Origin of the sequence: Sphingomonas jeddahensis (assembly GCF_001981525.1) — a bacterium.
GTDB classification, from domain to species: domain Bacteria; phylum Pseudomonadota; class Alphaproteobacteria; order Sphingomonadales; family Sphingomonadaceae; genus Sphingomonas; species Sphingomonas jeddahensis.
This window is the reverse complement of sequence record NZ_MPSB01000003.1, coordinates 224,173-278,659: the sequence shown is the minus strand read 5'-3', so window position 1 is coordinate 278,659 and position 54,487 is coordinate 224,173. Positions and strand designations below refer to the sequence as shown.

57 protein-coding genes and 2 tRNA genes (2 of these 59 running past the window's edge) are annotated in these 54,487 nt (G+C 66.4%); 32 read left to right on the top strand and 27 right to left on the bottom strand.

Annotation, left to right across the window (positions count from 1 at the left end; genetic code table 11):
- Window positions 1-295, bottom strand: the beginning of a protein-coding gene (locus SPHI_RS05385) for a pyrimidine 5'-nucleotidase (RefSeq protein ID WP_076743855.1). Its footprint begins 371 nt before the window's first position; only the first 295 of its 666 coding nucleotides appear in the window; the start codon lies at window positions 293-295; its stop codon lies beyond the left edge, outside the window.
- A 118-nt stretch (window positions 296-413) separates the two neighbouring features.
- On the opposite strand from SPHI_RS05385, the gene SPHI_RS05380 reads away from it, so the two are divergent.
- Complete coding sequence (locus tag SPHI_RS05380) at window positions 414-1,409, top strand: LLM class flavin-dependent oxidoreductase (RefSeq protein WP_076743854.1); 996 nt, start codon at window positions 414-416, stop codon at window positions 1,407-1,409.
- A gap of 224 nt (window positions 1,410-1,633) precedes the next feature.
- Here the strand turns inward: SPHI_RS05380 and metF are convergent, their stop codons facing one another.
- Both metF and SPHI_RS05370 read right to left on the bottom strand, forming a co-directional pair.
- Complete coding sequence (metF, locus tag SPHI_RS05375; RefSeq protein ID WP_076743853.1) at window positions 1,634-2,575, bottom strand: methylenetetrahydrofolate reductase [NAD(P)H]; 942 nt, start codon at window positions 2,573-2,575, stop codon at window positions 1,634-1,636.
- Window positions 2,572-3,531 carry an ArsR/SmtB family transcription factor gene (locus SPHI_RS05370; protein WP_076743958.1) on the bottom strand — a complete coding sequence of 320 codons (960 nt, stop codon included), beginning with the start codon at window positions 3,529-3,531 and terminating at the stop codon, window positions 2,572-2,574. The genes metF and SPHI_RS05370 overlap by 4 nt, the downstream gene beginning before the upstream one ends.
- A gap of 158 nt (window positions 3,532-3,689) precedes the next feature.
- Here SPHI_RS05370 and SPHI_RS05365 point away from each other — a divergent pair, with 158 nt between their 5' ends.
- From SPHI_RS05365 to SPHI_RS05350, 4 genes are all read left to right on the top strand, one after another.
- Window positions 3,690-4,010 carry a hypothetical protein gene (locus tag SPHI_RS05365; RefSeq protein WP_076743852.1) on the top strand — a complete coding sequence of 107 codons (321 nt, stop codon included), beginning with the start codon at window positions 3,690-3,692 and terminating at the stop codon, window positions 4,008-4,010.
- On the top strand, window positions 4,010-4,204 hold the full coding sequence (locus SPHI_RS05360; protein ID WP_076743851.1) for a hypothetical protein: 195 nt from the start codon (window positions 4,010-4,012) through the stop codon (window positions 4,202-4,204). Before SPHI_RS05365 ends, SPHI_RS05360 begins: the two co-directional genes overlap by 1 nt.
- Window positions 4,201-5,145, top strand: coding sequence for an aldo/keto reductase (locus SPHI_RS05355; RefSeq protein WP_076743850.1), 945 nt, complete (start codon window positions 4,201-4,203; stop codon window positions 5,143-5,145). The genes SPHI_RS05360 and SPHI_RS05355 overlap by 4 nt, the downstream gene beginning before the upstream one ends.
- A 433-nt stretch (window positions 5,146-5,578) precedes the next feature.
- Complete coding sequence (locus tag SPHI_RS05350; RefSeq protein ID WP_076743849.1) at window positions 5,579-6,214, top strand: L,D-transpeptidase family protein; 636 nt, start codon at window positions 5,579-5,581, stop codon at window positions 6,212-6,214.
- Between the two features lie 124 nt (window positions 6,215-6,338).
- Here the strand turns inward: SPHI_RS05350 and SPHI_RS05345 are convergent, their stop codons facing one another.
- Entirely contained in the window at window positions 6,339-7,721 is a 1,383-nt protein-coding gene (locus tag SPHI_RS05345) for a helix-turn-helix domain-containing protein (protein WP_076743848.1), read from the bottom strand.
- A 154-nt stretch (window positions 7,722-7,875) separates the two neighbouring features.
- On the opposite strand from SPHI_RS05345, the gene SPHI_RS15085 reads away from it, so the two are divergent.
- From SPHI_RS15085 to SPHI_RS05335, 3 genes are all read left to right on the top strand, one after another.
- Window positions 7,876-8,031, top strand: coding sequence for a hypothetical protein (locus tag SPHI_RS15085; protein ID WP_198927816.1), 156 nt, complete (start codon window positions 7,876-7,878; stop codon window positions 8,029-8,031).
- Between the two features lie 37 nt (window positions 8,032-8,068).
- Entirely contained in the window at window positions 8,069-9,664 is a 1,596-nt protein-coding gene (locus tag SPHI_RS05340; RefSeq protein WP_076743847.1) for an isocitrate lyase, read from the top strand.
- A 183-nt stretch (window positions 9,665-9,847) separates the two neighbouring features.
- Window positions 9,848-10,444: a hypothetical protein gene (locus SPHI_RS05335; protein WP_076743846.1), complete on the top strand. Its 597-nt coding sequence runs from the start codon at window positions 9,848-9,850 to the stop codon at window positions 10,442-10,444.
- A 2-nt stretch (window positions 10,445-10,446) separates the two neighbouring features.
- Here SPHI_RS05335 and SPHI_RS05330 read toward each other — a convergent pair whose 3' ends face one another.
- Genes SPHI_RS05330 through SPHI_RS05320 form a run of 3 tightly spaced genes read right to left on the bottom strand, consistent with a single transcriptional unit; the run spans window position 10,447 to window position 13,061 of the window.
- Complete coding sequence (locus tag SPHI_RS05330; RefSeq protein WP_233130700.1) at window positions 10,447-11,085, bottom strand: DUF4893 domain-containing protein; 639 nt, start codon at window positions 11,083-11,085, stop codon at window positions 10,447-10,449.
- A 43-nt stretch (window positions 11,086-11,128) separates the two neighbouring features.
- Complete coding sequence (locus SPHI_RS05325) at window positions 11,129-11,914, bottom strand: 3-hydroxybutyrate dehydrogenase (protein WP_076743845.1); 786 nt, start codon at window positions 11,912-11,914, stop codon at window positions 11,129-11,131.
- A 10-nt stretch (window positions 11,915-11,924) separates the two neighbouring features.
- Window positions 11,925-13,061 carry a DUF3734 domain-containing protein gene (locus SPHI_RS05320; protein ID WP_076743844.1) on the bottom strand — a complete coding sequence of 379 codons (1,137 nt, stop codon included), beginning with the start codon at window positions 13,059-13,061 and terminating at the stop codon, window positions 11,925-11,927.
- A 107-nt stretch (window positions 13,062-13,168) separates the two neighbouring features.
- Here SPHI_RS05320 and ypfJ point away from each other — a divergent pair, with 107 nt between their 5' ends.
- Window positions 13,169-14,080, top strand: coding sequence for a KPN_02809 family neutral zinc metallopeptidase (gene ypfJ / locus SPHI_RS05315; protein ID WP_076743956.1), 912 nt, complete (start codon window positions 13,169-13,171; stop codon window positions 14,078-14,080).
- Between the two features lie 325 nt (window positions 14,081-14,405).
- On the opposite strand, the gene SPHI_RS05310 is transcribed toward ypfJ, so the two are convergent.
- Together SPHI_RS05310 and SPHI_RS05305 are read right to left on the bottom strand one after the other, a co-directional pair.
- Window positions 14,406-15,392: an NADP-dependent oxidoreductase gene (locus tag SPHI_RS05310; RefSeq protein WP_076743843.1), complete on the bottom strand. Its 987-nt coding sequence runs from the start codon at window positions 15,390-15,392 to the stop codon at window positions 14,406-14,408.
- Window positions 15,393-15,538: 146 nt separating this feature from the next.
- On the bottom strand, window positions 15,539-16,750 hold the full coding sequence (locus tag SPHI_RS05305; protein WP_083719814.1) for a DUF2171 domain-containing protein: 1,212 nt from the start codon (window positions 16,748-16,750) through the stop codon (window positions 15,539-15,541).
- Window positions 16,751-16,981: 231 nt separating this feature from the next.
- Here SPHI_RS05305 and SPHI_RS05300 point away from each other — a divergent pair.
- From SPHI_RS05300 to SPHI_RS05285, 4 genes are all read left to right on the top strand, one after another.
- Window positions 16,982-17,057, top strand: a tRNA-Ala gene (locus SPHI_RS05300).
- Window positions 17,058-17,141: 84 nt separating this feature from the next.
- Window positions 17,142-17,900: an NUDIX hydrolase gene (locus SPHI_RS05295; protein WP_076743842.1), complete on the top strand. Its 759-nt coding sequence runs from the start codon at window positions 17,142-17,144 to the stop codon at window positions 17,898-17,900.
- The gene (locus SPHI_RS05290; protein WP_076743841.1) at window positions 17,900-18,652 is read left to right on the top strand and encodes an extensin-like domain-containing protein; all 753 of its coding nucleotides are present in this window, start codon (window positions 17,900-17,902) and stop codon (window positions 18,650-18,652) included. The genes SPHI_RS05295 and SPHI_RS05290 overlap by 1 nt, the downstream gene beginning before the upstream one ends.
- The gene (locus SPHI_RS05285) at window positions 18,643-18,933 is read left to right on the top strand and encodes a barstar family protein (protein WP_158049621.1); all 291 of its coding nucleotides are present in this window, start codon (window positions 18,643-18,645) and stop codon (window positions 18,931-18,933) included. The genes SPHI_RS05290 and SPHI_RS05285 overlap by 10 nt, the downstream gene beginning before the upstream one ends.
- A 113-nt stretch (window positions 18,934-19,046) precedes the next feature.
- On the opposite strand, the gene SPHI_RS05280 is transcribed toward SPHI_RS05285, so the two are convergent.
- The 4 genes from SPHI_RS05280 to SPHI_RS05265 all read right to left on the bottom strand — a co-directional run bounded on the left by SPHI_RS05280 (window position 19,047) and on the right by SPHI_RS05265 (window position 21,760).
- Window positions 19,047-19,598, bottom strand: coding sequence for a hypothetical protein (locus SPHI_RS05280; protein WP_076743954.1), 552 nt, complete (start codon window positions 19,596-19,598; stop codon window positions 19,047-19,049).
- 183 nt (window positions 19,599-19,781) lie between these two features.
- Complete coding sequence (locus SPHI_RS05275) at window positions 19,782-20,000, bottom strand: hypothetical protein (RefSeq protein WP_096348720.1); 219 nt, start codon at window positions 19,998-20,000, stop codon at window positions 19,782-19,784.
- Window positions 20,001-20,026: 26 nt separating this feature from the next.
- Window positions 20,027-20,836 carry a transglutaminase-like domain-containing protein gene (locus SPHI_RS05270; protein WP_076743838.1) on the bottom strand — a complete coding sequence of 270 codons (810 nt, stop codon included), beginning with the start codon at window positions 20,834-20,836 and terminating at the stop codon, window positions 20,027-20,029.
- Window positions 20,837-21,013: 177 nt separating this feature from the next.
- A complete protein-coding gene (locus SPHI_RS05265; RefSeq protein ID WP_076743837.1) occupies window positions 21,014-21,760 on the bottom strand; it encodes a Bax inhibitor-1/YccA family protein in 747 nt (248 codons plus the stop codon).
- A gap of 436 nt (window positions 21,761-22,196) precedes the next feature.
- Here SPHI_RS05265 and thpR point away from each other — a divergent pair, with 436 nt between their 5' ends.
- The 9 genes from thpR (at window position 22,197) to SPHI_RS05220 (ending at window position 29,609) form a co-directional block, all read left to right on the top strand.
- Entirely contained in the window at window positions 22,197-22,739 is a 543-nt protein-coding gene (gene thpR / locus SPHI_RS05260; RefSeq protein ID WP_076743836.1) for an RNA 2',3'-cyclic phosphodiesterase, read from the top strand.
- 44 nt (window positions 22,740-22,783) lie between these two features.
- Window positions 22,784-24,343: a spinster family MFS transporter gene (locus SPHI_RS05255; protein ID WP_076743835.1), complete on the top strand. Its 1,560-nt coding sequence runs from the start codon at window positions 22,784-22,786 to the stop codon at window positions 24,341-24,343.
- Complete coding sequence (locus tag SPHI_RS05250) at window positions 24,340-25,074, top strand: lysophospholipid acyltransferase family protein (protein ID WP_076743834.1); 735 nt, start codon at window positions 24,340-24,342, stop codon at window positions 25,072-25,074. Before SPHI_RS05255 ends, SPHI_RS05250 begins: the two co-directional genes overlap by 4 nt.
- A gap of 10 nt (window positions 25,075-25,084) precedes the next feature.
- Window positions 25,085-26,404 carry a tRNA (N6-isopentenyl adenosine(37)-C2)-methylthiotransferase MiaB gene (gene miaB / locus SPHI_RS05245; RefSeq protein ID WP_076743833.1) on the top strand — a complete coding sequence of 440 codons (1,320 nt, stop codon included), beginning with the start codon at window positions 25,085-25,087 and terminating at the stop codon, window positions 26,402-26,404.
- 97 nt (window positions 26,405-26,501) lie between these two features.
- Window positions 26,502-27,506, top strand: a complete 1,005-nt coding sequence (locus SPHI_RS05240; RefSeq protein WP_076743832.1) for a PhoH family protein — start codon at window positions 26,502-26,504, stop codon at window positions 27,504-27,506.
- 47 nt (window positions 27,507-27,553) lie between these two features.
- Window positions 27,554-27,796: a type II toxin-antitoxin system VapB family antitoxin gene (locus SPHI_RS05235; RefSeq protein ID WP_083719808.1), complete on the top strand. Its 243-nt coding sequence runs from the start codon at window positions 27,554-27,556 to the stop codon at window positions 27,794-27,796.
- On the top strand, window positions 27,793-28,194 hold the full coding sequence (locus SPHI_RS05230) for a type II toxin-antitoxin system VapC family toxin (RefSeq protein WP_076743831.1): 402 nt from the start codon (window positions 27,793-27,795) through the stop codon (window positions 28,192-28,194). The genes SPHI_RS05235 and SPHI_RS05230 overlap by 4 nt, the downstream gene beginning before the upstream one ends.
- Entirely contained in the window at window positions 28,191-28,700 is a 510-nt protein-coding gene (gene ybeY, locus SPHI_RS05225; RefSeq protein ID WP_076743830.1) for an rRNA maturation RNase YbeY, read from the top strand. Before SPHI_RS05230 ends, ybeY begins: the two co-directional genes overlap by 4 nt.
- Window positions 28,701-29,609 (top strand): hemolysin family protein, encoded by a 909-nt coding sequence (locus SPHI_RS05220; RefSeq protein ID WP_076743829.1) that lies wholly within the window; start codon window positions 28,701-28,703, stop codon window positions 29,607-29,609. It abuts the gene before it with no gap.
- A gap of 35 nt (window positions 29,610-29,644) precedes the next feature.
- Here SPHI_RS05220 and SPHI_RS05215 read toward each other — a convergent pair whose 3' ends face one another.
- Window positions 29,645-29,956 (bottom strand): cupin domain-containing protein, encoded by a 312-nt coding sequence (locus tag SPHI_RS05215; RefSeq protein WP_076743828.1) that lies wholly within the window; start codon window positions 29,954-29,956, stop codon window positions 29,645-29,647.
- Between the two features lie 88 nt (window positions 29,957-30,044).
- Here SPHI_RS05215 and SPHI_RS05210 point away from each other — a divergent pair, with 88 nt between their 5' ends.
- The gene (locus SPHI_RS05210) at window positions 30,045-30,512 is read left to right on the top strand and encodes an Lrp/AsnC family transcriptional regulator (RefSeq protein ID WP_083719804.1); all 468 of its coding nucleotides are present in this window, start codon (window positions 30,045-30,047) and stop codon (window positions 30,510-30,512) included.
- On the opposite strand, the gene SPHI_RS05205 is transcribed toward SPHI_RS05210, so the two are convergent.
- Genes SPHI_RS05205 through SPHI_RS05185 form a run of 5 tightly spaced genes read right to left on the bottom strand, consistent with a single transcriptional unit; the run spans window position 30,505 to window position 35,636 of the window.
- Window positions 30,505-30,786: an ETC complex I subunit gene (locus SPHI_RS05205; RefSeq protein WP_076743951.1), complete on the bottom strand. Its 282-nt coding sequence runs from the start codon at window positions 30,784-30,786 to the stop codon at window positions 30,505-30,507. The two genes, SPHI_RS05210 and SPHI_RS05205, sit on opposite strands and share 8 nt — an antisense overlap.
- Window positions 30,787-30,796: 10 nt before the next feature.
- The gene (hrpB, locus tag SPHI_RS05200; RefSeq protein WP_076743827.1) at window positions 30,797-33,304 is read right to left on the bottom strand and encodes an ATP-dependent helicase HrpB; all 2,508 of its coding nucleotides are present in this window, start codon (window positions 33,302-33,304) and stop codon (window positions 30,797-30,799) included.
- A complete protein-coding gene (locus tag SPHI_RS05195) occupies window positions 33,304-34,470 on the bottom strand; it encodes an MBL fold metallo-hydrolase (protein WP_076743826.1) in 1,167 nt (388 codons plus the stop codon). The genes hrpB and SPHI_RS05195 overlap by 1 nt, the downstream gene beginning before the upstream one ends.
- A 13-nt stretch (window positions 34,471-34,483) precedes the next feature.
- A complete protein-coding gene (locus SPHI_RS05190; protein WP_408640474.1) occupies window positions 34,484-34,954 on the bottom strand; it encodes a DUF2721 domain-containing protein in 471 nt (156 codons plus the stop codon).
- A 19-nt stretch (window positions 34,955-34,973) separates the two neighbouring features.
- On the bottom strand, window positions 34,974-35,636 hold the full coding sequence (locus SPHI_RS05185) for a TetR/AcrR family transcriptional regulator (protein WP_076743824.1): 663 nt from the start codon (window positions 35,634-35,636) through the stop codon (window positions 34,974-34,976).
- Window positions 35,637-35,740: 104 nt separating this feature from the next.
- Here SPHI_RS05185 and SPHI_RS05180 point away from each other — a divergent pair, with 104 nt between their 5' ends.
- From SPHI_RS05180 to SPHI_RS05155, 7 genes are all read left to right on the top strand, one after another.
- Complete coding sequence (locus SPHI_RS05180) at window positions 35,741-36,808, top strand: phosphotransferase family protein (protein WP_076743823.1); 1,068 nt, start codon at window positions 35,741-35,743, stop codon at window positions 36,806-36,808.
- An 8-nt stretch (window positions 36,809-36,816) separates the two neighbouring features.
- A complete protein-coding gene (locus tag SPHI_RS05175; RefSeq protein WP_076743822.1) occupies window positions 36,817-37,728 on the top strand; it encodes a glutathione S-transferase family protein in 912 nt (303 codons plus the stop codon).
- A gap of 108 nt (window positions 37,729-37,836) precedes the next feature.
- Window positions 37,837-40,173: a putative bifunctional diguanylate cyclase/phosphodiesterase gene (locus tag SPHI_RS05170; RefSeq protein ID WP_233130698.1), complete on the top strand. Its 2,337-nt coding sequence runs from the start codon at window positions 37,837-37,839 to the stop codon at window positions 40,171-40,173.
- Window positions 40,174-40,210: 37 nt separating this feature from the next.
- Window positions 40,211-40,287 (top strand) — tRNA-Trp (locus SPHI_RS05165).
- Between the two features lie 176 nt (window positions 40,288-40,463).
- Window positions 40,464-40,799 (top strand): TfoX/Sxy family protein, encoded by a 336-nt coding sequence (locus SPHI_RS05160; RefSeq protein WP_076743820.1) that lies wholly within the window; start codon window positions 40,464-40,466, stop codon window positions 40,797-40,799.
- A gap of 305 nt (window positions 40,800-41,104) precedes the next feature.
- Entirely contained in the window at window positions 41,105-41,242 is a 138-nt protein-coding gene (locus SPHI_RS14935; RefSeq protein WP_158049619.1) for a hypothetical protein, read from the top strand.
- A 364-nt stretch (window positions 41,243-41,606) separates the two neighbouring features.
- A complete protein-coding gene (locus SPHI_RS05155) occupies window positions 41,607-42,926 on the top strand; it encodes an erythromycin esterase family protein (RefSeq protein WP_076743819.1) in 1,320 nt (439 codons plus the stop codon).
- A 335-nt stretch (window positions 42,927-43,261) separates the two neighbouring features.
- Here the strand turns inward: SPHI_RS05155 and SPHI_RS05145 are convergent, their stop codons facing one another.
- The 6 genes from SPHI_RS05145 to SPHI_RS05120 form a co-directional block, all read right to left on the bottom strand.
- Window positions 43,262-44,089: an HpcH/HpaI aldolase/citrate lyase family protein gene (locus SPHI_RS05145; RefSeq protein ID WP_076743817.1), complete on the bottom strand. Its 828-nt coding sequence runs from the start codon at window positions 44,087-44,089 to the stop codon at window positions 43,262-43,264.
- On the bottom strand, window positions 44,086-45,228 hold the full coding sequence (locus SPHI_RS05140; protein ID WP_076743816.1) for a CaiB/BaiF CoA transferase family protein: 1,143 nt from the start codon (window positions 45,226-45,228) through the stop codon (window positions 44,086-44,088). The genes SPHI_RS05145 and SPHI_RS05140 overlap by 4 nt, the downstream gene beginning before the upstream one ends.
- A 72-nt stretch (window positions 45,229-45,300) precedes the next feature.
- Window positions 45,301-46,758: an aldehyde dehydrogenase family protein gene (locus tag SPHI_RS05135; protein WP_233130696.1), complete on the bottom strand. Its 1,458-nt coding sequence runs from the start codon at window positions 46,756-46,758 to the stop codon at window positions 45,301-45,303.
- A gap of 23 nt (window positions 46,759-46,781) precedes the next feature.
- Window positions 46,782-47,885, bottom strand: coding sequence for an NAD(P)-dependent alcohol dehydrogenase (locus SPHI_RS05130; protein ID WP_076743815.1), 1,104 nt, complete (start codon window positions 47,883-47,885; stop codon window positions 46,782-46,784).
- A 14-nt stretch (window positions 47,886-47,899) separates the two neighbouring features.
- The gene (locus SPHI_RS05125; RefSeq protein ID WP_076743814.1) at window positions 47,900-48,646 is read right to left on the bottom strand and encodes a glucose 1-dehydrogenase; all 747 of its coding nucleotides are present in this window, start codon (window positions 48,644-48,646) and stop codon (window positions 47,900-47,902) included.
- Window positions 48,647-48,676: 30 nt separating this feature from the next.
- Window positions 48,677-50,125, bottom strand: a complete 1,449-nt coding sequence (locus tag SPHI_RS05120) for an aldehyde dehydrogenase family protein (protein ID WP_076743813.1) — start codon at window positions 50,123-50,125, stop codon at window positions 48,677-48,679.
- Between the two features lie 112 nt (window positions 50,126-50,237).
- On the opposite strand from SPHI_RS05120, the gene SPHI_RS05115 reads away from it, so the two are divergent.
- Window positions 50,238-51,125 (top strand): LysR family transcriptional regulator, encoded by an 888-nt coding sequence (locus SPHI_RS05115; protein WP_076743812.1) that lies wholly within the window; start codon window positions 50,238-50,240, stop codon window positions 51,123-51,125.
- Between the two features lie 19 nt (window positions 51,126-51,144).
- On the opposite strand, the gene SPHI_RS05110 is transcribed toward SPHI_RS05115, so the two are convergent.
- Together SPHI_RS05110 and SPHI_RS05105 are read right to left on the bottom strand one after the other, a co-directional pair.
- Window positions 51,145-52,857: a GMC family oxidoreductase gene (locus tag SPHI_RS05110; protein ID WP_076743811.1), complete on the bottom strand. Its 1,713-nt coding sequence runs from the start codon at window positions 52,855-52,857 to the stop codon at window positions 51,145-51,147.
- 23 nt (window positions 52,858-52,880) lie between these two features.
- A complete protein-coding gene (locus tag SPHI_RS05105) occupies window positions 52,881-53,774 on the bottom strand; it encodes a transporter (RefSeq protein ID WP_076743810.1) in 894 nt (297 codons plus the stop codon).
- A gap of 105 nt (window positions 53,775-53,879) precedes the next feature.
- Here SPHI_RS05105 and SPHI_RS05100 point away from each other — a divergent pair, with 105 nt between their 5' ends.
- Window positions 53,880-54,487, top strand: partial view of a LysR substrate-binding domain-containing protein gene (locus tag SPHI_RS05100; RefSeq protein ID WP_076743949.1) — the 5' portion only. Its footprint extends 334 nt past the window's final position; the window shows 608 of its 942 coding nt (coding positions 1-608); its start codon is at window positions 53,880-53,882; its stop codon lies beyond the right edge, outside the window.

Below are 54,487 nucleotides of genomic sequence, written 5' to 3'. Positions count from 1 at the left end.
CGGCGGCAAGCGGCGCATTCTCCTCCAGCACGTCCATCTCGACGTCGTGGACGAAGGCAAGGAAATCATGCGGATCGACATGATGCTCGGCCATCAGCCCGGCGAGCGTCGTCCCATGCCCGAGGAAGTAGGCCTTCTGGATGCGCCGCGCCTCCACCCGATCCAGTCCCAGCAACCGCGCGATATAGTCGGTCATCTTGGTATCGATCTGCGCAAACAGATCGGCGCTCGATGGGTACAGCGTATTGTCGAGATCGAAGACCCAGGCGCGAACATGATCAAGACCTGGCGGCATGCGCGCTCGTTACGAAGGCTGGCGTGCGGGGGCAAGCCTATCCTCCCAAGCTGCGCTTAGGAAGGATCAAGAGCAGAGCACGGTTGCGATCCGCAACCGATCAGCCCACATCCCACGCATGACCAAATTCTCGCTGCTCGATCTCGTCCCCGTCGTCGAAGGCGGCACCGTGTCGCAGGCGCTCGCCAACGCTGCCGACCTCGCCCGCCACGCCGAGGCGCATGGCTACAATCGCTATTGGGTGGCCGAGCATCACGGCATGGAGGGCATTGCGTCGGCCGCCACCGCGGTGGTGATCGCCCATGTCGGCGCGGCGACCAGCACGATCCGCGTCGGCGCGGGCGGGATCATGCTCCCCAACCACGCCCCGCTCCAGATCGCCGAGCAGTTCGGCACGCTCGACGCGCTCTTCCCGGGCCGCATCGACCTCGGCCTCGGCCGCGCGCCCGGCAGCGACCAGCGCGTCGCCCGCGCAATCCGCCGCACGCTCGACAGCGATCCCAACGCTTTCCCCAACGACGTCGTCGAGCTGCAAAGCTACCTCGCCGACGACGGCCGCACCGGCATCAGCGCCACCCCCGGCGCCGGCGCCAGGCCTGACCTGTGGATCCTCGGTTCCTCGCTGTTCGGCGCGCAACTCGCCGCGATGCTCGGCCTCCCCTACGCCTTTGCCTCGCATTTCGCCCCCGACGCGCTCGACCAGGCAATGGAGATCTACCGCCGCGACTTCCGCCCGTCGGCGCAGCTCGACAAGCCCTATGCGATGGCCGGCTTCAACGTCTTCGCCGCCGACACGCGCGCAGAGGCCGAACTGCTCGCCACCTCGCAGCAGCAGCAGTTCGTGGCGCTACGCACCGGCAACCCCGGCAAGATGAAGCCGCCTGTCCCCGGTTACCGCGACAGCCTGCCCCCAATGCACGCTCGCATCCTCGATTCGGTCCTGTCATGCAGCGCAATCGGCGATCGCGACGATGTCGCCGCCGGCATCGCCGCCTTCGTGAAGCGCACCGGCGTGGACGAAGTGATGCTCACCAGCAGCATCTACGATCATGAGGCAAGAAAGCGCTCGATCGCTATCGCAGCGGAAGCGATGCGCGTGCCCGAAGTTGCGTAAACCCGCCCCGTCACCCCGGACTTGATCCGGGGTCTCGCTTCTTCTCCATCGACGCGAGAGGCGGCGGGACCCCGGCTCAGCGCCGGGGTGACGAAGAGATACGACCCGCCCTTCCCGTTTGCCCTGAGCCCGTCGAAGGGCGTGCCAAGCAGCGCCGCGCCGGTGGCCCGTGCTTCGACAAGCTCAGCACGAACGGCGGGATCAAACCATCACACCCAAAAGCCTCAAGCCGCCGCCAGCGCCACCTCAGGCGTCGCCCGCACCCCCAACAGGTGACAGATCGCAAAGCTCAGCTCCGCCCGATTGAGCGTATAGAAGTGAAACTGCTTCACCCCACCCGCATACAGCTTGCGACACAGCTCCGCCGCCAAGGTCGCCGACACCAATTGCCGCGCCCCCGGCAAATCGTCCAACCCGGTAAACAGCCGCCCCATCCAAGCCGGCACATCGGTCCCGCACATCTTCGACATGCGTTGCACGGCCGCGAAATTGCTCACCGGCATGATCCCCGGCACGATCTCCGCATCGATCCCCGCGGCGGCCACGGCATCGCGATAGCGGAAGAACACATCGGGCGAGAAGAAGAACTGGCTGATCGCCCGCGTCGCGCCCGCATCCATCTTGCGCTTCAGGTTATCGAGGTCGATCGCCGCATCGCCCGAATCCGGATGGCATTCGGGATAGCAGGCAACCGAAATCTCGAACGGGTGCAGCCGCCGCAGCCCCTCCACTAAAGCGGCGGCATTCTCATAGCCGCCCGGATGCGCAGCATAACGCGCGCCGACCGTCGGCGGATCGCCGCGCAGCGCGACGATGTGCCGAACGCCCGCCGCCCAATATTCCTCCGCCACCGCATCGATCTCGGCCTTGGTCGCCTCGACGCAGGTCAAATGCGCCGCCGCCGGGATGTTCGTCTCGCGCGCGATCCGCGCCACCGTGGCGTGCGTCCGCTCGCGCGTCGATCCGCCCGCACCATAGGTCACGGAAACGAAGCGCGGCCCCAGCGGCGCCAGCGTCGCCATCGAATCCCACAAGGTCTTCTCCATCGCCTCGGACTTGGGCGGAAAGAACTCGAAGCTCACGTCCACGTCGCCGGCCACATCGGCGAACAGCGGCGCCTCGAGCGCGCGGCGCGCTTCCTCGAGCTGGTTGATCGATAGGGTCATGCCGCCTTCACCTCATGCAATGTCGCGGCCGGCTTACGCCCCAGCCAGATCTTCACCGTCAATTCGCCGCCTTCCAGCGTCTCGATCCGCTCCGCCGCCAGCCCCGCGGTTGCGAACCAGCCCTCGATCTGCGCATCCGAAAAGCCAAGCCGCGTATGTGCATCCTGCGCGCGCAAATCCTCGCGATCGTGCGGCGCGAAGTCCGCGATCACCAGCCGCCCGCCCGGCGCCAACACTCGCGCCGCCTCGACGATCGCCGCGCCCGGCTGCTGCGCATAATGCAGCACATGATGGACGATCGCCACGTCCGCCGCACCATCGCCCAGCGGCAGCGAATAGAGGTCTGCCTGCCGCAATTCGGTATTGGCCAGCCCGTGCTCGCCGATCTTGGCACGCGCGATACGCAGCATCTCCGAACTGCGATCGATCCCCAGCGCGGTTCGGGCACGCGGCGCGAACAGCTCGATCATCCGCCCCGTGCCCGTGCCGATATCGACCAGCCGCCCCAGCGGGGCCTCGCCAAGCAGCCGCTGCATCGCGGCCTCGACCTCGCTCTCGGCGATATGCAGCGACCGGATCGCGTCCCACTCGCTGGCATGCGCCTCGAACCATTGCGATGCCGACGATGCCCGGTCGGCACGCACTGCCGCCAGTCGCGCCGCATCGGTCGCGCCCTCGGCATCCGCGCCTTCGCCGTCCAGCGCATCGATGGCAATTAGCACCGGCGCTACCAGGCGCGTCGCGCCGAGCGCCACGAATACCCAGCTACCCTCCTTGCGCCGCTCCGTCAGTCCCGCGTCACACAGGATCTTCACATGGCGGCTGACGCGCGGCTGGCTTTGCCCCAGCACCAGCGCGAGCTCGCCAACGGAAAGCTCCATTGACCGTAAAAGCCGCAGGATGCGAAGCCGCGACGAATCGGCGAGAGCACGGAAGGTTTCTAACGCCTGGGTCACAAATTCAGACATAAAGATATCTTTATATCTCGTCAAACGAGCATCTGGACCATGGGCGCGCGTCAGCCACGATCGATCGTTACGGACCCAAAGCCTGTTCGTTACGTTGGAGCGGGGTGCCGCGCGTGCGGCTCGGGTAAACGACAGGGAGAGAGTTGATGAAGTTCTTCGCCATTGCCACCGGTCTCGCCACCGCAGCCGTGCTCGCCGCGTGCAGCCCCAATGCGCAGAACGAGAGCGCGGAGGCGGCGAATGCCGTCGGTGCGGACGTCAGCGCGACGACGACCAACGCGACGGACGATGTCGATGCTGCGACCGACGAGGCGCTCGGCTCGGCCGAGGCAACGATCGATCGCGCCGGTGAGAACATCGAGCGTGGCGCGGAACGCAGCGGCGACGTGCTGTCGAATGCCGCCGATGATGCCTCGCGGGCGACCGGCGAAGCACTGACCGACGCCGGCAATGCGATGAAGCGCTGATGCGGCTGACGATCCGGGGAGCGCAGGCTGCGCTCCCCTTGTTGTTGTTCGCCACCGCTTGTTCCAGCGATCCGGCGCCACCTGGTGCGGTGACCGCCGATGAGGAGCGTCAGCTCAACGAAGCGGCAATGATGCTTGAGGCGAATAGCGTCGCGCTTGACAACCTGACGGAAGAAGAGGGCGAACAGCCATGAAGATCCGGCTTGGCTCGTCCGATCTCCAGATCGCGCCGCTAGTGCTCGGCGGCAACGTGTTCGGGTGGACGGCTGATCGTGACGCCAGCTTCCCCGTGCTCGACGCCTTCGTCGCCGGCGGCGGCACGATGATCGACACCGCCGACGTCTATTCCGCCTGGGTGCCCGGCCATCAGGGCGGCGAGTCCGAAACGATGATCGGCGAATGGCTCCAGACCTCGGGCAAGCGCGACGACGTGCTGATTGCCACGAAGGTCGGCATGCTCCCCGGTGAAGGCGGCGACAAGCTCGCGCCCGCGCGCATCGCTGCTGCCTGCGAAGCCTCGCTCAAGCGGCTCGGCACCGACCGCATCGACCTCTATTTCGCGCATCAGGACGATGAAGCCGTGCCGCAGGAAGCGGTGCTGGAGGCGTTTGCCAAACTGGTCCAGGCCGGCAAGGTGCGCGTGCTCGGCGCATCGAACTTCCACGCCGCGCGCCTGAAATCCGCCAACGAAGCGGCCCGCGCCGCCGGCCTGCCGCGCTATGACGTGCTCCAGCCCGAATATAACCTCGTCAGCCGCCACAAGTTCGAAGGCGAGCTTCAGGATTATTGCGTCGAACAGAATGTCGGCGTGGTGCCTTACTATGGGCTCGCCAGCGGCTTCCTCACCGGCAAGTATCGCGACCAGGACGATCTGTCGAAGAGCGTCCGCGGCGGTCGCATGGGCGAATTGCTTGCCGGCAAGGGCAAGCCCGTCCTCGACGCGCTCGACACCGTCGCCGAGGAAACCAGCGCCACCCTGGCCCAGATCGCCCTCGCCTGGCTGATCGCCCAGGAAGGCGTCACCGCCCCCATCGCCAGCGCAACCAGCGTGAAGCAGCTGGAAGAACTGCTCCCGGCGATGGAGCTGAAGCTGACGAGCGACCAGCTAGACCGCCTGACCAACGCCGGCGCTTGAGGCTATGGCCTCACCCCGAACACGTTGCCACCCGGCCCTGTGCCGGGGCCCAGCCGCCTGCGAGCTTTCAAACTTGAGGTACGCGCAACCCTGGATGCCGGGCAAGCCTGTCCTGAGCGACGCCGCAGGCGGCGTCGAAGGGCCCGGCATGACGAAGAGAGCAACAACAAGCGAACCGCACCTACCCACCACCGTCATCCCGGACTTGATCCGGGATCCAACGTTCCACAGGCGCTGTCCTTCGCGCCTTCGGCCGCAGCATTCGCGGAGCCATGGATCCCGGATCAAGCCCGGGATGACGAAGCTATCGGTCCTGTCACGCTCTCCCTCGAGGATGGCCAATTCCCCGGAGCGAGCCTTACCGCAAAACACCCACCCACCATTAACCAAATCACATCAGCCCCCGGCAATCCCTCTATGCTACACGCCTGACATGCTTTCCCCCGTCCGCCTCGTGCTGCTGTCGCTCGCGATCGCCGCCGGATCGGTCGCCTTCGCCGCGACCCGGCCGCCGCCGCCCCCGCGCGTCCTCGCCAGCCAGCCGGTGCCACCCGCCAGGGCGCACACCCCCGCCCCCGCGTCCAAGCCCCCCACGCAAGAGGCGAGCTACACGATCAAATCGATCCTCCCGATCGACGGCCCGATGAAGATGGGCGAACACCATTGGGACGAAAGCGCCGCCCCGGCGAAGGGTAATCTCGTCATCACCGTCGATCTCGCAGCGCAAGTGCTCAGCGTGTTCCGCGACGGGCATGAAATCGGCGCGGCGGCGGTCCTCTACGGCGCCGATGCCAAGCCTACGCCGCTTGGCGTTTATCCGATCACGGAAAAGGACGCCGATCACGTTTCCAACATCTACGATGCGCCGATGCCATACATGCTGCGCCTCACCAACGACGGCATCGCCGTCCACGCCAGCCCCGTGGCGGAAGGCTATATGACCCACGGCTGCATCGGCGTCCCCCTGCCCTTCGCCAAGAAGCTGTTCGGCGTCGCGAAGCTCGGCGACAAGGTCATTATCACCCGCGGCGAAGCGCTGGAGGTCGGCCAGGCGGTAAAGGCGGCTTAGCGCGGCGCTGACGCACCCCATCGATCCGTTCGCCCTGAGCCTGTCGAAGGGCGTGTCTCAAACGGCACCGGCTGTGACACGTGCGTCGACGCAGCACGAACGGTGGATTGATGGCGCCCACTCCTCAATCCCCCGCAAAGGTCAGCGCCGTCACCCGCCGCTCCCGCTCGTTGATCACCAGCGCCCGCCCGGCCGGTGCCGCCGCCCGCTGCGGGCAATCGCTACGCAAACACTGCCGGCATCCCAACCCGATCGGCATCGCCGTTCCCGCCAGATCGAAGCCACGCGCCGCCGCCAGCGTACCCGCATGCTCGGCCGCCACCCCGATCGCCACCGCGAACTCCGCCGACACCAGCCCATAACGCTGCCCCTGCGGGGTCACCGTGCGCGCCATCGTCAGCCAGCGCCCGCCATCCTCCAGCTCCACCAGTTGCACCGCCAAATGCCCCGGCCGATCGAACGCACCGTGCAGGTTCCACAACGGGCAGCGCCCCTCCGCCTCCACCAGCGCCGCCCCGCTCGCCCCGGCATAGCGCTTGGAGGCCTGCCCCGCGCGATCGATACGGATCATGAAGAACGGCAGCCCGCGCGCGCCCACCCGCTGCAGCGTCGTCAGCCGATGCGCGACATGCTCGAACCCGGCGCCGAAGCGGCGTTGCAGCAGCTCGATGTCATACCCCGTCGCCTCGCACGCCCGCAGGAATCGCGCATACGGCATCATCACCGCGGCGGCGAAATAGCTGGCAAGGTGCCGCCGGTAGAGCCGATCCGCGGCGATCTGCCCGAACCCGGCGCCGCTAACCAGCGCATCGATCTCGCTCCGCGCCTCGATCAGCGCCAGTTGGAACGCGGTGGCAAACGTGCGGCTCGCCGGATCGAGCAGTTCGGATAACTGCAACTGGCGCGCGTGCAGGTCTAGCCGGCGCAGCACATCGGGCATCACGTCGACCGGCAGGATGCGGATCGCGATGCTGTGCTTCACCCGCAGGCGTTCGGAAATCGCGCCGTAAAGGTCGCCCGCGCCCAGCCGCAATTGGTCCGCCAGTGTCTCGGCGGCGGCATCCAGGTCGCCGAAATGGTTCCGCCAGCGTGCGATTTCTGCCCGCACCAGCCCGACCGGATCGCCCGCCGGCGCCGCCGTCGTCGCCTGTCCGATCCGATCGAACGCCCGCGCAAACGCCTCCGCCCCGCCCGGAGCGGCCGCGAGCCATTCCTCTAACTCGTTGCGATCAATCTCTAAATCCGCGAACATCGGGTCCGCCAGCCGCCGCCGGATCGCCTCCCGCCCCCCACCCGGCTCCGCCGCCGTCAGCGCCCGCGGATCAAAATCGAATGTTTCCGCGAGCTTAACCAGCAACGTCGCCGACACCGGCCGCTGGTTACGCTCTACGAGATTGAGGTAGCTGGGGCTGATCCCCAGCATTTCCGCCATCGCCGCCTGGCTCAGCGCCTGCTGCCGCCGCAGCCGCCGCATCACATGTCCCGCCATCAACTTGCGCTCTGCCATCGGCGCAGTCTGTCAAGTTGTTTACAGAATGACAATCCTGTTCCGCCGCGAACGCACCCGCTTACACCAAAGCCATGCCTGCACGCGTTGTGATTTGTCCGCCAATGCGGTTTTTACAGTCTCAGTTGTAAGCATCTCGACAAAGGAGCTGGTGATGAACGACACCCCGCAGCGCAGCCGCGCCGTCTTCTCCACCGAAGACTTCGGCCTGATGAAAGAAGCCATCGGCGAGCACATCAAAAAGATCGCCGACGATCCCCGCTCGGCCAAATTCTCGAACCTCTACCACCGCCTCGGCCGCCTCGGCTGATCGATCCCGCACGCCTCCATCCGCGACAGGAATCACGATGACCTACCAGGAACAGTTCAATCAGATCGGCCAGCTGGTCGCCAGCTACAACGGCACCTGGGACGGCATCGATCCGGAAGCGGTGGCGCGGATGCGTCTCCAGAACCGCTTCCGCAGCGGCATCGACATTGCGCGCTACACCGCCGGCATCATGCGCCGCGACATGGCCGCTTATGACGCGAACCCGGCGGAATATACCCAGTCGCTCGGCTGCTGGCACGGCTTCATCGGCCAGCAGAAGCTCATCTCGATCAAGAAGCATTTCGGCACCACCAAAGGGCGGTACCTCTATCTCTCGGGCTGGATGGTCGCGGCGCTGCGCAGCGAGTTCGGCCCCCTTCCCGACCAGTCGATGCACGAGAAGACGAGCGTCCCCGCGCTGATCGAGGAACTCTACACGTTCCTCAAGCAGGCCGACGCCCGCGAACTCGGCATGATGTTCCGCAATCTCGATGCCGCACGCGCGGCGGGCAATGAGATCGAGGCGCAGCGCTTGCTTCACGCCATCGATAATTACGAGACGCACGTCGTGCCGATCATCGCCGACATCGACGCCGGCTTCGGCAATGCGGAGGCGACGTATCTGCTGGCGAAGAAGATGATCGAGGCCGGCGCGTGCGCGCTCCAGATCGAAAATCAGGTCAGCGATGAAAAGCAGTGCGGCCACCAGGACGGCAAGGTCACCGTCCCGCACGAGGACTTCCTCGCTAAGGTCCGCGCCTGCCGCTACGCTTTCCTCGAACTGGGCGTTGATGACGGGATCATCGTCACGCGTACCGACTCGCTCGGTGCCGGCCTTACCAAGCAGATCGCCTTCTCCAAGGAGGCCGGCGACATCGGCGACCAGTATAACGCCTTCCTCGATTGCGAGGAGGTGACGGACCTGTCGTCGCTGCGAGGCGACGTGGTGATCGAGCGCGACGGCAAGCTGATGCGTCCCAAGCGCCTGCCGTCCAACCTGTTCCAGTTCCGCGAAGGAACGGGCGCGGACCGCTGCGTGCTCGATTGCATCACGTCGCTCCAGAACGGTGCCGACCTGTTGTGGATTGAGACCGAGAAGCCGCACATCGAGCAGATCGCCGGTATGGTCGACCGCATCCGCGAGGTGATCCCCAACGCCAAGCTGGTGTACAACAACTCCCCCAGCTTCAACTGGACGCTCAACTTCCGCCAGCAGGTGTTCGACGCCTGGGCGGAAGCAGGCAAGGACGTGTCGGCTTACGATCGTGCCAAGCTGATGAGCGTGGACTATGACGACAGCGCACTGGCGGCGGAGGCGGACGAGAAGATCCGCACCTTCCAGAAGGACGCCGCGGCGCGCGCCGGCATCTTCCACCATCTGATCACCCTGCCGACTTATCACACCGCGGCGCTGTCGACCGACAATCTCGCAAAGGAATATTTCGGCGAGGCAAGCATGCTCGGCTACGTCAAAGGCGTGCAGCGCAAGGAGATCCGCGAGGGGATCGCCTGCGTCAAGCACCAGAACATGAGCGGGTCAGACATTGGCGATGATCACAAGGAGTATTTTGCCGGTGAGGCGGCGCTGAAAGCCGGCGGTGCCCACAACACGATGAACCAGTTCGCGGCGTAGTGCTGCGACGGCGCCGCCGCCAGCGGCGCCCTCTCGTGGCGCGGCTTTGCCCTACCGCCACCCGCCACCAAGTTCCTGGGGAGGAAGGATGCCCGTCGGTGGTTCGCCCCCGGCGGGCATTTCCGCATGTTACGTCATCGCAAAGGCTTGAGCCGACGCGCGCGCGGTGACACAACTCTCGCCATGACGCGCCTGTTCGCCACGATCGCCGCGCTGCTGCTTTCGCTAGCCGCACTGCCCGCGCATGCCGCGGTGACCATCACCTTTTGGAGCCATGAATTCGGCAACCATTTCCCGCACGCCTTCTTCACCTTGCGCGGAACGCCGGATGCCGGCGGCGAGCCGGTCAATCTCAACTACGGCTTCACGCCCAAGGCAATTTCCCCAGCCATTCTATTCGGTCCGGTGCCCGGGCGGATCGACATTGCCAAGCGCAGCTACATGGACGGCAGCGATGCGCAATTCTCGCTCGTCCTCACCGACGTGCAATATGCCAGCATCCTGCAACTGGTGGATGAATGGGACGAGAAGAAGGGCGATGGCACCTACCGTATGAACACCCGCAACTGTGTTCATTTCGTACAGGAGGCGGCGCGGCGGGCGGGGCTGACGAAGCTCGACTTCCCCAAATTGATGAAGAAGCCGCGCTCGTTCCTCAAGGCGCTCGCCGATGCCAATGCGACACAAGTGACGGTGATCGACCGGCACGGAAAGGAGTATCTTCCGTCGCTTGAGGCAACGCCCGTGATCGCCACGAATGCTCCCGCAACGGTGAACTGACGCTATCTCCCGGCCCCGGCCGGGACGATCTCGATGACATCTAGCGTTGATTCGAACGCCGGCAGTGGGAGTGCGAGCCGCCAGCGGCGGTCGCCGATGCGATCGACGAAGCCGGCCATGTCCCGCGTTGCGTCGCGACCATAGTCGAGCACCCGCGTCTCGTCTCCAACTATCAACGTGCCCAGGAACACGGCGCGACCCGACCGGTCGGAGAAGATCAGCCCCATGGGCCGCTGCGACCCGCCCGTCTTGTGGAAGCGCGCGACCTCGCCATCGTCCTCGATTCGGCACGGGAAGGCCGTATAGGCAACATAATCGCGCATTCCCGGATCCTTGGCACCGAGCTTGAAGACTCGGCAGCGATAGTCCCCAGGCGGTGGAACGGCTTCCGCCATAACGATGTCCGGGTCGAACAGCACGCCCTGCGCATCGATCTCGCCCTCGGCCCCGCTCGCCCGGGCACGGCCTACAGCGTCCAACCAGGCAGTACGCCAGCGTCGCAGCCGATTGCGATCAGCGGCGGTCGCGACGCGGCGCCAGTCGCTGTTCGCGACCCCGCGCTCCGGCGCGGGCGCCTCGCGCCCACCTCCGCAACTCGCCAGCATTGCCGCCGCCATCAGTGCGGCGAGCGCCTGCTTCATGCCCTCGACCCTCGTCTCTCGTTGAGCCAGGGCTAACCCGCGGTCAGGCGGCGGTCCAGCCGCCATCCATCGAAAGGTTGGCGCCGGTGATCGACGCCGCTTCGTCACGGCACAGGAACACCGCGAAGGCGGCGACCTGTTCGGGGGTCACGAATTCCTTGGTCGGCTGCGCGGCGAGCAGCACATCGTCGATCACCTGATCGCGCGTCAACCCGCGCGCCTTCATCGTGTCGGGGATCTGGTTTTCGACCAACGGCGTCCAGACATAGCCGGGCGAGATGCAATTGACGGTGATGCCGTCCGCCGCCGTTTCCAGCGCCACCGCCTTAGAAAGCCCGATCAGCCCATGCTTGGCGGCGACATAAGCGGATTTGTTGGGGCTGGCGACCAGGCTGTGTGCCGAGGCGGTGGAGATGATCCGCCCCCATTTGCCCGCGCGCATGTGCGGCACGGCGGCGCGCATCATGTGGAACGCGCTGGTCAGGTTGATGGCGAGGATCGCGTCCCATTTCTCGGGCGGGAAATCGACGATCGGCGCGACATGCTGGATCCCGGCATTGTTGACGACGATGTCCGGCCCGCCGAGCTCCGCATGGCAGCGCGCCACCATCGCGGCAATCGCCTCGGGCCTGGTCATGTCCGCTTCGTCGTACAGCGCCGCCGCCCCGCTCGCCGCGGCCAGCGCCGCGCGCTCCTGCTCGATCGCGTCCGCATCGCCGAAGCCGTTGATCATCACCGCCGCGCCCTCGGCGGCGAAGGCCTTGGCGTAAGCAAGGCCGATGCCGGAGGTGGAGCCGGTGACGAGCGCGGTCTTGCCCTTCAGGAACATGGCGGATCTCCTATCGTGCGAGGTCGAACGCCGCGGTGCGGCCGGTGAGGATATTCTCGGCGACAAGCTCCGCATTCTCCATCGTCGCCGCAATCGCCGCATGGCCCGCATCCCAATGATCGCGCATCGTGCGGGTCGAGAATTCGTAATCGCGCGCGCCGCCCTGCCACGCCCTGGCGCGGTGGATCAGATGGACGAGGCTGACCGGCTTCTCCGCGGCGAGCGCCGCCAATGCGACGACATCCGGATCTTTTCGCAGCTCCGGCGCAACTTTCGCCAGCACCTTGCGGATCAACTCGCGTTCCTTGCGGAGCCGCATCAGCTGATCGGTCACCTGCCGCGTCCGGCTGGAATAGCGGATCTCCTTTTCGCGCGCGGCCACGTCCGTGATCGTCCGCGGGCGCTTGGCGGCGGCGGGGAACAGATCGACCTGGAAGACGATCATGCCCTCGCGCTGGTGATCGAGCACATGCTGCAACGGCGTGTTGGAGACGAGGCCCCCGTCCCAATACCAGCGCCCGTCGATCTCGACCGGCGGCAGGCCCGGCGGCAGCGCGCCCGAAGCCATCACGTGCCTGGCGTCGAGCCGCTCCTCGACGGTGTCGAAATAGCGGAAATTGCCGCTCTCCACGTCCACCGCGCCGACCGACAGCCGCACCGGGCCTTCATTCGCCAGATCCCAGTCGATCAGCGCGTCGAGCGTCGCGCGCAGCGGCGTGGTGTCATAGAAGCTCAGTGCCTCGCACGTCCCCGGCTGCGCCAGCATCGGCGGCACGAAGCGCGGGCCGAAGAAGCCGGGCACGCCGGAGAGTGCGACGAACCCAGCCGACCATTCGTGCACCGCCTCGCGCACGCGATCCTCGGGCAGGATCGGGAAGCTCGGCAGCCAACTCGTCACCTGATCCCAGAAGGCGCGCAGCCGCTCGATCCGCCGCTCTGGCGGGTTGCCGGCGACGATCGCGGCATTGACCGCGCCGATCGAGATACCCGCCACCCAGTCGGGTTCGATCGCCGCGGCGGACAGGCCCTCGATCACGCCCGCCTGGTAGCTGCCGAGCGCACCGCCGCCCTGCAACACCAGCGCGACGGTTTCCGGGAGCGGCAGCGCAGCGGCGCGGCGCCTCGGGCGGGGATCGGCATCAGCCATCGCGCGCCCTCATGCGCCGCGAGCGTGACGCGATCAAGACGGCGCGCTTGCAACCGCGCTCGCCCTTCGCGCATTCATGCCGGATCGGTAACGATAAGGGCACCGCGATGCGGCTCGACGATTTCGATAATGACATCAACGTCGAGGACCAGCGAGGCCAAAGCTTCGGTGGTGGCGGTGGCGGTGGCGGCTTACTGCTCGGCCTGCTGCCGCTGATCGGCAGCCGCTTCGGTTGCGGCGGGATCGTCGTGGTGCTGCTGATCTTCGCGGTGTTCGGTGGGCTCGGCAATATCGGAGGGCTGCTCACCGGCGGCGGTCAGGCGCCCACGACTCAGACGCAGCGCAGCGGGGCCGGCGGCGGCACGGGTGCGGCGGCGGCTTGCTCCGTCGATGCGGCGACGCGATCGACCTGCAACGCCTTCTCCTCGGCCGAGAATACGTGGGAGCAATTGTTCGCCCAGTCGGGGGAGCGGTTCCAGGCGCCCAAGCTGGTGTTCTACGGCGGCCGCGGCATGTCGGGCTGCGGCGCGGCGATGTCGGCGATGGGGCCGTTCTACTGCCCGTCCGACCAGGGCGTGTATATCGACACCAGCTTCTTCCAGGAACTGGAGCAGAAATTCCGTGCGGCCGGCGACTTCGCCCAATATTATGTCGTCGCGCATGAATTCGGCCATCACATCCAGACGCTGACCGGCGCATCCGAACAGGTCCGCCGCGCGCAGTCGCGGGCGAGCGAGGCGGAGGGCAACGAACTGTCGGTGCGGCTGGAGTTGCAGGCGGATTGCTATGCCGGCGTCTGGGCGGGGCAGAACCGCAGCCGGCTGGAGCAAGGCGATATCGAGGAGGGCATGCGCGCGGCGCAAGCCATCGGCGACGATACGCTCCAGCGCGAGGCGCAGGGCCGCGTGGTGCCGGAAAGCTTTACGCACGGCACGTCGGCGCAGCGGCAGGCGTGGCTGCGGCGGGGACTGGAGAGCGGCGATCCGGCGGTGTGCGACACGTTCAGCGGGGCGATCTGAGGCCGGGTTGTACTTCGGTCGGGGCGCGACCGTTAAGCGCTCCATCACCCCGTTCTTGCGCCGAAGGCCAACCCTCCACACGCGCTGTCGTTCGGGCCTCCAGCCGCAGCATTCGCGGCACCGTGGATCCCGACGCGAGGCCGGGATGACGGGTGTTGGTGGCTCGGGATCCCTCCCCAACCGTCATGCCGGGCTTGTCCCGGCATCCACCGTGCCGCACACCCCAAGCCATCGAGTTCGCGGAACAGTGGACCCCGGCACAGGGCCGGGGTGACGGGGCGCTGGTGGCCCCGTCAGGCGATGCGACTGACCTATCGAGCGGGGGCTACACCCGAACCAGCATCTTCCCCCGATTGCCGCCCGTGAACAGCCCCAGAAACGCCTGCGGCGCCGTCTCCAGCCCCTCGTGCACCGTCTCCTCGCGCGTCAGCTTCCCCGCGGCGAGCCATTCGCCCATGTCGCGGTAGAAATCCGCCACGCCCGCCAGGTGATCGCCGACCAGGAAACCCTTGATCGCGATCCGCGCGCCGATCACCTTGAAGAGATATTTCAGCGACTGCGGCTGGCCTTCGTTATAGATGTCGATCATGCCGCAGATCGCGAAGCGCGCGTGCAGCCGGGCGGCGAGCAGCGCGGCGTCGAAATGGTCGCCGCCGACATTGTCGAAATAGACGTCGATCCCCTGCGGCGCCGCGTCGGCGAGCGCCTGAACCACGTCGCCCGCCTTGTAATCGATCACCGCATCGGCGCCGAGCGACTTGACCCAGGCGCATTTCTCCGCGCCGCCGGCCGAGCCGATCACCGTCATGCCCTTGGCCTTGGCGATCTGCACCACCGTCGAGCCGACCGCGCCCGCGGCGGCGGAGACGAACACCACGTCGCCTTCCCTGGCCTCCGCCACCTGGAGCAGCCCGAAATAGGCGGTCATGCCGGGCATGCCGAACTGGCCGAGGAACGCCTGTTCCGGCACGTCGATATCGGGCAGCTTCTGCACCTGCGCGGCGGGCAGCACCGCCTCGTCGCGCCAGCCGAGCATATGCTGCACGCGGGTGCCGACCGGCACGTCCGGCGCATTGCTCTCGATCACCTCGCCCAGCGCGCCGCCCTGCATCGGCTCGCCCAGCACGAACGGCGGCACATAGCTCTTCACGTCGTTCATCCGGCCGCGCATGTACGGATCGACCGACAGCCAAGTATTGGCGACGCGCACCTCGCCCTCGCTCAGCGGGGCGGCGGGCAGGTCGATCAGATCGAAATCGCTCGGCTGCGGCAAGCCCTTGGGGCGCGCGCGAAGGGTCCAGGCGCGTGGCATATTTCTCTCCCGTTCTTGCTTGGTGAGGCGATCATGCCCCAGCCGGTCTCAAACACAACCTCCGCAAACGCAAAGAGCCCGGGCGCGAAGCCCGGGCCCCCTAGCACCGACCGCAGAGGGAAACGGCCGGCGTCTAGCTCAGCGGCTCAATAGGTGCCGGAGAAGCTGCGATCGAGCGACGTGCGCTCGCTGCTCTTCTGCTCGCCCGAGCGATCATTGGTACGATCGCCATAGCCGAGCAGCGCAGACTGGTTCTCCTCGTCACGCCAATGCTTCTTGGCCTCGTCCGCGCTCTTCGACAGCGTCACCTTGTCGGCGACGGTCGTGATCCAGCTCGACGGGATCGAATGGTGGCGGCCTTCGGCATCCTTGTCGGTCTTGGTCAGCAGGATGCGATCGCCGCGTACCTTGTCGACCGTCCCGACATGGCTGCCGTCGGACCCGACGACTTCCATATGCTCGGAAACCTTCGTCAGCGAGTCGCGCTGTGTCTGGCGATTGGTGCGCCAGGACGAGAATTCATTCTCGAACTTGCTGCGGTTCTCACGGCGATATTCGTCATAATCGCGGTCGAGCGCCGCAATCTGCGTCCGGCGCCAAGAGCCATACTCCGAATCGCGATCATGCGAGTGGCGGCTGCCATAGTCGCGCTCGTCATAGCGCATGTCGGCCTCGCGGCGACGCTCGGCATCCTCGTCGCCGAACCAGGAGCGAACCTCGTCCCCGGCGCGAGCGAAGAAGCCACGGTCGTCATAGTCATAGCCCTGCGGCTGGCCGCTGTAGCCGCCGCGCTGCTGCTGCGGATGGCCGCCGAAGCGCTCACCACCTTGCTGGCGCTGATGGTTCTGCTGGCGATTGTCGTCTTCATAGTCGCGGTAGCGGCCAACGTTCTCGAACCGGCGCCCATCGGAGGCGTAGCTGCCGCGATAATCATCGGAGCCGTAGTTCGACTGCCCGCGGGGCTGACCGCCGTGCAACTGGCCGTAGTGCGACTGGCCGGAGCGTGACTGGCCAGAGCGGGACTGTCCGTAATCTCGCTCTCCGTAGCCGCGCCGGCCGGGATCGCGGTCGCCCCAGTCGCGGGTGTTGGTGTCGCGATCTCCGTAGCTGCCGCCGAACGCCTCGCGATGGCCATAGCCCTCCTGGCTGCGGCTACGCTCGCCATAGGGCACGAAGTTACGCGTATAGTCGCGATCGTCGTCCTGCTGACGATTGCGATCGCGGTTCAGGCTGCCGGCAGCGTCATAGTCGCGCGCGCTGGAATAGGTGTAGTCGCGCCCCGAGCCATAGTCCCGGCCATAGTCCTGAGGCTCGCGGCGGCCCGCGTCGTCGCCGCGACCATAACGATCGTAAACCATGTCCAAACTCCTTGCCTGTGCGGACGGCGCCGGGCCTCGCCGCCCGATCGCACTACCCCACCAAGGCATGAAAAAGCCGAATGTTCCTGTCGTTTCGGCAATGTATCGGGTGCCTACCGCAGCCTTGGATCGGATCACCGCTCACCGACTATCATAACGATTACGCGAGGCCGTTGCATCTGCACGGCGGGGCCGCTAAGGGCGTCGCTCCCGGCGTAGCCGGATCCGGGCGGGGCCGTAGCTCAGATGGGAGAGCGCTGCAATCGCACTGCAGAGGTCAGGGGTTCGATTCCCCTCGGCTCCACCAGCCCGCTTCGATTCCGCAGCAAACTTCAATACATTGCTGCGTCGCCGCGTGACTTTCTCACGTGACCGTCGTTAAGTCACCCGTATGAGTGACGAACTGCCCCCCGCGATTCCCGCCGCCACCCTGATCATCTTCCGCGAGGCCGAGGGCGGCCCGCCCGAATTACTGATGGTGGAACGCGCCAAGGCGATGGTCTTCGCGGGCGGCGCAATGGTGTTTCCTGGCGGACGGATCGATCCCGGTGACCATGCTCTGGCTGAGCTTCATGGCGGCGACGATGAGATAGCGGCGCGGATCGCCGCCGTGCGCGAGACGATCGAGGAGGCAGGTTTGCCGATCGGCCTTTCTACGCTGCCCTCTGCGGATGCGCTGGTTGAGATGCGCAAAGCGCTCCACGCCGGTGACACGCTGGCGGAGGCGCTCGCCGCGGCCGGCGCAACGCTCGATCTCGCGCAGCTGGTACCCTGGGCCCGCTGGCGGCCGGCGCATCGCAACATGCGCATCTTCGACACCCGCTTCTATTTGGCTGAGCTGCCGGCCGACGCCCCGCGCGCGACGGTCGATGAGACGGAGAATGTTAGACTGGTCTGGGCCACCGCGCAGCAGGTGCTTGACGATGCCGATGCCGGCAAGCTGGAGGTGATCTTCCCCACCCGCCGCAATCTGGAGCGGCTGGCGCAGTTCGACAGCTTCGCCGATGCGGCGGCGCATGCCCGCGAGACGCCGATCGTGACGGTGACGCCGTGGTCGGAAACGCGCGGCGATGAAGAGCATCTCTGCATCCCCGACAACGCTGGCTATCCCATCACCTCGGAGGTGATCGAGAACGCGATGCGCGGCTGATGCGGCGGCGGGATCGCGCCGCCCGGCGCGTGCGGCGGACGGTGCGCTGGCTTGTCGCGCTGGCAATCGTCGTGTTGCTGGCGCTGGTCGGTTATGGCTGGGTGCGCCAGCATCCGGAGGACACGCCCTGGGCGCCGCTCGATTTGGCCAGGCCCATCGGACTATTCACCGGCACCAAACTGACTCAGCTGACGGAGGATTTCCCGCGCTGCCGTGCGCTGCTCGATCGCGCTGGCGTCAGTTACACCGTGTTGCCGGAGCGGCGCGAGGGGGCGAACTGCGGTTATGCCGACGGGCTGCGCTTCGCCGGCGATGATCCGCGCATTACGCCGTTCCGCCCCGCCAATCTGGGCGTGGCTTGCCCGGTCGCGGCGGCGCTGGCGCTGTGGCAATGGGAAGTGGTGCAGCCCGCCGCCGAGCGCCATTTCCGCATGCGCGTGAGCCGGATCGACCATCTCGGCAGCTACAATTGCCGCCGGCTCTACGGCCGCAGCAGTGGCGACTATAGCCAGCATGCAACCGCGGATGCGGTGGACATCGCCGGCTTTCGGCTGGCGGACGGCACGCGAATCAGCCTGATCGACGATTGGGATGAGGGCGGCGCCAGAGCCGCATTCCTGCGCGACGTGCGCGATGGGGCGTGCGACCTGTTCTCCACGGTGCTGTCGCCCGATTACAACGCCGCGCACCGCGACCATTTACACCTCGACCAGGCCAATCGCGGAACCATGAGTTGGCGCGCGTGCCGCTGACAATCGTACGGCTTGAGGCGGCTGGATGGGAAACCGCGGCGGACCTGTGGGCGGCGCTGCTGCCGGCGCTCGGCGCACCCGACTGGCACGGCCCCAGCCTCGACGCCTTGTTCGACAGCATCGTCGCGCGGCTCAATCGCGTCCAGCCGCCGATGGTGGTCGAGCTTGCCGGCGCGGCATGCGCTGGGCCGGCTGCGGTGACCTATGTAACCCGTATTCGCGAGGTACTCGAAGACGCAGCGCGAGAAATGGGGGAGCAGATCGAACTTCGCGTAACATGAGTCCGCACGGAAGCCTCACTCACTCCGTGATCCCGGATCACGTCGTGGGCGAGGTGAAGCGGGGCAAACTCACGCTCGCCAACCTCACGTGACGCCCCTCCCCCGGGACACTCTCAATGCGGCAGCGCGCCGGTTTCCACCTTCTCCACCCAATAGGGGTAGAACGCCGGCTGCCGCGATGACCAGCCCGACGCCGTCGCGGCGGCTTCACTGATCGACTGGAGCAACGTGCGCCGCAACTCCGGGTGCAAATGCGGCAGCGCCGCCGCCGCGCAAAAGGCGCCGGGCAACCACGGCCGCACCGACGCGCCGATCAGCCGCTCGTACAAAAAGCGGAACGCAGCGAAGCTGGTGATCCGCCCCTGTCCCAGATCAAAGGCGGCGACGGTGATCAGCGGGGCCAGGAACGGCTCCGCCGCATCGAGTCCGCTGTTGTCGGGCACCATCGCGCGGATGTCCGGCAAGCGGCAATAATGGCGGGCCTGAGCGCGGATGCTCGCCGCTTCGACCACGTCGCGCGACCAGCGCGTCAGGGCGTCCTCGCGATCTAGCCCTACGTCCAGACTGCGGCGGATATAGCGCTGCGTCGCCGCCGCGAACCCAGCAAACTCCTTCATCTCGGCCAGCGTCATCGCACCATCCGCCGGCCTCATCCGTGCAACCATCACGATCACCCCGCCCGTTCGGTCCGAACCGGAGCATCGTGCATCAAGATGGTTAACAACCACCTTAACGCTGCGATGTCAGGCATTCAGATACGATCATGAAGATCACCGCGCCGCAACACCTTATGCGACGAACCGTAGCAGCTTAAACAAGCCCCGGGGCGTGCGGCGCGGGCACAACATTCAGGCGTCGCGCTGCCGCTCAGCCTCCTCGTCATAGCCCGATGAAGGCGCCGGTTCCGAACGCCCGGGCTGGGTCACCGAAGGCGGATCAGACGCGTCCATCGATTCGTCGACACCGGCGTCGAGTTGCGCATCCTTGTTGCCGGGCTGCTTGTTGAGCCGCTCGGCAATCGACTCGTCGCGACCGGCATCCTGCGAGGGGGGCTGTTGAGTGGGCATCGAGCGTCTCCTATCGTTACCCTTGCTCAACGAACGATTTCTTCGGGCTGTTCCTTAGTATCGGACAGTTGACGAACCGACACCGTCTGGCGGTACAGGAAAGCAGAGCCGAAGATCGTCATGAAGGCGATTTCGGTCGCGTCGAGGCCGATCGCGACGCGTGCGATGTTGCCGCAGTTCGCCATGCCGGTGGCATCGACAAGGTGCCAGGCGCCGCCGAGCCACAGCTCGGCCACCGCGTGGAAGTCGGGCGGATCGACGCCCGGCGCATAGACGGCGACGCAGCGCGCGGGGATCTCCGCGGCGCGGGCGAGCGCGACCAGCAAATGCGCATAATCGCGGCACACGCCGCGGCGCTCGGCGAAGGTGGTGAGCGCACTGCCGCCGCCGCCCGCCACGCCGCTATATTCGATCGCACCGCGCACCCAATCGGCCAGCCCTAGCGCCAGCGCGCCGCCGCTCAGCCCGGCGAACTGTCGCCGCACGAAATGTTCGAAGCGGTCGGATTCGATGTACCGGCTCGGCAGGAGATAACGGATCGTCTCGGCGGGCAAATCGCGGACGGGTGTCGCGGAGAGCGACGCGAGATTGATCGCGGGCCGCTCGATTGCAACGGTGGCATGGTAATCGGCGACCAGCCGCTGCTCGCCCCGCGCCCAGCAGCGTTGGCCGATCCCATCCTCACCGGGGATGGCGCGGATCGGGTGATCGGAATGGATCACAAGTGCTTCCGCCTCGATGCGCTGGTCGTGCATCGCGGCCGCCTCGACCTGCAGCAGCACGTCGGCGGGCTCCGGGAAGCCGTAGTCGAGGTGGACGTCGATCGCGAGGCGCATGGTGGTTCGCTTCCTATACGCGGCGCCCCGGGCCGGACTCAGGGGCTCGCTTCTTCACGCCAAGACCAAAATAGCGGAACCCCGGGTCAAGCCCGGGGTAACGGATGTGATTGCCTGAACGAAAAAGCCCGGCGAGTTTCCTCGCCGGGCCTTCTCAGCTTGTCCTTCGGTTCGCTCTTATTCGCGGTTGCCCATGAACGAGAGCAGGAACTGGAACATGTTGATGAAGTCCAGATAGAGCGACAGCGCGCCCATGATCACGGCCTTGCCCATCATGTCCGTGCCGGCGACGTACGAATACATCTCCTTGATGCGCTGCGTATCATAGGCGGTGAGGCCAGCGAACAGCAGCACACCGATCGCGCTGATGCCCATCTGAAGCGCGCTCGACTGGACCCACAGGTTCAGCAGCGAGGCGACCAGAAGACCGACGACGCCCATGATCAGGAACGTGCCGAACGCCTGCAGGTTACGCTTGGTCGTATAGCCGTAAAGGCTCAGCGACAGGAACGCGACCGAGGTGGCGAAGAAGGTCGTGGCGATCGACGAGCCGGTATAAACCAGGAAGATCGTCGACATCGACAGACCCATGATCGCCGCGAACGCCCAGAAGATCATCTGCGCCGCGCCGGTCGACAGGCGATTGATGCCGAAGCTCAGCACCATCACGAACGCCAGCGGGGAGAACATGATGATGTACTTCAGGATGCCGGGTGCCAGGAACACCTGCGCCGCCAGACTGTCGCGCCCGCCGCTGGCGAACAGCAGCGCGACGATGCCGGTGAGCAGCACGCCCGACGCCATGTAGTTATAGACAGACAGCATGTACTTGCGCAGGCCCGCATCATAAGCGGTGCCGCGCGTGCCCGGTACGCTCGCGCCGAACGCGCTCGCGGTCGGACGGGGGTCGGACCAGTTGGCCATTGTCAGTTCACTCCTTCGTCCGGCAATGGGCCGGACACATGACGAATATCGCCCGCCGAGCCCCAAAGTTCAAGTTGGCGGGGCTGTGGCAACAGTTCGTAACACTGCGCCAGATCACTCGTTGCGACCGGCTGACGAACCGCCACCGGTAAGTGCCGGAAAACCGGCGTTTGTTGGCGCGAATGTTGAGAAAGTTGAGGCGATCGCGGGGTTTGTCTCAACATTCGTGATGGTCCCTTGGTGCGGATCGCGGTTTGCCACGGATCCAGCCGTGTAGGACAGCCGGGCGATGGCTGATCCTCCCCCCCCAAGGGGAAGTGGCGGCGGAGCGGGAGGACGGCGGATCGCCAACGACAGGCATCGCCGCCCGCCCCCTTCGTCAGCGCTTTCCGCGCTGCCACCTCCCCCTGGCGGGGGAGGATGGTATGAGGGATCCATGCATCGTCTCTTCGTCGCCCTCCGCCCGCCGCTCGACATCCGCGATGCGCTGGCCGACCTGATGGATGGCGTGCCGGGGGCGCGGTGGCAGGATGACGAGCAATTGCACCTGACGCTGCGCTTCATCGGCGCAGTGGATCGGCCGGTGGCGGAGGATGTCGCCGCCGTGCTCTCCGCGGTCCACGCGCCTGCACCCGAGGTCGCGCTGGCGGGCGTTGGGCGCTTCGATCATCGCGGCCGGACAGAGGCACTGTGGGCCGGTGTCCAGCCGCATGATGCCCTTGCCGCTCTCCACCGCAAGGTCGATCAGGCGATGGTCCGCGTTGGGCTGGCGCCGGAGCGCCGCGCTTACCTGCCGCATATCACGCTCGCCCGCTTGCCGCGCGGCGCGCAGGCCGAGATCGAGGTAGAGGCCTGGCTTGCCCGACACGCCGCGCTGGCCAGCCATGCCTTCACCCTGTCGCACCTCATTCTCTACGAAAGTCATCTCGGCCGCGCCGGCGCCGCTTACGAGGCGATCGCCCGCTGGCCCCTCGGCTGAAACGCTGATACGCAAACCGCAGACCATAAAAGGATCAGGAGCGGATGCAGACCAACGCGGACGGCGAGTATCGCGCCAACGGCTATGCCTGGTACGTCCTGTCGATCCTGTTCGTGGTTTATATCCTCAACTTCATCGACCGGCAGGTGATTTCGATCCTGGCCGAAGACATCAAGCGCGACCTGAACCTGCGCGATGAGGATCTGGGTTTCCTGTACGGCACCGCGTTTGGCGTGTTCTACGCCTTGTTCGGCATCCCGCTCGGTCGATTGGCGGATAGCTGGCATCGCGTGCGCCTGATCAGCGTGGGCCTCGCGCTCTGGTCGACGATGACGGCGCTGTCGGGCCTGTCGAAAAGCGGCGGACAGCTCGCCGCCGCGCGCATCGGCGTCGGGATCGGCGAGGCCACCGCCAGCCCCTCGGCCTATTCGCTGATCTCGGACTATTTCCCCAAGAAGCTGCGCGCCACCGCGCTGTCGATCTATTCCGCCGGCATCTATGTCGGTGCGGGCATCTCGCTGTTCATCGGCGGCTTGATCGTCCAAAGCTGGAACAGCGCTTATCCCGATGGCGGCCCGTTCGGGCTGGCGGGATGGCAGGCGGCATTCCTTGCGGTCGGCCTGCCCGGCATCGTCATCGCCTTGTGGATCGCGACCTTGCGCGAGCCGGTGCGCGGCATGTCCGAAGGGCTCGCCCAGCCGCCGCATCCGGCGCCGTTCAAGGCGTTCTTCGAGGAACTGCTCAACATCATCCCGCCGCTCACGCTGATCGGTGCGGCGCGCTGCGGCACGCGGACGGTGATGTGGAACCTTGTCGGTGCGGCCGTGGCGGCGGCGGCCGTCGCGCTGCTCGTCAGCTTCGGGGAGCCGGTCGCGCAATGGACCGCCGTGGGCCTTGGCGCCTATGCGGTCTTCTCCTGGGCACTCACGCTGCGGCAGCGCGATCTGCCGACCTTCACGCTCATCATCGGCACGCCCGCCTTCCTGTGCACCGTTGTCGCTTATGGTTTGAACGCCTTCCTCAGCTATGCCGCCGGTTTCTGGGCGCCGCCTTATGCGATGCGCGATCTCGGCATTTCGCCGGCGGAGGCCGGGCTGATCCTGGGCGGCATGGGCGCGCTGTCGGGCTTTCTCGGCGTCACCGTGGGCGGAATCGTGGGTGATCGGTTGCGGCAGAAGCACCCCGGCGGGCGGCTGATCATGGTGTCGCTTGGCGCGGTGCTTCCAGCGCCGTTCCTGGCGATCGGCTTCACCACCGATACGCCGCTGGTCCTCTACATCTGCCTGTTCCTGGCGCAGTTCACCGCCGCCTGGGCGCTCGGCACGTCAGCCGCGACGACGCAGGATCTGGTGCTGCCGCGGATGCGCGGTGCGGCGACCGCGACCTATTTCATCGGCACCACGCTGATCGGGCTGGCGATGGGGCCGTATCTTGCCGGCCGCGTGTCGTCGCTGACCGGCAGCCTGTCGACCGGCGTGCTCTCATTGTTGGTGACCGTGCCGATCACGCTCGCCGCCGCGATCGCCGCGTTCAAGCTGGTGCCGGCCGCGGAGGCGAGCCGCGAGGCCCGCGCGCGCGCGGCGGGTGAACCGGATCTCGCTTGATCCGGATCGCCCTGCGTCTTGCGGCGCTTGTCGCCGCGTTGCTCCTCGCGCTGCCGCTCCACCTCCTGTGGCGGCTCGTCCGCCTGCCATCGCCCTGGCCGATGTGGTTCCTGGGCAGCGTGGGATGGATCATCGGCGCGCGGCGGCGGACCATCGGAACGCCGCTCCGGCGCGACGTGGTGTTCGTATCCAATCACTTGAGCTGGATGGACATTCCGCTGCTCGCCGGGCGCAACGGCAGCGCCTTTGTCGCCAAGGCGGAGCTGCGCCAAGTGCCGCTGGTGGGGTGGCTGTGCACGCTTAACCGCACCATTTTCGTGCGGCGTGAGGATCGCATGGCGGTGGCGGATCAGATCAACGCGCTGCGCGATGCGCTGGCCGACACCTGGGCGATAACCATCTTTCCCGAGGGGACGACCGGCGACGGCGAGACCCTCCTCCCCTTCAAGGCCGCGCTGCTTGCCGTGCTGGATCCGCCGCCGCCGGGCGTGCTCGTCCAGCCGGTCCGCATCGATTATGGCGCGGCGACTCGCGAACTCGCCTGGGTCGGCGACGAACCTGGCCAGAGCCATGCCGCACGCGTGCTGCGCCGTCGCGGCAGCTTCACCGCCACGCTCACCTTCTGCGATCCCTTCGACCCGCGCGATTACCCCGGCCGCAAGGCGATCGCCGCCGAGGCGCGGGCGCGGATCGCGGCGGCTGGTGGCGAAGGTGGCGCGCCTGCGCTATAGGCGGCGCCCCATGAAGACGCCTCCAAAAACCTTTGCCGTCAAATCCTTCGGCTGTCAGATGAACGTGTACGATGGCGAGCGCATGGCCGAGTTGATGGCCGGCGAGGGTATGGCGCAGGTCGATGCCGCCGACGCCGATCTGGTCGTGCTCAACACCTGCCACATCCGTGAAAAGGCAACCGAGAAGGTGTTCTCGGATATCGGTCGCATGCGCAAGGACCGGCGCGGCCGGGGTGCGCAGGCGCCGATGATCGCCATTGCCGGCTGCGTCGCGCAGGCGGAGGGCGAGGAGATCGTGCGCCGCGCCAAGGTGGACGTGGTGGTCGGCCCGCAGGCCTATCACAACCTGCCCAGGCTGATCGCCGATGCCGCGGCTGGCACTGCGTCGGTCGACACCGACATGCCGGTCGCGTCCAAGTTCGGCGCGCTGCCCGCGCGCCGCAAGGTCGGCCCCACCGCCTTCCTGACCGTACAGGAGGGCTGTGACAAATTCTGCACCTATTGCGTCGTGCCCTATACGCGCGGCGCGGAGGTCAGCCGGCCCTTCGCGGCCATTGTCGACGAGGCCAAGGCGCTGGTCGACGCCGGCGCGCGCGAGATCACGCTGCTGGGGCAGAACGTCAACGCCTGGACCGATGGCACGAAGGGCCTGCACGACCTGATCCGCATGCTCGATCGCATCCCCGGCCTCGCGCGCATCCGCTACACCACAAGCCACCCCAACGACATGGCACAGGGGCTGATCGACGCGCACCGTGACGTCGAGAGCCTGATGCCGTTCCTCCACCTGCCGGTACAGGCGGGCAGCGACCGCGTGCTGAAGGCGATGAACCGCAGCCATACGCGCGATTCATACCTCCGCCTGCTCGATCGCATCCGCGCCGCGCGCCCGGACATTGCGCTGTCGGGCGACTTCATCGTCGGCTTCCCCGGCGAGACCGAGGCCGAGTTCGCCGAAACGCTGAGCCTGGTCGATGCGGTCGGCTACGCCCAGGCGTTCAGCTTCAAATACAGCCCGCGCCCCGGCACCCCCGCCGCGGACCTCGGGGGCCAGATTCCGGAAGAGGTGATGGCCGAGCGCCTCCAGCGGCTGCAGACGGCGCTCGGCCGCGACCAGCACGCCTTCAACCAGGCGAGCGTCGGCCGCAGCTGCGACATATTGATTGAGCGGCGTGGCAAGTTGCAGGGCCAGTGGCTCGGCAAATCGCCGTGGCTGCAATCCGTGCTGCTCAGCGGCGATCATGCGATCGGCGATCTGGTCACCGTCGAGCTGACGCAGGCCGGCCCCAATTCCGTGATCGCCGTTCCGAAAATGGCGGTGGCGGCCTGACCTTTTCGAAGCTGCGCAATCTTCCTGATTTGGGGGGTTACACTCGCCCCCTCGCGCTGCCACATTAGCCGGGCATGATCCGCCTCCAAGGAGCCCGATGAGCCGCAAGCCCGCAGCCGCCCAGCCGGGCGAACGTAGCCGCGCCGAACTGACGTTCGATCGCCCTCAGGTGCTCAGCGCACTGTTCGGTCAATATGACCGCAACCTCGTCACGCTGGAAAACCGCCTTGGCGTGTACATCACCGCGCGCGGCAATCGCGTCGGGCTGGAGGGGACGGCCGAGCAGGTGGCGCTGGCGCGCGACGTGCTGAACGATCTTTATGCCCGGATCGGTCGCGGCGAGGAGATCGACGGCGGCCTCGTCGACGCGTCGATCGCCATGGCCGCCGAGCCGACGCTGGACGGGATCATCTCCGCCGAACGATCGGGCGGCGGCGCGCCGCCCATCATGATCCGGACGCGCAAGAAGACGATCGTCCCCCGTACCCCGGCGCAGGCGCATTACATGCGCGAGCTGGTGCATAACGACATGATCTTCGCGCTGGGTCCGGCGGGCACCGGCAAGACCTATCTCGCGGTCGCGCAGGCGGTGGCGCAGCTCATCACCGGCAGCGTCCAGCGGCTGATCCTTTCGCGCCCCGCGGTGGAAGCCGGCGAGCGGCTGGGCTTCCTGCCCGGCGACATGAAGGAGAAGGTCGATCCGTACCTGCGCCCGCTCTACGACGCGCTCTACGACTGCCTTCCCGCCGAGCAGGTCGAGCGGCGCATCGCCAGCGGCGAGATCGAGATCGCGCCGATCGCCTTTATGCGCGGCCGCACGCTGGCCGACGCCTTCGTGATCCTCGACGAGGCACAGAACACCACGCCGGCGCAGATGAAGATGTTCCTCACCCGCTTCGGCCAGAACAGCCGGATGGTGATCTGCGGCGATCCCAACCAGACCGACCTCCCCGGCGGCGTCGCCGCCAGCGGCCTCGCCGATGCGACGATGCGGCTGGAGGGAGTCGAGGGCATTGCGCTCTGCCGCTTCAGCGCCGCCGACGTGGTGCGCCACCCGATCGTCGGGCGCATCGTAGAGGCGTATGAGGGCAAGGATGCTTGAAGGCTGGGATATCCTGAACTAAATCTAGGATATTCCAGGAGGCCAAGGTGGGTGCTCTTTACGTCAAGGACGACGAGGTGCGGCAAATGGCGGAAGAACTCGCCGCCGTCTGCGGGGTGACCAAGGTGGCTGCGGTCAAACGTGCGCTCGCCAACGAACTCGCGCGGATGACACCGCGGCTATCGCTGGGGGAAAAGATCGCGGAACTGCGTCGCACGTCCCCGCTCCGCTACGATCCCGACGTGATCATCGACAAGGCGTTCTACGATTCGCTGTACGACGACGAATGACGCTGTTCGTCGACGCATCGGCACTGGTGGCAATCATCGCCAACGAGGCCGAGAGTGAGCACCTGCTTCTCGTCATGGAACAAGACCAGCAGCGCACCACGAGCGGCATAGCCCTGTGGGAAACCGCACGCGCGTTGGCGAGGCTCAGCCGCGATCCGATCAGCGTCGCTGACGGCCTGGCGGAGGCGCAACGTTGGTGCGCGGCACTGGCCATCGGCATCACCGGGATCGACGCAGCGGTGGCGCATGAAGCCGCCCGGGTACAGGACCGCTATGGCAAGGGTAATCACCCCGCGCGCCTGAACATGGGCGATTGCTTCGCCTATGCCTGCGCCAAGACAAACAATGCAAAGCTGCTCTACAAGGGCGACGATTTCGTGCACACGGACATGCCATGATCGACATCGCCCTTTCGCAGGAAGAGCCCTGGCCTAACGGCCGCTGGGAGCAACTCGCCAACGCCGCGGTGCGTGCCGCGGTCGGCGCGACGCCCTTCCGCACGCTGCTCGACACCAGAGCCAACGTGGAGGTGAGCATCCGCCTCACCTCCGATGCGGAGGTCCACACGCTCAACAACCAGTATCGCGGCAAGGACAAGCCCACCAACGTCCTGTCCTTCCCGATGGTGCAGCGCGACCTGATCGATACGGTCAGCCAGAATTCCGACGATGGCGAGGTGCTGCTGGGCGATATCGTCCTGGCGCATGGCGTCTGCACCGCCGAAGCGGCGGAGCGCGGGATCAGCGTCACCGATCATGCCAGCCACCTGATCGTGCACGGCACCTTGCATCTGCTCGGCTATGATCACATGAACGACGACGAAGGGGATGCGATGGAGGCGATCGAGCGCGATGCGCTCGCCACGCTGGGCATCGCGGATCCCTACACCATACGAGAGGACTAAGTGTCCGAGGACCGAAGTAGCGCCGGGAACGGCGAGCCGAATGAAGGCAGTATCTGGAAGGGCCTGCGCACGCTGATCTTTGGCGATACCGAAGAAGCGACCTTGCGCGCGGTCCTTGAGGCGGCGATCGACCGCCACGAGGAAGACCCCGGCCCCGAGGCCAAGGGTGACCTGACGCCGCTAGAGCGGCAGATGGTGCGCAACCTCCTGCATTTCAGCGAGCGTGATGCCGGCGACGTCGGCGTGCCGCGCGCCGATATCATCGCGGTGGAGGAACAGACGACCTTCGACGAGGTCGTCCACGTCTTCGCCGACGCCGGGGTCAGCCGCCTGCCGGTCTATCGCGAGCGGCTCGATACGATCATCGGCATGGTCCATATCAAGGACGTATTCGCCATCCTCGCTGGTGACGGCCCGCGCCCGGCGGACATCACCGCGCTGATCCGCCAGCCCTTGTTCGTGCCGATGAGCCGCGGCGCGCTCGACCTGCTCGCCGACATGCGCCAGACGCGCGTGCACCTCGCCGTGGTGCTGGACGAATATTCGGGCACCGAAGGGCTCGTCACGATCGAGGATCTGATCGAGGAGATCGTCGGCGAGATCGAGGACGAGCATGACGAGACGCCAGTGGCGATGCTCGTCCCGCTCGACGGCGGTGCCTGGGAAGCGGATGCGCGTGCCGAATTGGAAGACATCGGCGAAACGGTCGATCCACGGCTGTCCGAAGCGGACAGCGACGTCGACACGATCGGCGGGCTGACCGCGGTGCTGGCCGGGCGGGTACCCGAGCCGGGCGATCGCATCGACCATCCCAGCGGCTGGCGGATCGAAGTGATCGACGCCGACGAACGCCGCATCAACCGCTTGCGCCTGCATCCGCCTCGGCCCGAGCCGGAAGGCGGCGAGTAACGGCAGGGCGCGCCGGCGCCCGCCGCCGGCGCCGCTCAGATGCTCCCCGCCCGCTCGACCACCAGAATTCGCGCGGCCCCGATCGGCACCGCCCGGTGCGCGTCGCCTGGCTCGGCATGGAAGATCGAACCGGCGACCATCCGATGGACACACTCCGCGCCATCCACGCGCACGTGCATGTCCACCACGCCGTCCAGCACGGCGAAAATCTCCTCGCCTTCATTGACGTGCCAGACATAGGGCTGGTCCGTCCAATGCAGCCGAACGGTGACGTCGCCGATCCGGGCGAGCGGCAGGGCATCCCATGCCCGCCGCCCCGTGAACTGATGCGCCTCGACAAGTTTCATTCCCACCTCCATTCCGGGCGCACAGATGCGGCGGAGGCGAACCACTGGCCAGATTGCGAAGCGCCGTGATTGACGGCGATGCGAAGGCATGAACCGGATCGACAAGCGGCTGGACGACACCGACCGCCGGATCGTGGCGATCCTTGCCACTGACGCACGTCGGCCCGCGGCTGCGATCGCGCGCGACCTCCATCTCTCTCGGACGGCGGTGCAGGCCCGTCTGGCGCGGCTGGAACGCGACGGCGTGATCCTGGGCTATGCGACACTCGTCGCTCCGGACACGATCGGCCGCGTCTCTGCGTTCGTCACGCTGTCGATCGGCGTCCGACCCTGCGCGCGCGTCATCGACCAGCTGCGTGGCTGGCCGCAGATCGAGCGGATTTTCTCGATCGCAGGGGATCGCGACGCGGTCCTGCTCGTCTCCGCCGATTCGCCGCAGGCACTATCCGGGCTGGCCGATCGCCTGAGCGGTCTGGACGGCGTCACTGCCGTGGAGACGACAGTGATCCTGTCCGAACACCGCCGGTCGCCGCCGGCCGGAGCGCCGCTTACTTGAAATTGTCCGCGTAGCTTTGCAGCTTCAGCGTCTTCTCCGGCGCGGACACCACCGTGTAGGCGATCCCCTCACGCTCGGCATAAGCGGTCGCTGCCTCAAGCGTCGGAAAGCCGAGGCGGATCTGGCCGCGCGTGTCGCCGCTGCCGGCCCAGCCGGTCAGCGGATCGGGGCGCTGCGCCTCGCCGGGTTCGAATTCGAGCTGCCAATGGTCGGTGCGAGCCTTGCCCGATTGCATGGCGTTCTTCGGGCGCTGAAAGATACGGGCGGTCGACATGTCGGCGTCCTTATCGCGATCCGCGCGCTCTTGCATCGGCATTTTTCGTCCGCAGCGTCGCGGATGCGCCGGCGGGATCGTCAGGCCAGGGGTGGCGCGGGTAGCGGCCGCGCATTTCCTTCGCCACCGCCGCCCAGCTTCCTCCCCAGAAGCCGGGCAGATCGCGCGTCGTCTGGATCGGTCGCCCCGCCGGGGAGGTGAGCGACAACACCAATGGCACGCGATCGGCGCCGACGGTCGGATGCTCGGCGAGTCCGAACAGCGCCTGCACGCGTAGCTCGACCTTGGGGCCGCCTTCCGCGCCATAGTCGATCGCATGGCTGCTGCCGGCGGGGCTGGTGAAGTGTGACGGCGCGCTCCGTTCGATGCGTTGGAGCTCGTCCCACGACAGCAGGTTGCGCAACGCGTCCGTCAGCGCGCCGGGCGGGATCGCATCGAGCCGGCGCCGCCCCGCGACTAGCACCGGCAGCCAGTCGTCCAGCCGCGACATAAGGGCCTCGTCATCGAACGGCAGCCCGGCGTAAATTGCGCGCTGTCGGAACGCCGCCGCGCCGTCGCTCCACGGCAGCAGGCCTAGGCCATGCGTGCGCACGCCTTCGACCAGCGCGGCTTCGATCGCCGCGGGATCGGCGTTGCTGTCGGGGCCGCTCGACAGTCGGACTGCGCCAAGTCGGCGCTCGCGGATCGGGCGCACCGATCCGTTCACCGGGTCGAACTCGGCCAGCCGCCGAGTCTCGATCCGCTCGCCGAACAGTGCCGCGACCGTTTCCTCGTCGATCGCCGCGGCGGAAAGGATACGCGCACCGGCCGCCATCCCCTGCGTCTCGGCCACCGCGAGCCATTCCTCGCGCGCGAGCGTGGACGCGGGATCGAGCTTGAACCCGCGTCCGCCAACCGACGCCCAACGCTCCCCGCTTGCATCCCGCCGGCGCGCGATCCGATCCGGAAAGGCGAGCGCAACGGCGATCGATAGCCCTCTCCTCTCCGGGGAGAGGGATGGAAGAGGGGCAGTCACGAGCGATGACGCCCCTGACTGCCCCTCTCCCCTGCCCTCTCCCCTGAAGGGGAGAGGGAGTTTGGCCCACCGCTCCGCCAGCTTCCTTGCCGCCTGCGCCTTGGGCGAACGATCCCCCCGCCAGCGCCGCGCGCGCAGTTCCAGGTCGGCATCATTCCCGCCCAGCCCGCGCTCGCCGAGCAATACCGCCACTTCCGCGGCGACACCGCCAAGCCCGATCTCGCCCGCCCGCACCAGCATATGCGCCAGCCGCGGCGGCATCGGCAGCGCGGCGATCGCGCGGCCATGCGCAGTCGGCCGCCCATCCAGGTCCAGCGCCTCCAGCGCCGCCAGCCGCGCCCGTGCCTCGCTCACCGCGGCCTCAGGCGGCGGATCGATCCACGACAGATCGCGCGGATCGGCCACCCCCCAGATCGCGCTCGCCAGCACCAGCGCGGACAGGTCCGCCTCTATGATCTCGGGCGGGTCGAAGCGCGGCAGCCCGGCGGTCGCCGCCTCCTCCCACAAGCGATACGCCACTCCCGGCCCCTGCCGCGCCGCGCGCCCGGCGCGCTGAGTCGCCGACGCCTGACTAGCGCGTTCGGTCACCAGCCGCGTCATCCCTGCCGCGCGGTCATATCTAGGCCGCCGCGCCAGCCCCGAATCGATCACCACGCGAATGCCGTCGAGCGTCAGGCTGGTCTCCGCGATCGACGTCGCCAACACCAGTTTGCGCGCATTCCCCGGCTCAGCGCGGATCGCCGCGCGCTGCGCCGCCGGATCGAGGCTCCCGTGCAGCCGGTGGAGCGCGACGCCGGGCACCCCCTCCAGCCGCTCCGCCGTCCGCTCGATCTCCGCAACGCCGGGCAGAAAGGCGAGCACCCCGCCCTCCGCCTCGCCGAGCGCCAGCCGCACAGCGGAGGCGACCGCATCCTCGATACGATCATGCGTCCGCCCGAGGTGCCGCACGTCGAGCGGCCAACTGCGCCCCTCGCTTTCCACCACCGGCGCGCCATCCATCAGCGCCGCAAACCGCGCGCCATCAAGCGTGGCCGACATCGCGACCAGCCGCAGATCCTCGCGCAGCCCCACTTGCGCATCGAGCGCCAGCGCGAGCCCGAAATCGCCGTCGAGGCTGCGCTCATGCACTTCGTCGAACAGCACCGCAGATACGCCCGCCAGCTCCGGATCGCGCTGGATGCGGGCGGTGAAGATCCCCTCGGTCACCACCGTGACGCGCGTATCGGCCGATCGCTTCGTATCGAGCCGCGTGGCGTAGCCGTAGGTCCGCCCGACCGGCTCCCCCGCCAGCGCCGCCATCCGCTCCGCCGCGGCGCGCGCCGCCAGCCGGCGGGGCGACAGCAGCAGCACCTCGCCGCTGCACCACGGCTCGGCGAGCAGCGCCGGCGCCACCGCGGTGGTCTTGCCCGCCCCGGGGGGCGCGACCAGCACCGCGGACGAGCGGGCACGCAGCACGCCGAGCAGGTCCGGCAAAACGGCGTGGATCGGCAGATCACCGGCCATCAGCGCAGCGCCGTCACCTCAGGCGATTCGAGCGCCGCCGCGATCCGCGCCTCGTCCGGCCGCCGCGCGGGCGCCGCATAGGCCGGCACCTCGAACGGCGCGCCGATCTCCACCGGCGCGAACCGCGAGGGATCGCCGCCGGTCGCGCGCAGGACCGTCTCGAGCATTCGCGGCGGCGTCTCGCGCGCCTCATAGCTCAGCCGGAACGTTCCCCAGTGGATCGGGATCGCGGTCGAAGCGCCAAGCCGGTCGAACACCCGCACGGCATCCGCCGGCCCGATATGGCTGCCCGCCCCCATCTGGCCCGGCACGAATCGGAACGCCCCGATCGGGATCAGCGCCAGCCGGATCGGCCCCTCCGCCGCCGCCTCGCGCGGCCATTCGCCGTCGCCCAGCCCGGTATCGCCCGCGAAGAACAGATTACCGCCCGGCAGCTTCACGGTGAAGGCGGACCAGAGCGCGCGATTGCGGTCGGTGAACCACCGGCTGCCCCAATGGTGATTGCGCGCCACCACCACCTCGACTCCGGGCTTCACCGCCAGCCTCCGCCCCCAATCAAGCGCGGTGGCCTCAGCGCCGGTTTGCCCGATCACGCTGTCATTGCCCAGGCTGGTGACGATCAGCGGTCGATCGCGCTCCCACAATCTCTTCAGAGTGGTCTTGTCGAGATGGTCGTAGTGATTGTGGCTGACCAGCACGAGATCGATCTTCGGCAGATCCTCGAAGCGAACACCCGGTGCCGTCACGCGCGTCGGCCCGAAGCCGAGCGGCCCCGCGCGATCCGACCACACCGGATCAGTCAGGATGTTGAGCCCCTGCGTCTGCACCAGCACGCTGGCATGGCCGATCCAGGTGACCACCATCCGCTCGCCCTCGACGCGCGGCTTGGGTTTGCCCGGCCTTACCGTCACCCGCTCGGGCCATTCGGGTCGCCCGTCGTTGCCGGTCAGATAGCGCCAGAAAAAGCCTGCGCGGCTTCCGCCCGTCGGTGACGCGGCCGTGTCTGCATCCCCATCCGGGTTGAAGAAGCGGGCTCCATCATAATGGTCGCTCGCCGGCCCCTCGTAATAGATGCGGTCGAGGAAGCGCGGCACGATCGTGATCGCTAGGCCGAGCGCGATCAGAAGGAACAACAGGATCGCGCCCAGCGCCTTGAGGATCATCATCGGTTCGAATTCCTCAGCGCAGCAATTCGTCGCGGACCTGGATCGCCCGGATCGACATGCGCACCTCGATCATGAACAGAACGAGGCTGGCGATCAGCAGTGCCATGGCGAGAATGAAAGAGACCGCCACGAACTGGCCGATGTGCAGCCCGGAAAGCACGGCCACGAACAAGGTCGCCACCACCACGCACGTCATCACCGCAGAGGATACCGCCAGGAACAGCGCCGAGTTGATGTTGGCCATCCGCCGGTCGAGCAGCCGCAGCTCCGCGACATAGCGATCATGTTCCGGTCCGGTGGAGCGCGGATGCAGCGCCTCCAACGCGCGCGATCGATCGACCACGCGCGACAGCCGCCCCGCAAGCACGTTGAGCAGCGCGCCAATGCCGGCGAGCATGAACACGGGGCTGACGGATAGCTGGATCGTCTGCGCGATCGTCTGCACTTCGGGCGCATAAGGCATTGCCGCTGATCTGGCGCGCATCGCGCCCCACGGCAAGCGCTCAGCCTCTTTTGGCTGGCCCCAGCAGGATCGCCTCGACGGCGTCGATCATTCCCGCCAGCGCGACCGGCTCGCCCCAATAAGGGTGATCGGCCCCCGCGCCGGCATCCCGCGCGGTTTCGCGACCGGCCAGCAGGGTGCGCAGCGACAGGCCCGCGAACAGCAATCGCTGGTTGACCAGCGCATGGGGCAGATCGGCCAGCAAGCGATGGAAATGCGCCAGACAGCGCACATAGCCGGCCGAATGCTCGCCGCCCGCCCATTGATCGAACATCTGCCGCCGCTCGGTCTGCATGCTGGTCATGAAACGGAAATAGGTTTCCCCCTCTCCCGTCTCCCCGGCCAGTTCGGCGTTGGGAATGACCAGCGCCCGCACCACGTCGCGCAAGGTGAGGTCGCCTTGCGCCTCCGCCTCGTCGATCATCCGCATGCGGGTTGTGTCGATCAGGTCTGCGCCCTCGACCACCAGCTCGCGGAGCAGATCGTCCTTGCTGCCAAAATAATAATGCACCGCGGCCGCGTTGCGCTGCCCCGCCGCCTCGACGATCTCGCGCATGCCGACCGCCGCAATGCCGCGTTCCGCGAACAGCCGCCGGGCGGCGCGCTTCAGTTCGTTACGGGTGGTGCCGCCACGGCCGGCGGATTGGGGACGCGCAAGGTTCATGCGGCCGAACCATCGGCCAAGCGCGCGCCGGGTTCAAGTCGAATGGCTTAGATTGACGCTCGCCGCCTGTCGCTTATGGTAAAGCAAACGACTTAGGAGAGACCATGGCAGCGCTGGCGCACGACCGCGAAGCATGGGCGGAGCTGATCGACCTGGATACGCTCGCGCGCTGGATGGATGGCAAGTCGCTCGGCGACGGCCCGATCGAGCACGCCGAGACCCTGGGTGGCGGCACGCAGAACATCCTGCTCCGCTTCGACCGCGCTGGCCGCACCTATGTCCTGCGCCGGCCGCCGCGCCGCCCGCGCCCGGAAAGCGACGAAGTGATGCGCCGCGAGATGAAGGTGCTCGCGGCACTTGCCGGTTCTGACGTGCCGCATCCAGGCTTCATCGCCGGGGAGCCCGATCCTGCCGTGCTGGGCACCGCTTTCTACCTGATGGAGCCGGTTGAGGGCTTCAACGCCACGCAGGGCCTGCCCGAATTGCACGCCAACAGCGCCGACGTCCGCCGACAGATGGGCGAGGCGATCGTCGACGGCGCCGTCGCCCTGTCGCGGATCGACCCGCACGAGGCGGGGCTCGACGATCTCGGCAAGCTGGACGGCTGGCTCGAACGCCAGGTGCCACGCTGGCGCGCGCAGCTCGACGGCTATGCCAAGTTCGAGGGTTGGACCGGCTATACCGAATTGCCGCAGGTTGAGGCGATCTGCGCCTGGCTGGAGGCGAACCGGCCGGCCACTATGCAGCCGGGCCTGATCCATGGCGATTATCACCTAGCCAACGTCATGTACCGCCCCGATTCGCCAGCGTTGGCGGCGATCGTCGATTGGGAACTCGCCAGCCGCGGCGATCCCATGCTCGATCTCGGCTGGCTCACTGCGACGTGGCGCGATCCCGACGAGCCCAACCCGCGCGTGTCGGTCACGCCCTGGGACGGATTCCCCAGCCTAGCCGAGATCGCCGATCGCTATCTCACCGCCACCGGCCGCACCGCGGCCGAAGCGCGCTGGTACACCGTGCTCGCCCCTTTCAAGCTCGGTGCGATCTTGGAGGGCAGCCACGCCCGCGCCTGCGCCGGCCTGACGCCCAAGCCGATCGGTGACGCACTCCACGCCCACACCATCTCGCTGTTCGATCGCGCGCTGCGCCGGATCGACAAGCCCTTGCTCTGAGGATCGCCATGACCATTCTGGTCCACCAATATGACAGCTCGCCCTTCTCGGAGAAGGTACGGATCTGCCTCGGTATCAAGGGCCTCTCCTGGGCAGCGGTGGATCAGCCGGTGATCATGCCCAAGCCCGATCTGCTCGCGCTCACCGGCGCCTATCGTCGCATCCCCGTGATGCAGATCGGCGCGGACATCTATTGCGACAGCGTGCTCATCGTCCGGGAGCTCGAACGCCGCTTCCCCACGCCGACGCTCTTCCCCGCCGGCACTCCGGGGATCGATCAGGCGCTGGCACAATGGACCGATCGCGCCTTCTTCCAGGCGGCAGTGGGCGTGATCTTTGGCGGCTTGGGCGATGCGGTCGACCCCGCCTTCCGCGCTGATCGCGAACAATTGAGCGGACAGCCGTTCAACCCCGCCGCCATGAAGGCTGCCGTACCCTATATGGCAGCCCAGCTTCGCGCGCACGCCGCGTTGATCAGCGAGCAACTCACAGACGGCCGTGCCTTTCTGTCGGGCGAGCGCCCAGGTCTCGTCGACGCCAGCGCCTTCTACAATCTGTGGTTCGTGCGTTCCTTTCACGCGCCCGCCGCCGCCGCTTTCGAGGATTTGCCGGGATTGATGGACTGGTACGATCGCGTTCGCGGCATCGGCCACGGCGATCGACGCACCGGGACCCGCGAAGAGGCGATCGCCGCGGCCCTCAACGCCGCGCCGGACGAACCAAGCCTTGCTTCCGCCGACGCGGCGCTGGCAAACCGGGAGGTGACGGTTGCCGCCACCGATTACGGCCGCGATCCCATTCGCGGCCGGCTGGTCGGTTCGTCGCCCTACCATTGGGCCATAGCACGCGACGATCCGCGGGCCGGCCGCGTCAACGTTCACGTGCCGAGGCTGGGCTTCAGCCTGTCAGCCTCCGAATGATCGATACGCAAACGCATGTTCGCAGATGCTGAATAAGTCCGTAACGGCGGCGTTCCCGCAACCATAAGTAAACCCTCGCGCCCTATTCCCCCGGGCGTGAGCACGCCATTGATCCCCCATCACGCGCCCATTCCGCTTCGCCAATTACTTGGCATCAGCGAGGGCGAGGATCCGGTTCTATGGAGTCGCCTGCGCGCGACTCAGCTCTTTGCCGGGCGGCGGTTGGCGCTGTTCCTTCTTGTCGCCAATCTCACCGGCGGGGTGGGCGTCGGCATGTTGTTCGCCGATCGCCTGCCGCGCTGGTGGCTGGTCGCCTGGGGCGTGACCTTGGCTGTGGTTGCGGCATTTGTTGCGGTTCGTCGTTTACGGACCGAGCATCTCGAGGAAGGCTATGCCACGCTGCACGAATTGCGTGACACAGCACTGGAAGGTCTGGGTCTCGCTGCGATGTGGAGCTTTCCTCCGCTGGTCTTTGCCGCCCAGGCACCTGGGCTCGCCTTTGACTTGTGGATGATCCTGTCGGTGCTGATGACGGCCGCGGCCTTTGCCATGGCCCCGATCGTGCTTGCCGCGCTGGCGTTAATCGGCGGCGTGGGGCTCGCCGCGGCATTGCTGCTGGTGCTGCAACAGGATTTCATGTCCGCAGTGGCCACCTTGCTGTTTGCCGCGCTGCTGATCGTCGTTTGCATCGGTCGGGCACGCTTCCTGGTGATGCTGCGCAGCTTTGAACTAAACCTGTCCGACAGCCACGAAACCGTCAGTCTGCTACTCGGCGAGTTTGAGGATACCGGCGCGGATTGGCTGTGGGAAACCGATACGCAGCGACGCTTGTGCAAGGTCAGCCCGCGCTTCGCCCACGCGCTCGGCCAACCGGCCGAGCATCTGGAGGGCATGCCGGTGCTACAGGCGTTCGCCGGGCCAAGCTGGGAATCGGGCGATTTCGCGCCGGGCCTGCGATTGCTGGCCGACAAGCTCAAGCGGCGCGAGGCGTTCCGCGATCTCGCCTTGCCCGTGACCGTCGGCGGCGAGCAGCGCTGGTGGGAAATCACCGCCAGCCCGCGACTCGATGAGCGCGGCCACTTTGTCGGCTTCCGCGGCGTCGGCTCCGATGTCACCGAACAGCGCGCCTCGACCGACAAGATCAATCGCATGGCCCGCTTCGATACGCTGACTGGCCTGCCCAACCGTCTGTTCGTCAACGAGGCTCTGGCCCGCGCGCTGGCCGAGGCGGATCGCTGGGGCAGCCGCGCCGCCTTCATGATGATCGATCTCGATCGCTTCAAGGCGGTGAACGACACGCTCGGCCACCCGATCGGCGATCGCTTGCTTGGCCGCGTGTCCGAACGGCTGGCACAGTTGATGACCGATAATGAGCTGATCGGCCGACTGGGCGGTGACGAATTCGCCGTGGTGGTCAACGACGCCAGTGATGCCGGGCGTGTCGAGGCGCTCGCCCGCAAAATCATCGAAACCTTGTCGCGTCCCTATGAAGTCGATCAGCACACGCTTTACATCGGCGCGTCGGTCGGCGTTGCCACGTCACCGCGCGATGGCCGCACCGCCGAAACGCTGGTCCGCTCGGCGGATCTGGCGCTGTATCGCTCCAAGGACGCCGGCGGCGGCGTGTTCCACGCCTATGAACCGCAGCTCCATGTCGATGCGGAGGAGCGTCGCTTGCTGGAGATCGCGCTCCGCAAGGCGCTGGAACGCGGCGAACTCAGCCTGGATTATCAGCCGGTGGTGGATGCGGGCACCGAGCGTCTCACCGGATTCGAGGCGCTGCTGCGTTGGCGCAATGCCGAGCTCGGCGCGATCTCGCCCGCCAAGTTCATCCCGCTCGCCGAGGAAGCGAGGCTGATCGGCCCGATGGGCGAATGGGTGGTGCGCACCGCCTGCGAGGAGGCCGCGCGTTGGCCCGACGACATCCGGGTGGCGGTCAACGTCTCGCCCGAACAACTACATAATCCCAATTTCGTGGCGGTCGTCGCCCAGGCACTCGCCACCACCGGCTTGTCGCCGCACCGGTTGGAGCTCGAAGTCACCGAAAGCGTGTTCATGCGCGAAGGCACTGGGGCGCTGAAGGTGCTCGAACGTATCCTCGAACTCGGCGTCCGCCTCAGCCTCGACGATTTCGGCACCGGCTATTCGTCGCTCGGCTATCTCTCGCGCACGAAATTTTCCTCGATCAAGATCGATCGAAGCTTTGTCACTGCCGCTGCCAAGGGGACGCCCGAGGCGCTTGCCATTATCCGTGCAGTGGTGGCGCTTGCCGGCAGCCTCGGCATGGCGACCACGGCGGAAGGTGTGGAGACCGCCGATCAACTGACGCTGATTCGCTCGCTCGGCTGTTCCAAGATCCAGGGCTATCATTTCGGCCGGCCACTGCCCGTGGCAGAGGCACGCGATCTCGCAATACGCACCCGTCCCGCCATTCGCGCCGCTTGAACACTGGCGCGCCGGCCGCTAAGGGCGGTGTTGCTGCAGGGGTGTAGCTCAGCTGGTTAGAGCGTCGGTCTCCAAAACCGAAGGCCCTCGGTTCGAATCCGAGCTCCCCTGCCAAGCATCTGTCGATTTTCCGATGATCAACTGAGATCTGGCTACTGACCCGAGAGACGGCGACTAACTGTCTGTGCGAGCGGGGCTTGGACGTGAATGGACGACGGCTAGAGTCCCACATAGAACGCAAGCGCGATGGGCCCGTTGCTTACCGCGACGCCGCTCTGTTACGCTGAAGCATGGCGACGCAACAACGCACAGTCGATTACCTGCTTGAACAAGCGACCGGCGCCGGCACGGTATCTGCGAAGCCAATGTTTGGCGAATACGGCGTCTATGTCGACGGCAAGATGATCGGCTCAGTCTGCGACGATCGCCTTTACGTTAAACCGACGGCATCCGGTCGCGTTCATGCGGAACCAGTGTCTGACGGGGCGCCGTATCCAGGCGCCAAGTCGCACCTGTTAATTGAGGCTGATCGCTGGGATGACGCCGAGTGGCTGGGTGAGCTGCTGCGCGTCACCGCGGCCGAGCTGCCGATACCTAAGCCGCGCAAGCCCAAGCGAAGCATGTGATCGTGTGGGGCGCCCAAGACCCATCTGTGGACGCCCTTTCGGACTCAGGCGGTATTTGGAAGTTCTGACACGTGATACCCTCCTTCTACCGACTGCGCTCTCCGACGCCTTCGGCCTGCCTCGGCTTACGCTGCGACTAGTACCGGGGCCTTGTCGTCCTCCTGCTTCACCAGCGACGCGCAGACAGGGCGCGCCATTTCGGTGGCGGGCGCGATGGTCACCAGCATGCGCGGCCGCGTCGCTGCGGCGCTGCCGGAAACTCCGCGCCCGCCGGGCGTTTATCGGTTTCCATCAGGAGAAAGACGATGACCGACCACAAGAAAAAGGGGGACTTTCACAAGAACGGAAAGGACGATCAAGGCGGCAACAAGAAGCAGGACAACAGCGACAACACGGCCAGCAAGGACAATAACCAGAACGCTGGTCATGGCGGCCACAAGTAGGTTACGCGCCGGCAGTCTCGCAACATACCGCACGCTCTTCGGCGCTTACACGTGCCACTCATGAAAAGACGGTCAGCCGGCGTGCGGTCACGGTGACGTTTCGTAGCTGATCGCCTTTCAACCAGGCCAAACTCTGGCACTGAACGCCGTTGTCGTTTTGCCGAGTCCCACCATTGTTCGCGTTCCAGCGCGCCTGTGAAAACTATAGGCCGCTGCCTCCTCTGGCTACGGGCCGGTCTTAAAACAACAGCCATGAGCGCGCGAAAGCCTGCTCCACTCCGGGCAGACAATAAATACCAATCGAGCACGCCGATGAGAACTTCAGCACGTTCGCTTCGTTGACTGCGGCGGAAGGAGCGAGCCGATGGTGGGTGCTGACACGCAGCAAGTCATCGATCTAGTAAGGGAGTCTGCCGAACCGCTGCCGGACTTTGACGATCCGGCGTTCGGGACGATGTTCGACCGCTTCGGCGATGCCCGCGTCGTGTGCTTGGGAGAGGCGAGCCACGGGACGGCCGAGTTCTATCGGGCGCGTGCCGCGATCACGCGTCGGCTAATCGAACATCACGGTTTCACGATGGTGGCAGTGGAGGCAGATTGGCCCGACGCCGCGGTGATTGACCGGATCGTGCGCCTAAAGCCGACGCTGCCAGAAGCTGAGCGACCATTCACACGCTTTCCTACCTGGATGTGGCGCAACACCGAGTTTGAGAGCTTCATCAAGTGGCTCAGAGACTTCAATGGCAAGCGGGGTGAAGCGGATCGGGTCAGTTTCCACGGCCTCGATCTCTACAACATGAACGCCTCGATTACGGCGGTGATCGGCTATCTCGACCGCATCGATCCTGTCGCTGCGGCGGAGGCGCGCAAGCTATATGGTTGCTTGAAGCCGTGGAGGGAGCAGCCAGCAATCTATGGCCGTATGGCTCTTAGCGAGGGGCATGGGCGTTGCGAGGCAGGGGTTCTGCAGTTGCTGCGTGACCTGTTCGCCAAGGAAGAAACCTACGCATCTCGAGATCCGGACTCGTTCCTCGATGCCGCCCAGAATGCGCGATTGGTGGCGAACGCCGAGGCATATTACCGGGCAATGTATTATGGCTCGGCAGCCAGCTGGAACCTTCGCGACGAGCACATGGCCGATACACTGGAGGTTCTGCTTCAACGCAATGGGCCCGACGCGAAGGTTGTCGTCTGGGCCCACAATAGTCATATCGGGGACGCGCGTCATACCGACATGGGGCAGACCCGAGGCGAGCTGAACCTGGGGCAGCTCGTTCGTGAACGCTACAACGGCGCGTCATGTCTGATCGGCTTTGGAACGCACACCGGCACCGTGGCAGCTGCCGACGACTGGGATGAGCCGATGAAGATCAAACCGGTGAATCCGTCGCGCCCTGACAGCTACGAACGGATCATGCATGATAGTGGCGTGAAGCGCTTCTTACTTGATCTTCGCGAGGACGCGGGATCGCCTTATCTGCGCGACGCGCTCAAAGCGGAGCGGCTGGAGCGTTACATCGGCGTGATCTACCGCCCTGAGACCGAGCGCTGGAGCCATTACTCCGAAGCTTCGCTCGCGCAGCAATATGATGCACTCCTATGGTTCGACACGACTTCGGCGGTCGTTGCCACTGGCGAAGTTGCGCAACGGGGGAAAGAAGAGTTGTGGCCCTCAGGGCTGTGAGAACGTCCCATCCGATCGGCCGACGCCAGTTACTTCAGCACCACCGGCGTCCCGGCCACGAATGCGGCGTCGTTGAGAGGGACTAGATACTCACGCCCGGCACGGCTGTCGGCTCCCCGGCGGCAAGCACTCGAAGCCGTTCGCTGGCTGATGTGAGTAGGCCGGCGGTTGATGATGCTCTGCAGCGCCGCTCGGGTGATCAGTCTCTGCAGGATGTTGGCGGCACAGACCTCGGGATCGCGATCCTCAGAGCCAACCACCATGCGGACAGCATCGCTGCCGCCGTCGCTATGCCGATCACCGTGATGGCGGCAGGCAAAAGATTTCGAATAGTGTCAAGCAGCGGCATCAGCCAACAAGCGATGTGCGCGGGCGACGACCGGGCGATCGATCATCCGGCCATCAAGTGCGACCGCGGTGCCCCCGGACGCATTGTCTGCGGCGACAATTCGCCGCGCCTGTTCAATCTCGCTTTCACTCGGACGTAGCGCGGCCGATACCGTCGCAAGCTGCTGCGGATGAATGCACATCTTTGCGCGAAACCCGAGAGCCCGCGCATGCCGCATCGCGGCCTCGTTCGCTCCACGATCCCTGAAGTTGGCGGTCACGCCCTCGACGGGTGCGGCGATGCCGGCCGCCCTGCTGGCAACGGTAAACCGAAGGCGAATGGGATCGAACAGCCGGTCGTCGTCCGAAAGGATGTCGAGATCAAGCGCGAGATCGATCGTTCCCAGTGCCAGCCGGACCACGCCTGGGCAGGATGCCACCGCTTCCACCGACGCGACTCCGGTCGCCGTCTCAATCAGCGCAATAACGGGCGACAGAGCGGCGACTTGTGCCAGGGCCGAGTCCGCCGCCGCCTTCGGCAGCATGATGCTGATCACATTGGGATGACGCGCAAGGGCGATGTCCTCCCTAGCATAAGGCGTGTCCGCAGCGTTGATCCGCACCACGGCTTCACCACCGGCATCGAGCCAACGGCGTACCGCATCGCGCGCCAGCTCCTTTTCCGCGGCGGGAACCGCATCCTCCAGATCGAGAATGACGACGTCAGCGCCGCTTGCGACCGCTTTGTCGAAGCGCTCCGGCCGATTGCCCGGCACGAATAAAAAGTGCCGGGCGTCGGCGATGCGAGCGGATGATCGCTGAGTTGCAGCGTTCATGCGTCGGCTTCAACCGACATGCCAATCTCTGCAAGGATCTTGGCGGTGTGCTCACCGGGAGCCGGAACGGGGTCCATCCGGGCGTCAGCCTGCCCAGGCGGAAGCAGCGCAGGCACGGCGCCCGCCTGGGTGCCGACCTCACGCCATCGTCGACGCGCCTTTAGCTGTCGGTGCGACCACAAGCCGGCCATGTCATTGACCGGCGCGTTCGCGATCTTCGCGGAATCGAGCGCCTCGATCACCTCGGCGGTGGGCTGCTTGCCGAGCACCGCCGCGATCGTTTCGGCAAGCGCGGCACGATTGGCCGACCGGGCCGAATTGGTGGCGAAAAGCGGGTTTGTAGCAACGGTCGGAAGCCGCAACACCTTCTCACAGAAGGACGCCCATTCACGCTCGTTCTGGATGCCGAACAAGACCACGCCGTCGGCCGTGTCGAAGGGGCCATAGGGATAGATGGTGGCATGGGCTGCCCCGGACCGCGGCGGCTGTGGGGCACCGTCGAAGGCGTAATAGAGCGGAAAGCTCATCCACTCCGCCATCGCCTCGAGCATGGAGACGTCGATGTGGCGCCCCTTGCCGGTGCGGCCGCGCTCAATCAGTCCGGCGAGGATGTTGGTGTAGGCGTACATGCCGGCCGCGATGTCAGCGATCGAACAGCCTGCCTTTACCACGTCACCCGGCGTACCCGTCACCGAGAGAAACCCCGACTCTGCCTGGATTAGCAGGTCATAGGCTTTCCGATCGCGATCGGGTCCGTCCTGGCCAAAACCAGAAATCTCGCAGACGATCAGCTGCGGGTACCGCTCAGCGAGCGTAGGCCCATCGAAGCCCATCCGGGCAGTGGCACCGGGCGCGAGGTTCTGGACCAACACGTCCGCCTTCGCAATCAGCCGGCGCAGCGCCTCCACCCCATCCTCGCTCTTGAGATCGAGTGCGATGCTTTCCTTAGACCGGTTGGTCCATACGAAGTGCGACGCGAGGCCATTGACGCGTTCGTCATAGGCGCGGGCGAAATCACCGGCGCCGGGCCGCTCCACCTTGATGACGCGCGCGCCAAGGTCGGCGAGTTGGCGCGTCGCGAACGGCGCGGCGATCGCATGTTCCAGGCTGACGACCGTGATCCCTTCGAGCGGGCGCATGTCCCCGTCCTCCCCAATCTTTCCAGTGCCGTGTGACGGGGGCGCCCTCCGTCCGGAGGGCGCCGCGCGCGCTTACTTCTTGAACATGTACGTCTTGGTGTTGGTGAATTCGGCCAACCCTTCCCGGCCGTTCTCCACGCCCAAGCCGGACTGCTTGTGCCCCCCGAACGGCACGTCGATGCCGTGGAGGTGAATTTCGTTCACCCAGACGGTGCCGGTCTCCAGCCGCTTGGCCACAGCGATCGCCGCATCGCGATCCCGCCCCCACACCGATCCGGCCAGGCCGAAAGGTGAGTCATTGGCCTTGGCGATCACCTCCTCGACATCGTCGAACGCGATGATCGGCAAGATCGGGCCGAACGGCTCTTCCTTGACGATGCGGCTGTCCTCGGGCGGGTTGTTGACGATGGTGACGGGGACGAAGTTGCCGGCGAGGCTCTCGTCGATCTCGCCGCCGAGCGGCACGTCGTAACCGTTGGCCTTCACGTCGGCGAACAGGTCCTTGAGCTTGCCGAACTGCATCCTGTTCTGGATCGGGCCGAGGCCGGTGGCCGGATCCATGCCGTCACCGACCTTGATGTCACGGGCATAGGCCACGAACGCTTCCACGAACTGCGCGTGGATCGAGCGGTGGACGTAGAGCCGCTTGGAGGCGATGCACCATTGCCCCGAATTGCCGAACGCGGCCCAGAACAGGGTGGGTACGATCGCCTGCCAATCGGCATCCGCCAGCACGATCGCGGCGTCATTGCCGCCCAGTTCCAGCGTGATGCGCTTCAGGTTGGTAGAGCCCGAGGCCATCACCTTCTTGCCGGTCGCGGTGGAGCCGGTGAAGCTGATCTTGGCAATGTCGGGATGCTCGGTCATCTGCTGACCGAGATCGTTGCCGCCCGACACGATGTTGAGCACGCCGGCCGGGAACACCTGCTGCGCGATCTCACCGAAGCGCAGCGTGCACAGCGGCGTGTAGGGCGACGGCTTCATCACCATCGTGTTGCCGGTGACGAGGCACGGCGCGACCTTCCACAGGCCGAGCAGCACCGGGAAGTTCCAGGGGGTGATCGCCCCGACCACGCCCAGCGGCGTATGATGGACCTCGACGACATGGCTGTCGGTATCCTCGATCACCTCGACAGGCAGGCGGCGCTTTCCGACTTCGCGCACCCAGTGGATCGCGGCTTCGACCTCGCCCTTTGCCATCGAATGGCGCGGTTTGCCCTGTTCCTGCGTCAGGAGCGTGATCAGCTCCTCCTTGTGGGCGTCCAGTGCGTCGGCATAAGCCTCTACCAGCGCGCCGCGCGCGTCGGCGTCCATCGCCGACCAGGCCGGAAAGGCACGCTTCGCCGCGGCGATCGCCGCTTCCATATGCTCGGCGGTGCCTTCGGGCGCCTGCGCGAGGACCTCGTTGGTCGCCGGGTTGAAGACGTCGAAGCTTTTGTTGGTTTCGATCAGCTTGCCGTCGATCGACAGCCCATAAGGGCCGGCGAAATCGACCGCGACGGTGCTGCGTTCGGTGATATCCGCGCTCACGTCTATTCTCCTTTTGATGATGGTCAGGGCCGCACGATCGGCTTCAGCACCCGGCCGGATTCGGAATCCTCGATGGCCTGGTTGATCTGATCGAGCGGGTAGAATTGGATCAGCTTGTCGAACGGGAAGCGGCCGGCGCGCCACAATTCGATCAACTGCGGGATGAACACCTGCGGCACGCTGTCGCCTTCGATGATGCCGCGCACGGTGCGGCCGAACAGCAGCGTGTTCATGTCGAGGCTGGCAGCGACGCCCATGTCGGCCGCGCCGATCAGGCCGCATATGCCGGGGATGCTGAGCGCCTCCACGGCCTGCACCAGCACCTTGGCAGCGCCGGTGCATTCCAGGGTGAATTCGGCGCCGCGCCCGTCGGTGAGCTTGCGGATTTCCTCCACCGCATCCGCCGTGCCGCCGTTGACGACATGCGTCGCACCAAGTTCGCGCGCCAGGTCGAGCCGCGCGTCATGCAGATCGACGGCGATGATCGTCGTGCACCCGATTGCCGCCGCGGCCATCACCGCCGACAGCCCGACCGAGCCTGCGCCGAAGATCGCGATCGACGCACCGGCATGCGGCTTCAGCGCGTTGAGCACCGCACCCGCGCCGGTCGAGATGCCGCAACCGAGCGGCCCCATCATCTCGAGCGGCACGTCGCGGCGGATCTTCACCGCGTTGCGTTCGGTGGCGATCGCGTAGGTGCCGAAGCTCGATTGCGCGAAGAACGCGCTGCCGAGTTCGTGGCCGTGATGGTCGCAGATGGCCTGGCTGCCATCCATCCGCGCGCCCTTGAAGTTGCGGTCGTAGAATTCGACGCAATAGCCGGGCTTGCCGGCCTTGCAGTTCCCGCACGCGCCGCAATGGCCGAACGCGAGCACGACATGGTCGCCGACGGCCAATGTGCGCACGTTTTCGCCCACCGCTTCCACGACGCCGGCCCCTTCATGCCCGGCGACAAGCGGCAGCGGCACGGGATAGCCCTGGTCGCGGACCACCATGTCGGTGTGACAAACGCCCGTACCGACGATCCGCACCAGCACTTCATCCGCCCGCGGCGCGCCGAAGGTGACGGTTTCCACCGCGAGCGGCGACGCCTTCTCGCGGATGACGGCTGCTTTGCCTTCCTTCATGTGTCTTTCTCCGTTCAAACCGAGCGGCCGCCATCGACGGGCAGTTCGACGCCGGTGATGTAGTCGGCGCTGGCAAGGTACAGCGCGGCCTCGGCAACGTCGTTCGGCTCGCACAACCGGCCGAGCGGGATCGAGGCGAGGAACTTGCCGCGGTTCTCGGGCGTGTCCTCCATGCCCATGAAATCGGCGAGCATGCCGGTCACGCCCATCACGGGCGCGATCGCGTTGACGCGGATGTTCATCGGCGCGAACTCCACCGCCAGCGCCTTGGACAGGACGTTGGTCGCGCCCTTCGACCCGGCATACCAGCTCAGGCCCGGGCGCGGGCGGATGCCGGATACCGACCCGACGTTCAGGATCACGCCTCCGCCATTGTCGCGCATCGCCGGCACGACGGACTGCACCATCAGGTAGATGCCCTTGATGTTGACCGCGAGGACGCGGTCGAACGTCTCCTCGTCCACCTCAAGCGCGGGCTGGTTCTTGTGGGTGTAGCCGGCGTTGTTGACGACGATGTCGGGTACGCCGAACCGCTCGATGGTGGCGGCGACGACCGCTTCGATGTCGGCACGCTTGCTGACGTCGGCGCGCAAGGCGATCGCCTTGTCTGCGCCGATCGCGTCGGCGACGGCCTGCGCCTTGTCGAGGTTCAGGTCCACGATCGCGACCCGCACGCCCTGAGCAGCAAAGCGGTGCGCCATGGCCTCGCCAAAGCCGCTCGCCGCGCCCGTGATCAGCGCGGTCTTGCCGTTCAAATCCATTACACTCTCCTGGGGAAATCGCTGGCGAGCTCAGCCGTGATTGAGCACCATTGTCTTGGTCTTGCTGAAATCGTGAAGCGCGGCGAAGCCCTTCTCGCGGCCGTGCCCGCTCTTGCCCGAGCCGCCGAACGGCAACTCGATCCCGGCGCCTGCGCCGTAGCAATTGACGAACACCTGTCCGGCCCGGACTTTTTTGACCATGCGCATCTGGCGCCCGCCGTCCCGCGTCCAGACGGCGGCGACGAGACCGTAATCGGTGTCGTTGGCGAGGCGCACGGCATCCGCCTCGTCGTCGAACGGCAGCACCGTGAGTACCGGGCCGAACACTTCCTCACGGGCGATGACGTTGTCGCGCGGTACGGGGCCGAGCAATGTCGGCTTCACGTAGAAACCGTCGGCGGCGATCCCGTCGGCCAGCACGCCCTCCGCCAGCACCGGAATGCCGTCCGCACGCGCCTGATCGAGGAACCCCTGCACACGCCCCTGCTGCCTGGCGGTGATGATCGGGCCACAGTCGAGGTCCATCTCCGGCGCGCCGACGCGCACCTTGGCGAACGCCTCGGCGAGCCGCGCGACAAACGCGTCATGCGCGGATCGCTCGACCAGCAGGCGGCTGCCGGCTGAACAGGTCTGGCCGCTGTTCTGGATGATCGCCTTGACGATCACCGGGATCGCAGCGTCGAAATCGGCATCGGCGAAGACGATCTGCGGCGACTTGCCGCCGAGTTCGAGCGTGCACGTAATGTAATGGTCGGCGCACAGCTTCTGGATGATCTGCCCGACCTGCGGCGAGCCGGTGAACGACATGAAGTCGACGCCGTGATGCGCTGCCAGCGCCGCGCCTGCCGTCGCGCCACGACCGGTGACGATGTTGAGCGCGCCTTCGGGGAAGCCCGCCTCCGCCGCCAGCTCGGCAAGGCGAAGCGCACTGGCGGACGCATCCTCGGCAGGTTTCAGCACCGTCGCATTACCGACCGCGAGCGAAGGCGCCAGCGTGCGCCCGAACATCTGCGCGGGGTAATTCCACGGCAGGATGTGGCCGGTGACGCCATGCGGCTCGTGGACCACGCCGACGTGATAGCCCGAGAGATAGGGGATCGTCTCGCCATGCAGCTTGTCCGCCGCCCCGCCGTAGAATTCGAAATAGCGCGCCAGTGCGACGATGTCGGCGTCGGCGACGCTCTTGGGCTTGCCGGTGTCCTTCGCCTCGATCGCTGAAAGTTCGGCGGCATTGGCGAGGATGAGGTCGCCTAGGCGGATCAGCATTCGTCCGCGCTCAGTCGCGGTGGTGCGGCCCCAGGCACCCTCATCGAAGGCACGGCGCGCGGCGCGTACCGCAAGATCGACATCGGCATCGCTGCTATCCGGGATCGCCCCGAATGCCTTGCCGGTGGCCGGATCGATCGCGGGCAGCGTCGCATCGGTCTGCGGGTCGACCCAAGCGCCCCCGATGAAATTGCGGCTGAAATCGACCTTCATGAACCCTCCGACGCGATGCGGCGCTGGGCCGGCATAAGCTTGATTACGGAGATAGTGCCGCCATACCATAACGTCTAATAGCGGCTTCAGGCATTTTCGATTAGATTTGGATATGGAACTTCGACATCTCCGCTATGCGCTCGCGATCGCCGAGGAGCGGCATTTCACCCGCGCCGCCGCGCGGCTCGGCATCGGCCAGCCGCCATTGAGCCAGCAGATCAAGCTGCTTGAGCAGGAACTGGGGGTGCAGCTGTTTCACCGCCAGACCCGCGGGGTGGAGCTGACCGATGCGGGTGAAGCGTTCATGCCGCTCGCGCAGGCGGCGGTGGCGGCTGCGGAGCAGGCGGTGCAAGCGGCCAGGCGCGCGGCGCGCGGCGAGATCGGCGCGCTGACGATCGGCTTCACCAGTTCGGCCTCGTTCAACCCGCTCGTGCCGCGGATCATCGGCCGCTTCCGTGAACGCCATCCCGACCTGACGATCCGTCTCGTCGAACAAACCACCATACGGCTGCTGGAGGCCATGGGGGAAGGCAGCGTCGACGTCGCCTTTCTCCGTCCCGCGCTCGGCGACACGGACGGGCTGGTGACACGCCGGCTGCCCGACGAGGATCTGTGGGTTGCGTTGCCTGCGCGGCACCGGCTGGCGGGCAACGCGAGCATCGAGCTGGTCGATCTCGCCGGCGACCCGTTCATTCTCTATCCGCGAAGCAATGGCCGATTGCTGTACGACAGCATCATCGCCGCGTGCCGCAACGCCGGCTTCTCGCCGCGCATCGCGCAGGAAGCGCCGCAAATGGCCTCCACCGTCAATCTCGTCGCGGCGGGCGTGGGCGTCGCGCTGGTACCGGAATCGATGCGCCAGCTCCATGCGCACGGCGTGGTCTATGCGCGGATCGCCGGCGATGGCCCGAAGGCACAGCTGGTCGTCGCGCACCGGCGCGACGGACCGCTGCCGCCGGCAGTGCGCAACTTCATGAGTTGCGTCACTGGCGACGATTGAGGCCTCACGCCCGTGAGCGTCAGGCCTGGCCGGCGATCAGCTTGGCGGCGCGATAACCGATCAGCATGGACGGCGCGTTGGTGTTGCCGGTGGTGATCGTTGGCATCACCGACGCATCGGCGACGCGCAGCCCTTCGATCCCGCGCACGCGCAGCTGCGGATCGACCACCGACCCCTCGTCCGTCCCCATCTTCGCCGTGCCGACGGGGTGGAAGTAGGTCGAGGCCGATTTCTGCAAAAACGCGCGGTAGCTCGCCGGATCATTCGACGCCGCACCCGGCAGCAGCTCTGCCTTGCGGATGTCCTTATAGGCATCGCTGTTGCCGATCGCCCGTGCGAGATCGGTCGCCGCCTTCAGCGCCACCATATCCTGTTCGGCCTGCAGGTAGTTTGGATCGATCAGGGGATCGACGCGCGGATTGGCCGAGGTGATCGTCACCGCCCCGCGCGATTTCGGCCGCATCACGCCGCACAGGATGGCATAGCCGTGCTGCTGCTGGAGGTTCAGCTCCTTGGTCGCAAACGGCACGCTGACGTAGAGCGCGTTGATGTCCGGCACCGGCTGCGAGGGGGCGGACTTGGACCAGAAATACACTTCGGAATGATTGTAGTTGGTCGGCGGCACCGGCCCCTTGGCCTCGAAGTTCACCCCCGCCCCCAGCACATGATCCTGTAGGTTCCGGCCCACGCCCGGCAGCGCCGCGACCGGCGCGATCCCCAGCTTGCGCAGATGCTCGGGATCGCCGATGCCGGACAGGGTCAGCAGCTTGGGCGTGATGATCGCGCCGGCGGACAGGATCACTTCCTTGTTCGCGCGCACCGTTACCGGCTTGCCAGCGTGGAGATACTGGACGCCGACGCAGCGACCTTTCTCGAGCAGCAGCTTCAGCACCGGCGCCTCGGTCAGCACCGTCAGCTTGGCACCTGCCGCCATCGCCGGCCGCAGGAAGGCGACGGCGCTGTTCTGGCGCTTGCCCGCATGGACGGTGAAATTGACCCAGGCCGGCCCTTCCAGCGTGCCGCCGTTGAAATCCTCCGTCTCGCGATAGCCGAGCGACTTCGCGCCTTCCATGAAGGCCGCGGCGCCCTCGTGACCCTTGGCCGGATCGGGCCGGGTGACGTGCAGCGGGCCGCCGGCCCCGCGCAGCGCGCTCGCGCCGCCCTGCCAATCTTCCAGTTCCTTGTAATCCGGCAGGACATTGTTCCAGCCCCACCCGGTCGCGCCATTATAAGCCCAGTCGTCATAATCCTGCGTCGCGCCGCGACAGTAGATCATGCAATTGACGCTCGAGCAGCCGCCCAGCCCCTCGCCGCGCGGATAGGGCACGATGCGGTTCTGCGCATGGGTCTGCGGCGTTGTTTGATAGGTCTTGGTGAAAGGCGAGGCGAGCGCGGCGGGCCATTGCGACGGATCGGTGACGAGTGGAGTCTCGTCCGAGGGGCCAGCTTCAAGGACGAGCACGGACGCGCCGGTGCGCTGGGCCAATTGCCCCGCCAGCGTCGCACCCGCCGCACCGGCGCCGACGACGATGTAATCCGCCGCGCGCGGTGCCGACGCCGTGCGCGTGGATTGCGCCCAAGCCTTGCCGCCGCCGATCCACAGGGCGTCCGCCACGGCAAAGGCCGCGCCTGCCGCCATCGCGCGGCCGATGAAACCGCGCCGGTCGATCGCACCCGCGGCGTGGTCGCGCAGCGCGCTAGCCAGCTGCCGCTGGTCCAGGATGTTGTTCATGTGCCTCTTCCCGTTGCTTTTGTTCAGAACACGCGCAGCAGACGGATCTGCCCGCGTACGCCTTCCTTGAAGCCGTTGCGCACGGCCACATCGGCCCCGACTTGAGTCAGGATCTGCCACTTGGGCGTGATGTTGTGCCGCCAGGTGCCGAGCAGGGACGTCGTTCGGGTGACATCGTCCTGCCTGATGCCGTTAATCCGGGTCTCGCCGCCGGTCACGTGCATCACACGCGCGTTGAGCTCGTTGCGGTCACCCAGCGGAAAGCGCAGGAAGCCCTGGAGCCGTACGGTGGCCTTCTGCGTAAGGTCGTTCGACGCCGCCCCGGCATCGTCGTTCTTGCCGTAGATCATCACGTCGCCGGACAATTCGGCGATGAAGTGCTTGCCGAACCCTTTTGAATATACCGCCTGAAGCGAGCCCTTCCAGCGGTTCTCGCCCAGGTTCAGCCCGCGCGAGGACCGATAGTCGCCGGTGGGAATGTACAGGTAAGGCGTCACACCGAAATAGGACTGGCTGTCCGCATCCTCGCGCAGCCAAAGGGTGCCGACCAGGATTGTGTCGCCAAACCCCGTCGTCTTGCCGAGGCTGGCGGTGGAGCCGCCCCCGGCGACATACCCAAAAGGCTGAAGCACTTGATAGTTGAAGGTCATGCCGCCAACCTTGCTGAAGCGGACGTAGCGGAGCAGCGCGACCGCCGTGTCGAGCTCCGCCTCCTCATCGATCTTGCGGCCGTCTCGATACAATGCGCCCGCATGGGAATATTGCAGATAGACGAGGGCGAGCTGGGTCCCGGCGGGCGCGGGAACATAGTCCCCGGCATCGATCGCCTGGGCGCGTGCGATCGTCGGCATGGCGACGGAACCGAGCGCGAGCGCCGCCGCAGTGCCAATCCGCGCAACGGAATTTCGAAACGTCATCGATTCCCCCTCCCTCTTCATTCTCCTCGAAGCCTCATGTGATCGCTTCGGAAGAGGGGCGTATTGAACGCTTCGAACACGCGGTATATCGCCAAATCGGCAATCATGATTTCGCTTAATGCGAAACAAAGGGGGTGTCGGCCGGTGATCCGCGATCTTGTCACGCTGCGGCTGTTCGTTCGCGCCGCCGAAACGGGGACGTTGAGCGAAGCGGCCGAGCAGTCGAATCTGGCGCTGGCAGCGGCCTCGCGGCGGATCGCGCTGATGGAGGAGCGGTTCGGCGTCCGGCTGTTCCGCAGGAGCCGTCAGGGGCTCGCCCTCACCCCCGCGGGCGCGGCGCTGCTCGACCATGCGCGCGGTTTACTTGAACAGGTACGGGCGATCGAGGGCGAGTTGGCGGACTTCGCGGGAGGCATGCGAGGGACTGTCCGGATACAGACCAACCCCTCGGCGATCATCCAGTTTTTGCCCGCCGACCTCGCGGCATTCGCGGCGGAACGGCCCGACGTCCGGCTCGATCTGCAGGAGAATATGAGCTCCGAGATCGTCAGTGCGGTTGGTGAGCGGCGCGCAGACCTAGGGATCATCATCGGCGGCACGCCGGCGCCGCAGCTTGACATCCATCCGTATCGCACCGACCGCCTCGCCTTGCTGGCGCCGCGCGGATCGCTCGAGGGGCGTACCGAGATCGCCTTTGCCGAGGTGCTGGACAA

What these genes read in the sequence shown, in the direction of transcription:
- SPHI_RS05380 (WP_076743854.1), top strand. Translation starts at nt 414, where the DNA reads ATGACCAAATTCTCGCTGCTCGATCTCGTCCCCGTCGTCGAAGGCGGC.
- metF (WP_076743853.1), bottom strand. Translation starts at nt 2,575, where the DNA reads ATGACCCTATCGATCAACCAGCTCGAGGAAGCGCGCCGCGCGCTCGAG.
- SPHI_RS05365 (WP_076743852.1), top strand. Translation starts at nt 3,690, where the DNA reads ATGAAGTTCTTCGCCATTGCCACCGGTCTCGCCACCGCAGCCGTGCTC.
- SPHI_RS05360 (WP_076743851.1), top strand. Translation starts at nt 4,010, where the DNA reads ATGCGGCTGACGATCCGGGGAGCGCAGGCTGCGCTCCCCTTGTTGTTG.
- SPHI_RS05355 (WP_076743850.1), top strand. Translation starts at nt 4,201, where the DNA reads ATGAAGATCCGGCTTGGCTCGTCCGATCTCCAGATCGCGCCGCTAGTG.
- SPHI_RS05350 (WP_076743849.1), top strand. Translation starts at nt 5,579, where the DNA reads ATGCTTTCCCCCGTCCGCCTCGTGCTGCTGTCGCTCGCGATCGCCGCC.
- SPHI_RS05345 (WP_076743848.1), bottom strand. Translation starts at nt 7,721, where the DNA reads ATGGCAGAGCGCAAGTTGATGGCGGGACATGTGATGCGGCGGCTGCGG.
- SPHI_RS15085 (WP_198927816.1), top strand. Translation starts at nt 7,876, where the DNA reads ATGAACGACACCCCGCAGCGCAGCCGCGCCGTCTTCTCCACCGAAGAC.
- SPHI_RS05340 (WP_076743847.1), top strand. Translation starts at nt 8,069, where the DNA reads ATGACCTACCAGGAACAGTTCAATCAGATCGGCCAGCTGGTCGCCAGC.
- SPHI_RS05335 (WP_076743846.1), top strand. Translation starts at nt 9,848, where the DNA reads ATGACGCGCCTGTTCGCCACGATCGCCGCGCTGCTGCTTTCGCTAGCC.
- SPHI_RS05330 (WP_233130700.1), bottom strand. Translation starts at nt 11,085, where the DNA reads ATGAAGCAGGCGCTCGCCGCACTGATGGCGGCGGCAATGCTGGCGAGT.
- SPHI_RS05325 (WP_076743845.1), bottom strand. Translation starts at nt 11,914, where the DNA reads ATGTTCCTGAAGGGCAAGACCGCGCTCGTCACCGGCTCCACCTCCGGC.
- SPHI_RS05320 (WP_076743844.1), bottom strand. Translation starts at nt 13,061, where the DNA reads ATGGCTGATGCCGATCCCCGCCCGAGGCGCCGCGCCGCTGCGCTGCCG.
- ypfJ (WP_076743956.1), top strand. Translation starts at nt 13,169, where the DNA reads ATGCGGCTCGACGATTTCGATAATGACATCAACGTCGAGGACCAGCGA.
- SPHI_RS05310 (WP_076743843.1), bottom strand. Translation starts at nt 15,392, where the DNA reads ATGCCACGCGCCTGGACCCTTCGCGCGCGCCCCAAGGGCTTGCCGCAG.
- SPHI_RS05305 (WP_083719814.1), bottom strand. Translation starts at nt 16,750, where the DNA reads ATGGTTTACGATCGTTATGGTCGCGGCGACGACGCGGGCCGCCGCGAG.
- SPHI_RS05295 (WP_076743842.1), top strand. Translation starts at nt 17,142, where the DNA reads ATGAGTGACGAACTGCCCCCCGCGATTCCCGCCGCCACCCTGATCATC.
- SPHI_RS05290 (WP_076743841.1), top strand. Translation starts at nt 17,900, where the DNA reads ATGCGGCGGCGGGATCGCGCCGCCCGGCGCGTGCGGCGGACGGTGCGC.
- SPHI_RS05280 (WP_076743954.1), bottom strand. Translation starts at nt 19,598, where the DNA reads ATGGTTGCACGGATGAGGCCGGCGGATGGTGCGATGACGCTGGCCGAG.
- SPHI_RS05275 (WP_096348720.1), bottom strand. Translation starts at nt 20,000, where the DNA reads ATGCCCACTCAACAGCCCCCCTCGCAGGATGCCGGTCGCGACGAGTCG.
- SPHI_RS05270 (WP_076743838.1), bottom strand. Translation starts at nt 20,836, where the DNA reads ATGCGCCTCGCGATCGACGTCCACCTCGACTACGGCTTCCCGGAGCCC.
- SPHI_RS05265 (WP_076743837.1), bottom strand. Translation starts at nt 21,760, where the DNA reads ATGGCCAACTGGTCCGACCCCCGTCCGACCGCGAGCGCGTTCGGCGCG.
- thpR (WP_076743836.1), top strand. Translation starts at nt 22,197, where the DNA reads ATGCATCGTCTCTTCGTCGCCCTCCGCCCGCCGCTCGACATCCGCGAT.
- SPHI_RS05255 (WP_076743835.1), top strand. Translation starts at nt 22,784, where the DNA reads ATGCAGACCAACGCGGACGGCGAGTATCGCGCCAACGGCTATGCCTGG.
- miaB (WP_076743833.1), top strand. Translation starts at nt 25,085, where the DNA reads ATGAAGACGCCTCCAAAAACCTTTGCCGTCAAATCCTTCGGCTGTCAG.
- SPHI_RS05240 (WP_076743832.1), top strand. Translation starts at nt 26,502, where the DNA reads ATGAGCCGCAAGCCCGCAGCCGCCCAGCCGGGCGAACGTAGCCGCGCC.
- SPHI_RS05230 (WP_076743831.1), top strand. Translation starts at nt 27,793, where the DNA reads ATGACGCTGTTCGTCGACGCATCGGCACTGGTGGCAATCATCGCCAAC.
- ybeY (WP_076743830.1), top strand. Translation starts at nt 28,191, where the DNA reads ATGATCGACATCGCCCTTTCGCAGGAAGAGCCCTGGCCTAACGGCCGC.
- SPHI_RS05215 (WP_076743828.1), bottom strand. Translation starts at nt 29,956, where the DNA reads ATGAAACTTGTCGAGGCGCATCAGTTCACGGGGCGGCGGGCATGGGAT.
- SPHI_RS05210 (WP_083719804.1), top strand. Translation starts at nt 30,045, where the DNA reads ATGAACCGGATCGACAAGCGGCTGGACGACACCGACCGCCGGATCGTG.
- SPHI_RS05205 (WP_076743951.1), bottom strand. Translation starts at nt 30,786, where the DNA reads ATGTCGACCGCCCGTATCTTTCAGCGCCCGAAGAACGCCATGCAATCG.
- hrpB (WP_076743827.1), bottom strand. Translation starts at nt 33,304, where the DNA reads ATGGCCGGTGATCTGCCGATCCACGCCGTTTTGCCGGACCTGCTCGGC.
- SPHI_RS05195 (WP_076743826.1), bottom strand. Translation starts at nt 34,470, where the DNA reads ATGATGATCCTCAAGGCGCTGGGCGCGATCCTGTTGTTCCTTCTGATC.
- SPHI_RS05190 (WP_408640474.1), bottom strand. Translation starts at nt 34,954, where the DNA reads ATGCGCGCCAGATCAGCGGCAATGCCTTATGCGCCCGAAGTGCAGACG.
- SPHI_RS05185 (WP_076743824.1), bottom strand. Translation starts at nt 35,636, where the DNA reads ATGAACCTTGCGCGTCCCCAATCCGCCGGCCGTGGCGGCACCACCCGT.
- SPHI_RS05180 (WP_076743823.1), top strand. Translation starts at nt 35,741, where the DNA reads ATGGCAGCGCTGGCGCACGACCGCGAAGCATGGGCGGAGCTGATCGAC.
- SPHI_RS05175 (WP_076743822.1), top strand. Translation starts at nt 36,817, where the DNA reads ATGACCATTCTGGTCCACCAATATGACAGCTCGCCCTTCTCGGAGAAG.
- SPHI_RS05160 (WP_076743820.1), top strand. Translation starts at nt 40,464, where the DNA reads ATGGCGACGCAACAACGCACAGTCGATTACCTGCTTGAACAAGCGACC.
- SPHI_RS14935 (WP_158049619.1), top strand. Translation starts at nt 41,105, where the DNA reads ATGACCGACCACAAGAAAAAGGGGGACTTTCACAAGAACGGAAAGGAC.
- SPHI_RS05155 (WP_076743819.1), top strand. Translation starts at nt 41,607, where the DNA reads ATGGTGGGTGCTGACACGCAGCAAGTCATCGATCTAGTAAGGGAGTCT.
- SPHI_RS05145 (WP_076743817.1), bottom strand. Translation starts at nt 44,089, where the DNA reads ATGAACGCTGCAACTCAGCGATCATCCGCTCGCATCGCCGACGCCCGG.
- SPHI_RS05140 (WP_076743816.1), bottom strand. Translation starts at nt 45,228, where the DNA reads ATGCGCCCGCTCGAAGGGATCACGGTCGTCAGCCTGGAACATGCGATC.
- SPHI_RS05130 (WP_076743815.1), bottom strand. Translation starts at nt 47,885, where the DNA reads ATGAAGGAAGGCAAAGCAGCCGTCATCCGCGAGAAGGCGTCGCCGCTC.
- SPHI_RS05125 (WP_076743814.1), bottom strand. Translation starts at nt 48,646, where the DNA reads ATGGATTTGAACGGCAAGACCGCGCTGATCACGGGCGCGGCGAGCGGC.
- SPHI_RS05120 (WP_076743813.1), bottom strand. Translation starts at nt 50,125, where the DNA reads ATGAAGGTCGATTTCAGCCGCAATTTCATCGGGGGCGCTTGGGTCGAC.
- SPHI_RS05115 (WP_076743812.1), top strand. Translation starts at nt 50,238, where the DNA reads ATGGAACTTCGACATCTCCGCTATGCGCTCGCGATCGCCGAGGAGCGG.
- SPHI_RS05110 (WP_076743811.1), bottom strand. Translation starts at nt 52,857, where the DNA reads ATGAACAACATCCTGGACCAGCGGCAGCTGGCTAGCGCGCTGCGCGAC.
- SPHI_RS05105 (WP_076743810.1), bottom strand. Translation starts at nt 53,774, where the DNA reads ATGACGTTTCGAAATTCCGTTGCGCGGATTGGCACTGCGGCGGCGCTC.